We start from the raw sequence: 57,671 nt of genomic DNA on the forward strand, positions 1-57,671 counted from the left end.
ATCATCAATAAACTTGAAAAATATAATGGCTGTATTTTAGCTGACAGTGTTGGGCTGGGTAAAACATTTACTGCTTTATCAGTAATTAAATATTATGAAAACCGAAATAAGTCTGTGCTCGTTTTATGCCCTAAAAAACTGAACAATAACTGGAACACTTACAAAGCAAATTACATTAATAACCCCATCGCTGAAGATCGATTACGATATGATGTGCTTTTCCATACTGATCTTAATCGCTCTTGTGGTAAATCAAATGGTATAGATTTAGATCGAATTCATTGGAATAATTACGACCTTGTAGTGATTGATGAATCACATAATTTCCGTAATGGTGGCCGATTATCTGGCAAAGACAACGAAAAAGAAAATCGATACCTAAAACTACTTAATCAAGTGCTCCGAAAAGGGGTCAAAACTAAAGTATTGATGCTTTCCGCAACACCTGTTAATAATCGTTTCAATGATTTAAAAAATCAATTAGCCCTTGCTTACGAAGGAAAAACCAGTCATATTGATGAAAATCTCAATACTCATCGTTCATTGGATGAGATTTTTAAGAATGCACAAAAAGCATTTAACATTTGGAGTAAACAAGATACAACCGAAAGAACAACAGAAAACCTATTACGGATGTTGGATTTTGACTTTTTCGAAGTATTGGATTCTGTTACGATTGCTCGTTCACGCAAACACATTCAAAAATATTACGATACCGCCGATATAGGTACTTTTCCAACCAGACTCAAGCCTATTTCAGTAAGACCTAAACTAACGGATTTAGCTAATGCAATAAGTTATAACGAAATTTTCGAACAACTAATGCTACTGAATCTATCAATTTATACCCCTACCCACTTTATCTTACCAAGCAAAATGGAAAAGTATGCAGAAATATATGAGGACAACACAATCAATGTAGGATTTACCCAAGCCAATCGAGAACAAGGGATTCGTCGTTTAATGGCAATCAACTTGATGAAACGACTGGAAAGCTCGGTATTCTCATTTAATCATACATTAGAACGTATAAAAAACTTTATTCAGCAAACAATAGCTACTATTGAATCTTATAATCAAAGTGTAAAAAAAGAAATTGAGCTTACCGATATTACTAATTTCAATGATCTTGATGAAGATGAACAAAATAATGATCAGTTATTTACATTTGGCAAAAAAGTAAAAATTGCCTTAGCCGATATGGATTATCTTTCATGGAAACACTATCTCACTAAAGATTATGAAATCTTATCATTATTAACTCATATGATAAGTGATATCACCGCAAAACATGATATTAAATTACAAAATTTACTTACTATTATTAAAAATAAACAACTAAACCCCATTAATAACAATAATAAAAAAGTGATTATATTTACCGCTTTTGCCGATACAGCAAGTTATTTGTTTGATCACGTTAGCCAGTATGTAAAAAATCACTTTTCCCTACATACCGCAATGATAACAGGTTCAGTTGACGGAAGATCTACTGTACCTAAATTGCATTGTGATTTAAACACTGTTTTAACCTGCTTTTCACCCAAATCAAAAGATAAACACTTATTAATGCCAAATGACACTCATGAGATTGATATATTAATTGCAACCGATTGCATCTCTGAAGGGCAAAACTTACAAGATTGTGATTATTTAATTAATTACGATATACATTGGAATCCGGTACGAATCATTCAGCGGTTTGGACGTATTGATCGCATAGGCAGCAAAAATCAGTCGATTCAGCTAGTTAACTTTTGGCCTGATGTTACTTTAGATGAATATATTGATCTAAAAGCTAAAGTAGAAACTCGCATGAAAATTGTCGACATGACCGCAACGGGTGATGACAATATATTAAGTGAAGAGGAAAAATCCGATTTAGCCTATCGTAAAGCACAGCTCAAACGCTTACAAGATGAAGTGGTTGATATTGAAGATATCACTAATAGTATATCAATTATGGATTTAGGTTTAAATGAATTTAGACTTGATTTGCTGGAGTATATCAAAAACCATCCTGAGCTTGATAAAACACCGTATGGATTACATGCAGTTGTGCCAGCTTCACCAGATATACCCGCAGGAGTTATTTATATATTAAAAAATCGGGCAAACAGCATTAATATTAATAATCAAAATCGACTTCATCCATTTTACATGGTGTATGTAGCTAATAATGGCGAAGTTATTTGTGATCATTTATCACCAAAACAATTACTTGATAAAATACGCTTACTTTGCAAAGGCAAAACCGAACCCATTGCAAAATTGTATCAGCAATTTAACAAAATCACAGCCGATGGCAGTAATATGACTCATTTTTCACAACGACTTGGTGATGCCATAAATTCAATTATTGAAGTAAAAAAACACAGTGATATTGATAATTTTTTAAGCGGTAACTCAGTTAGTTTTGTTACCGATAGTATAAAAGGTCTAGATGACTTTGAATTAATCTGTTTTTTAGTTGTCAGTGAATCAGAAAATAAGGTAGCATAATGCTTGGTTTGCCCAAAACGACAGAAATAAATCACCAGTTAGCTAAAAAAACAATCTATGCAAAGTTTCAACTGAACAATGCTACGAAAGAAAAATTCGATGCGGATATAGCTAAAATTACCCTTGTTAACGAGGTTTCCGCAACAAAGATAAATCTCGCAGCAGGAAACAACATTAATGCTTTTTTTGTGGCATTGGTACAACTAAAAAAAATCAATTTTAATGAAACAAGCCTTATTTTATTATCTAAACTAATACCGCAAAATATACTATTTATTTTGCAATATGCTAAGCAGGCTAAATTGGCCGTTTTTCAACATAAATTGATACAAAGTGATTGGCAACCTAAAAAAGATCTAAAAATTGAATTAAAAGGGTTAAACCTTGATAATGTCTGGCGCAACATCATTCAACAAATCGGCAAATTCAATATTGAGCAAGGCAATAGCCTTGAGCAGCAAATTATTATTGCCGATAAAAGACAAAAACTGATTTTAAACATTGCTCGCCTTGAAAAGCAAGCAAGAAAAGAACTACAGCCTAAAAAAGCATTTGAATTGGTGCAAAAAATTAACCAATTGAAACAAGAATTAAAGGATTCTTAAATGGATAAATTAAAGATGCATTCACTCAATAAAGTGGATGAAAATATCAAAAAAATCGGTGCACAATTCCCGAACTGTATTACTGAACGCAAAAACCAACAGGGTGAAGTGGAATACGCCATCGATTTTGATTTGCTCAAGCAGGAACTCTCATCAGTGATTGTTGAAGGCCGAGAAGAACGTTACCAATTTACTTGGCCAGATAAAAAGAAATCGATTCTACTTGCTAATGCGCCCATTGCCAAAACCTTACGACCTTGCCGTGAAGAAAGTGTTGATTTTGATGATACCGAAAATTTATATATTGAGGGTGATAATCTTGAAGTACTAAAACTATTGCAGGAAACTTATCTTGGCAAAGTCAAAATGATCTATATCGACCCGCCTTATAATACTGGTAATGATTTTGTTTATGAAGATGATTTTGCGCAAAATACCTCTGAATACCTTGAAAACAGTGGGCAATTTGATGATGAAGGCAATCGGCTAATAAAAAATATGGAAACCAATGGTCGCTTTCATACCGATTGGCTGAATATGATTTATCCACGTTTAAAACTCGCCAGAGATCTATTAACTGATGATGGTGTGATTTTTATTAGTATTGATGATAATGAACAAGAAAATTTAAAGAAAATTTGTGATGAAGTTTTTGGTGCTAAAAATTTTGCGGCTTGCATTCCGTGGCAATCTCGTTTATCTATTCAAAATGATACTGATTTTAGTATAAATCATGAATATATTATAGTTTATGCTAAAAATCGTCGTTTTGAAAACAGGCGATTAAAAAGAAGTAATGAAACAACTTGGTATCAAAAAGATTCTTTTGTTTTCCGTCCACTTCCCTTAGATAAAAGTAAATTTGACAATCCTGACAATGATCCTCGTGGAATTTGGAAAGCAGATCCTTTTGATGCTCCTAATGTCCGTTCTAATCTTACTTACCCCGTAACTAACCCTAATACAGGAGAACAACATTTCCCCCCAAGTGGGAGATGTTGGAGAATTTCTCAAGAAAAATTTTCCAGCGCTTTAGCTGATGGTAGAATAATTTTTGGAATGAATGGAACTGGACGCCCACAAATGAAATCATTCTATGAAGAAAAAAAAGATTTTGGCTCAATTGATAACAGTTGGTTCTCTGGTGAAAAAATAGGTACAACAACTGTTGCGACAAAAGAGCTACAAAAATTATTTGGGAAAACACCTTTTGATACGCCTAAACCAACAAGTTTTTTGATGAAACTAATGATATTAGGCTTCATTGAAAATAACGATATCATCCTCGATTTCTTCTCAGGCTCAGCAACCACTGCCCATGCTGTTATGCAACTCAATGCAGAAGACGGCGGCAACCGCAAATTTATCATGGTGCAACTGCCAGAAACAACGGATGAGAAAAGCGAAGCTTACAAGGCTGGTTATAAAAATATCTGCGAAATAGGCAAAGAACGCATTCGCCGTGCAGGCAATAAGATTGCCCAAGAAAATCCACAGGCTAAATTTGATAAAGGCTTTCGCGTTTTAAAATGTGATAGCAGTAATATGAAAGAGGTTTATTACAACCCTGCTGAGTATAATACCGATCTTCTTGATGTGCTGATTGACAATATCAAAGCCGATAGAACGGCGGAAGATTTATTGTTCCAAGTTATGCTGGATTTGGGTGTATTACTTTCCAGTGATATTAAACAAACCACTATTGCCGGTAAAACCGTGTTTAACGTAGCAGATAACTTTTTAATGGCTTGCTTTGATACAGACATTAATGAAGAAGTCATCACGGCTATTGCCAAACAAAAACCTTACTATTTTGTTATGCGTGATAGCTCAATGGAAAATGATAGTGTTGCCACCAATTTTGAACAAATTTTTACTACCTACAGCCCTGAAACCAAGAGGAAGGTGTTGTAATGAAATTTAATTTTAAAATTCAGCAATATCAAACCGATGCTGTAAATGCTGTGGTTCAAGTGTTTAATGGGCAAGGTTATCAAAATAGCCTACATTATGTGCGTGATTTAGGCAATACACCTACTCAGGCAGAAATGAGTTATGACACTGATTCAAGTTATACATCAGATGATAACGCAATCGATATTGGTTTTAAAAATGAAATTATTTCGTTAACCGATAACCAATTACTCGCTAATATCAAAAAAATACAAAATATAAACAATATTAAACAGTCGGCTGATTTAATTAAAAACTTAGGTCGGTGTAGTCTTGATATTGAAATGGAAACGGGTACTGGTAAAACCTATGTTTACCTCAAAACCATGTTTGAACTGAACAAGCATTATGGCTGGAGCAAGTTTATTGTTGTGGTACCCTCTATTGCCATTCGAGAGGGAGTAAAAAAAACCTTTGAAATAACAACAGACCATTTTATGGAGCATTATGGTCAAAAGGCTCGCTTTTTTGTCTATGACAGTAAAAATTTAACTTTATTAGATAGTTTTGCTGCCAATTCGGGCATTAATGTTATGATCATTAACACCCAAGCTTTTGCGTCCTCGCTAAAAGAAGACGGCAAAAATAAAGAAGCACGAATTATTTACTCAAAACGCGATGAGTTTTCGTCGCGCCGGCCGATTGATGTTATAGCCGCCAATAATCCCATTATTATTTTGGATGAGCCCCAAAAAATGGGCGGCGAAGTCACGCAAAAAGCTTTAAAAAATTTTAATCCTTTATTTTCGTTAAATTATTCTGCCACCCATAAAAAACAAAATAATCTAATTTATGTTCTTGATGCACTTGATGCATACAATAAAAGACTGGTTAAAAAAATCGAAGTAAAGGGCTTTGAAGTTAAAAATCTAAGAGGTACTGATAGCTACTTGTATTTAGAACAAATCGTCTTATCCAGTAAAAAACCACCACTGGCAAATATTGAGCTAGAAATAAATCATAAGAATGGTATCAAACGTGAAATTCGCCATTTTACTGAGGGCGATAATCTTTATTCTGTTTCAAAACAGATGCAGCAATACAAGGGATATACGGTTTCTGAAATCAATCCACTGACTGGAATGGTCACTTTTACCAATGGTGTTTCCATTCATACTGGTGAAGTGATAGGTGATATTTCTGAAGAAAATATGCGCCGCATTCAAATTAGAGAAACCATATTATCCCACTTTGACAAAGAAGAAAAATTGTTCAATATGGGCGTTAAATCACTATCATTATTTTTTATTGATGAAGTAGCTAAATACCGCCAATATGATGAAAACAATAACGAAATATTGGGTGAATATGGCCAAATCTTTGAACAAGAATATCTAACGATTTTGCAACAATACTTAGACCAAGCCAGCAACACACCTTATCAACAATATTTAAAAACTAAGTGTAATGATGCAAGCCAAGTACATAAAGGCTACTTTAGCATTGATAAAAAAACTGGCAAAAGTATTGATAGCCAATTAAAACGCGGTAGCGAATCTTCAGATGATATTTCAGCCTACGACCTGATTCTTAAAAATAAAGAACAACTGTTAAGTTTTGATGAGCCCACGCGATTTATCTTTTCGCATTCAGCTCTGCGTGAAGGTTGGGATAATCCCAATGTTTTCCAGATTTGTACATTAAAACATTCCGATAACCAAACAGCCAAACGGCAAGAAGTCGGCCGCGGACTGCGTTTATGTGTTAATCAAGATGGTAATCGCATGGATATTGAAAGTTGCGGCGAACAAGTCCACGATATCAACATATTAACCGTTATCGCCAGTGAAAGTTATAGAAATTTTGTTAGTGCTCTTCAAGCCGATATCAAAACCGTTATTTATGATCGGCCAACTGTTGCCACTAGTGAGTACTTTTTCGGTAAATATGTAGAAGTTAATGGTGTATCGACCATTATCGATAAAGCAGCAGCTGATAAAATTGAATTTTATTTAATTAGTCATGGTTATGTTGATATCGAGCGTAAAATAACCGATAAATACCGCAACGATGTTTTAATGGACTCAGTGGCACCATTACCGGATGAATTACAACTAATGGGTGACGCAATTCATCGCTTAATTCAGGCTATTTACAATGATAGCCTTTTAGATTCCATGTTTAGCGATGGTCATGAAACAAAAATTAAAGATAATCCGCTTAATGATAATTTCGACAAAGCCGAATTCCAAGCATTATGGGAGCAAATTAATCAGCAATATGCCTATACTGTTGCCTTTGATAGCGATGAATTAATCAATAAAGCCATTGCTCATATCAACGATAAGTTATTTGTCTCACAGCTACAATACATTACGGCTATCGGTCAACTTAAAGAGCAGATAACGACACAAAGTATCTATCAAAATGATGCGTTTAAAACTCAAGAAACAAAGACTGCCACTTTGGAACATGCTTATTTTAAACCAATAAAATACGACCTGATTGGTCAGATTGCGCAAGAAACCACATTAACCCGCAAAACAGTAGTGGCCATATTAAAGGGGTTAGATACAAAAAAACTAGATATGTTCAAGGATAATCCAGAAGAATTTATTGCCAAAATTATTAAATTAATTAAAGAACAAAAAGCAACTACGATTGTAGAACATATTACATACAATAAAACTTCGGGCAAATATGACAGTACAATTTTCACTCAGGAAAAAAGTTCACAAAATTACGATAAAGCGTTTTTAGCGAAAAAAGCCATCCAAGATTATGTATTTACCGATGGCTTAGCCGAAAAAAGTATTGAACGCAAATTTGTTGAAGATCTTGATACGGCAGAAGAAGTGTGCGTATATGCAAAATTACCGAAAGGCTTTCATATTCCAACACCCGTTGGTAATTATTCACCCGATTGGGCAATTGCTTTTCATGTTGGGAAAGTAAAGCATATCTTTTTTATTGCCGAAACCAAAGGTACTATGGATAGTTTAAACTTAAGACCAATTGAACAAGCAAAAATTTCGTGCGCAAAAAAGCTTTTTAACGAATTTTCGACTAGTAAAGTAAAATACCATGATGTAGATAGCTATCAAAGCCTTATGAATATAATGAATTCATTATAAAATTACTTTCATTTAAAAATATAGTTATAGATAATTTATTTTTTACTGAAACGTATAGTTACCTGAAACTTTTTGACAAAAATTATCTTATAAAAAAATAAAAATGCCGTTAGTTTGAGCTAACGGCATTTTATTAAGTAAATAGATGACTTATTAACTATTTCTTCTTCGCTTTAGCATTTGGTAAGTCAGTGACAGAGCCTTCATAAATTTCAGAAGCTAAACCGATTGATTCATGCAATGTTGGGTGAGCATGGATAGTTAATGCAATATCTTCGGCATCACAGCCCATTTCGACAGCTAAGGTGATTTCACCTAGTCATTCACCGCCCATTCACACCAACAACCACACCACCTAGCAAGCGATTATCTGCTTTATTAAAGATGAGTTTTGTCATCCTTTCTGAACAATCCGAAGCAATAGCCCGTCCTGAGGCTACCCATAGGAAGATTGGTATTTTATAATCAACACCTTTTTCTAATGATGTGCATCTAGATTTAAAAGTACGAAGAAGGATGCAACAGGTAAGGTATGTTCAAATATTAAATTTTGATCAGCAAAAACATTCAGTTTTAACATATCAAATTCTGTTACCAACATCCAAATATTGTTTAATACTTTGTGAATCAAAATTCCAAACTATTTAATCAAAGGCAGAAAGATAGAACCGTGTTTTATGAATTTTATTTATAATAATTTCTATTACCAATGATTACTGAGTATTATTAGGCTGTCAACAACCAACAATAGATAGGTTTATGTTGGTATTTCTTCTATCAATTAATCATATTCAATTTTATATCTGCCAATAACATCAAAAATATGATCATAAGTACTAAGAATTATACGTTGCTTGCCTTTTTTATGAACTTCATCAACTAAATCAAAGCTAGATTTTGAATATTTTTCATATGGGTATTCATCTATTAGATAAATAGATAGGCTATCAATATCACTAAAAATAAATGTAACTTTAACTTCTGGAACATTTAAGATTTCTGGCTTACAGCCTGCTAATGATAATGATGTATTGACCATCAAAGTGAATGGTATACATTCTAATTTAACGTCAGATAATATCAATGCATTGCGTGCATAAATAATGCCGTATTTTGTTTGTATTTCCTGTGTATTCATATCAACCTCATTTTTTCAATTTATTATTAATTGGTATTGTTTTTCTGAAAAATCTTTTTATATACTTGCAGACAAATTCATCTGCGATAAATCATCTGAATAAAATCCTAAGTATTCTAATCTTTTTAGTAATATAAAAATACCTATCAGCAATAACTAATATTAGCGTATTGACGATTACGGAAGTTATCATGATAAATAACTTATTTATCTCTCGTTTTCATTAGGATTTGCATTTAGTCGTTTAATTCAATTTTTTACTGAAACGTAGTGTTTCCTGAAAGTTTTTGACAAAAATAAATTAGCTTATTTTAAGATAAATAAAAATGCCGTTAGTTTGAGCTAACGGCATTTTATTAAGTAAATAAATGACTTGTTGTCACTATTTTTTCTTTGCTTTGGCATTAGGTAAATCGGTGACTGAGCCTTCATAAATTTCAGAAGCTAAGCCGATTGATTCATGCAATGTTGGGTGAGCATGGATAGTTAATGCAATATCTTCTGCATCACAGCCCATTTCAACAGCTAAAGTGATTTCACCTAGTAATTCACCGCCATTCACGCCAACAACCGCACCACCTAGCAAGCGATTATCTGCTTTATTAAAGATGAGTTTTGTCATCCCTTCTGAACAATCCGAAGCAATAGCGCGCCCTGATGCAGCCCATGGGAAGATTGACACTTCATAATCAATACCTTTTTCTTTCGCTTCTTTTTCAGTTAAGCCCACCCAAGCTACTTCAGGTTCAGTATAGGCAATAGAAGGAATAGTTTTTGGATCGAAGAAGTGTTTCTTACCAGCAATCACTTCTGCTGCCACATGCCCTTCGTGTACACCTTTGTGCGCAAGCATTGGTTGTCCCACAATATCGCCAATGGCATAAATGTGTGGTACGTTGGTGCGCATCTGTTTATCCACTTCGATAAATCCACGATCCGTGACATTAACGCCAGCTTTTTCTGCACTAATTAACTTACCATTTGGCGTACGACCAATTGCCACTAATACCGCATCATAAGTATGGGTTTCGGTGGTGCCGTCTTTCTTTTCCATGGTGACGTAAATTGCATCATGTTTGGCTTCAACGGTGGTCACTTTGGTTTCCAATCGTAAAGTGAATTTCTTTTGGATCTGCTTAGTAAAGACTTTAATCACATCTTTATCAGCAGCTGGGATCACTTGGTCAAACATTTCAACCACATCCACTTCTGAACCTAATGCATGGTATACAGTACCCATTTCAAGCCCAATGATTCCGCCACCCATTAATAATAATTTTTTAGGAATGGTGGTTAGCGCTAAGGCATCTGTTGAATCCCAAATACGCGGATCATCATGTGGAATAAAAGGTAACTTAATTGGACGAGAACCCGCTGCAATAATGGCATTATCAAAGGTAATTTTAGTGATCCCTTTTGATGAAGTTACATCCATGGTATGACTACCAGTAAACTGAGCTTCACCTTGAATCACATTGACTTTACGCATTTTTGCCATGCCAGCAAGCCCGTTAGTCAGCTGACTAATGACTTTTTCTTTCCAGCCACGCACTTTGTCTAATTCAAGTCTCGGGGTACCAAAATGGATACCATGTTCAGTTAATGATTTTGCTTCATCCATTACTTTAGCAACATGAAGTAATGCTTTTGATGGAATACAGCCTACATTTAAACAGACACCACCAAGTGTTGAATAACGTTCAACAAGGGTCACATCTAGTCCAAGGTCAGCTGCGCGGAACGCAGCGGAATAACCCGCTGGTCCTGCCCCTAAAACCACAACTTGCGTTTTAACATCTTGACTCATAATTTGATCTCCTTAATTACATCACTAAACGACGTAAGTCGGATAAGACGTTAACAATATGGCTTAAGAAGCGTGCACCATCCGCACCATCAATCACTCGGTGATCAAAGGATAATGATAAAGGTAACATTAAGCGTGGTGTAAACTCTTTACCATTCCAAACTGGTTTCATGCTAGAACGAGATACACCTAAAATACCCACTTCTGGTGCATTGACAATTGGTGTAAACGAGGTTGTACCAATACCACCAAGGCTAGAAATAGTGAAACATCCACCTTGCATATCGCTACCAGTCAATTTACCTTCACGCGCTTTTTTAGAAATTGCCGCAAGTTCTCGTGAAAGTTCAACAATGCCTTTTTTATCAACATCTTTAAATACTGGCACAACAAGACCATTTGGTGTATCAACAGCAACACCTATATTAATGTATTTTTTGATGATTAGCGTTTGAGCATCTTCAGATAATGAGCTATTAAAGCGTGGATACGCTGTTAATGCGCTAGCTACCGCTTTCATGATAAACACTAAAGGTGTGATCTTAAGGTCAAGTTTCTTCTTATCAGCTTCTGCATTTTGTTGCTTACGGAATGCTTCTAAATCAGTAATATCGGTTTCATCAAACTCTGTCACATGCGGAATCATGACCCAGTTACGGTGTAAATTTGCACCTGATACTTTTTGAATTTTAGTTAATGGTAGGCTTTCAACTTCACCAAATTTGCTGAAATCAACTTTCGGCCATGGTAATAAACCTGGTAATGCACCGCCCGCAGCGCCACTTTCAATTTGCTTAACTGCATTTTTAACGTACGCTTGAATGTCTTCACGTAAAATACGGTTTTTAGGACCTGTCGCGGTGACTTTAGCGAGATTTACGCCAAATTCACGCGCTAAACGGCGCACTGATGGAGTTGCATGCGCATAAGCATCATTTTCAACAAATTCATTGCCTGATGCTACAGGCGCTGATTGTGCGGTAACAGGCGCTGGTGTTGGCGCTGGTGCGGCTTTTTCAGCAACAGGTGCTGGCGCTACCGGTGCTGTTTGAGTAGCTGGTGCTGCACTGGTTGTTACTTCAAATTCCATAATTTTGGAACCTGTTTTCACCTTATCGCCTACTTTCACTGTGATACTTTTAACTGTGCCAGCAATGGTCGCGGGTACTTCCATTGACGCTTTATCACCTTCAACGGTAATTAACGAGTCATCAACAGATATAGTATCGCCAACTTTTACTAAAAGTTCGGTCACTTCAACTTCATCGCCACCAATATCAGGTATATTGACATCAACAGTTTGACTCGCAGCAGCAGTTGGCGCGACTTCAACTTTTGGAGCTTCTTGTGCTGGAGCTGCAGGCTCTGCACCACCCTGTTCATCAAAGACCATAATGTCCACACCTGTTTGGACTTTATCGCCAATTTTTACCGAAATAGATTTAACAATACCGGCTTGTGGTGCTGGGATTTCCATTGATGCTTTATCACCTTCAACAGTCATAATTGACTGATCAGCTTCAACTTTGTCACCTACATTAACCAGAATTTCGGTCACCTCGACCTCATCACCGCCAATATCTGGTAATTTAATTTGAATACTCATTATAACAACCTCTTATGCAATTCGTGGATTAAGTTTATCAGCATTGATTTCGAATTTTTTGATCGCTTCTTCAACAACGCTAACTTCGATATCACCACGTTTAGCAAGTTCACCCAATGCTGCAACTACAACATAAGATGCATCAACTTCAAAGTGATGGCGTAAATTTTCACGGCTATCACTGCGACCAAAGCCGTCAGTACCAAGCACTCGATAACTTTCAGCAGGTACAAATCCACGAATTTGCTCAGCAAAAATTTTCATATAATCAGTTGAAACTACTGCTGGATTGTTATTCATAACTTGTGCAACATAAGGCACTTTTGGTGTTTCACTTGGATGTAGCATATTGTATCGTTCACAATCTTGTCCATCACGAGCAAGTTCAGTAAATGATGTTACGCTATAAACTTCAGAACTAATGCCATAGTTTTTAGCTAAGATGTCAGCCGCATCACGTACATGACGTAAAATTGAACCAGAACCTAATAATTGAACAGTCGGTTTACCTTTTTGACCTTCAACAGTATCAAGTTTATAAATACCACGACGAATGCCTTCTTCTGCACCTTCAGGCATTGCAGGCTGTGCATAGTTTTCATTGAGTGTAGTAATATAGTAGTAAACGTTTTCTTGTTCGCCATACATACGACGTAAACCGTCTTGCATAATAACCGCAACTTCATAAGCATAAGCAGGATCATATGAGATACAGTTAGGTATGGTTAATGATTGAATGTGGCTATGACCATCTTGGTGTTGTAAGCCTTCACCATTTAATGTTGTACGACCTGATGTACCACCGATCATAAATCCGCGTGCTTGCTGATCGCCAGCTGCCCACATTAAATCGCCAATACGTTGGAAACCGAACATAGAATAATAAATGTAGAATGGAATCATTGGGAAATCATTGGTGCTATATGATGTCGCAGCAGCTAACCATGAAGCGGTTGCACCACATTCATTAATCCCTTCTTGTAAAATTTGACCTTTTTCGTCTTCACGATAATAAGCAACTTGCTCTTTATCTTGTGGCGTATATTGTTGCCCATGTGGGTTATAAATCCCAATTTGACGGAATAAGCCTTCCATACCAAAAGTACGCGCTTCATCAGCCAAAATTGGTACTAAGCGTGGTGCTAATTCTTTATCCTTAAGCATGATGTTAAGTGCACGGACAAACGCAATTGTGGTTGAAATTTCTTTTGACTGTGCTTCAAGTAATGACGAAAATTCGCTTAATGATGGAATAGAAACCGTACCAGAGAATTTGGTTAATCTTGACGGAACATAACCATGTAATGCATTACGACGTTCATGAATATATTTGTATTCTGGTGTGTGTTCCTCAAATTTGATATAAGGTAATTTTTCAAGAGCTTCATCTGTTACAGGAATATTGAAGAAATCACGAACATGACGCACACCATCCATATTCATTTTTTTCACTTGGTGAGCAATATTTTTCGCTTCGGCTGCAGCCCCCATACCATAACCTTTAATGGTGTGAGCAAGAATAACAGTTGGGCGATCTTTAGTTTCTTTTGCTCGTTGGAATGCAGCAAACATTTTAGCTGGATCTTGACCACCACGGTTTAATCTAAAGATTTCTTCATCAGACATATCTTTAACTAATTCAGCAGTTTCTGGATATTTGCCAAAGAAATGCTCACGCACATAAGCGCCATCTTTTGATTTTAATGTTTGATAATCACCATCAAGCGTTTCATTCATTAGACGAATTAATTTACCTGATTTATCTTTTTGTAGTAATTTATCCCAACGATCGCCCCAAAGAACTTTAATCACATTCCAGCCTGCGCCAGCAAATACACCTTCAAGTTCATTAATAATTTTACCATTACCGGTTACTGGACCATCTAATCGTTGTAAATTACAGTTGATAACAAATACCAAATTATCTAATTTTTCACGCGTTGCAACGGTGATTGCGCCTTTTGATTCAGGCTCATCCATCTCACCATCACCTAAGAAAGCATAGACAGTTTGTTCAGAAGTATCTTTCAGTCCACGATTTTCTAAATATTTTAAAAAACGTGCTTGATAAATAGCACTAATAGGACCAAGCCCCATTGAGACTGTTGGGAATTGCCAAAATTCAGGAAGTAATTTAGGATGAGGGTAAGAAGGGAGTCCTTTACCATGTACTTCTTGGCGGAAATTATCAAGTTGTTCTTCGGTTAAACGACCTTCAATAAATGCGCGTGAATAAACACCTGGTGAAATATGCCCTTGGAAATAAACCAGATCACCACCATCTTTTTCATTGCGTGCACGGAAGAAATGGTTAAAACAAACTTCATAAAACGTAGCAGCAGACTGAAACGATGCCATATGACCACCTAGTTCCAGATCTTTTTTTGATGCCCTTAGCACCATCATAATTGCATTCCAGCGAACAATTGAACGAATGCGGCGTTCTATTTCCCAATCGCCAGGATAAGCAGGTTGTTCTTCTACAGGGATAGTATTGACATAATTACTTGTTGAAGAACCAAAAAGTAGTGGTACACCGCCATCTCTTGCTTTATTGACTATTTGTTCAATAATATATTGTGCACGTTCTATACCTTCTTCGCGAATAATTGAATCAAGACTCTTGAGCCAATCTTGTGTTTCAATGGGATCGATATCATTCACTTGCATATCCGACATATAAAAACCTCTTTTTTGTTTAAAAAAATGCAGTATTTGCTATCCTTAGCTATAAATAACTATATAAATTACAACCCTGCATTATGGAGTTTCACCGCATAAGTCTGCCATTTTCAAAAAAAAAGTAAAGCAAACCAAAGCTTAGAAAAGAATGTTAATTCCTATCAAATTAATCAACTATTTCAATGGTGACATTTACAACAGTGCTAGTTATTTGATAAAAACCAAATTTTAGTAATGAATAAATACAAAAAAATAGCTAGAATGTCTATACCGAAATCATCTACAAGTTGTCAAATTGTAGTAAAATCTGATATATATTCACAAATTTTTTGTTAATACCAATGACAATAAGCAATACCATGAGCATTAATAATGTTATCGTCCAAGACCTACATATTGTTCCTTATATGCAAACTTATCAAGCTATGCATTACTTTACCCAAAATCGTCATGAACAAACACTTGATGAAATTTGGTTAGTAGAACATCAACCTGTATTTACCCAAGGAAAAGTGGGTAAAGCTGAACATTTATTAAATTGTACAGATATTCCTGTTATTCAAACTGATCGCGGCGGTCAAATTACCTATCATGCACCCGGTCAACAAATCATGTATACCCTAATTGACTTAAGAAGACGCCATATTGGTATTCGTGATATGGTCAGTTTTTTAGAAAATAGTGTCATTCAAACTTTAGCGCACTATGGTATCATAGCTTACACAAAAGCAGAGGCTCCAGGAGTGTATATTGATCATAAAAAAATTTGTTCGCTCGGTTTGCATATAAACCGAGGTTGTACACTACATGGGCTGGCATTAAATATTGATATGGATCTTGCCCCGTTCAATAACATTAACCCTTGTGGTTATGCTGGATTACAAATGACACAATTAAAAGACTATGTTTTAAATATCGACCGTAACGAAATTAAACAACGATTAACCGATAATTTTATCAATCATCTACCTAAGTATTAAGATACCTAATATGCAAAATAATGAAACAACGATCAGAAGCTCAAAATATCGTGATGCTGACAAAACACGCTTAATCCCAACAATCACATTAGAAGATGCAACGCCACTTAAAAAACCTGAATGGATGCGAATTAAGTTATCTGCTCACTCTGATAATATTGCACATATCAAAAACACCATGCGCAAACATGGGCTGCATTCAGTTTGTGAAGAAGCCTCTTGTCCTAACTTAGCAGAATGCTTTAACCATGGTACAGCCACTTTTATGATTTTGGGCGATATTTGTACTCGCCGTTGCCCATTTTGTGATGTTGCCCATGGCAGACCATTACCCCCAGATCGCGAAGAACCCATAAAACTGGCTAAAACAATTCAAGAGATGAAGTTGCGCTATGTCGTTATAACCTCTGTGGATAGGGACGATTTAAAAGATGGCGGTGCAAGTCATTTTGCCTCTTGTACTCAAGAAATCCGAACCTTAAATCCAAATATAAAAGTTGAAACACTCACCCCCGATTTTCGTGGCTGTATTGATGAAGCAATTGAAGTGTTAAGCGATAATCCACCTGATGTGTTTAATCATAACTTAGAGAATATCCCTCGTTTATATAAAAAGATCCGTCCTGGTGCTAGCTATGAAGGATCACTCAATTTACTGGCTAGGTTTAAAGAGCGACATCCAGAAATTCCAACAAAATCGGGCTTGATGGTTGGATTAGGTGAAACAAACGAAGAGTTAATTCAAGTATTAAAGGATTTACGGAGTCATGGTGTGACTATGTTAACGCTGGGTCAATATTTACAACCAAGTAAATATCATTTACCAGTTGAACGCTATGTGTCACCACAAGAATTTGAAGAGTTGAAGCAAACAGCATTAAATATGGGATTTACCCATGCTGCTTGTGGACCATTTGTGCGTTCATCCTATCATGCTGATTTACAGGCAATGGGTAAAGAGGTGAAGTAATCTTCACCCTCTTTTTATTGCTCTATATTCGACAGTTAAATCAATTATCCACTACCATAAAACGGCGATTTTCAGTGACTATTTGTAAAAAGATCGGCAAGCTGATTTTTTCGCCTTTTTGTAATTTACCATTAGGATCATAAATTTTAGAACGACCAAAAGCATCTAAAACCACTGTTTTATCATCATAAATTGCAGCAATGGTATTTTCATCACCCGCAACGAGCCACTGTCTAGATTTTCCCTTAAGTAGATTTCTACCTTGATTATATTGCTGTGGTGGCGTAGTCACATGAAATACGTCTTGCATTAATGTACACATAATATCGGTTTGCGACGATGCTTCTGCTATTTGAGCACTTTCTTTATTAGGCCATGACATAATCAATGGTACTTTTAATGATGCACGGTTAAAATCACTACCTGTATTGCGTAGTGCTATTTTTTTCGTCTCATCAATTTTAATATCATTCGTACCAGTAATAATAATCACCGTATCATCGTAAGCATTCGATAATCTTAAATAAGCAATTAAGGATTCAATAGACTGATCTAACTTTTTAGCTTCAGTTTGAAGATCTGATATCGCAATTTTTTTGTTTTTATCACCTAACGAATATTGGATGATAGAAAATAAAGGCGCATGATTGTCAAGATGATTCTGTTCCTCATGCCATGCTCTCCAATTTTCGGTTATTTGTTTATTGGATTGTTTTTTAGGCTCTGGTATTGAAAAATTAGATAATAATGCAGCACGATATAAAGGTTCAGCAAAACCGTCTGCTGAAAACAGACCTAAATTATAGTGCTGTTTAGTCACAACCTCGAGCAATACAGAAGGCTTATGTCCAACTAAAATACTATTATAGTAGTTAGGATCTAATCCGTAAAATAATGAAAAGTCATTCAAATACGACTGATTACTTGCACCATAATGATTTGTAAAGGCAATATTATCTTGAGCAAACGCATTCAATCTAGGCATATGTTTAGTTAATAAATTTGTATTCCACCCATCAATAACAATCATAAGCACATTATTTTTTATCGGTTGTTTATCATAAACAATACGTCCTAATGGGTATTCAATTGCCATCGCAAAAGGATTGCCTTCTTGAGCAACACGATCGCGATAACCGTTTTCTTTCATAAAGCCATACCGTTCAAGAAAATGGCGAGCAGTTAAAGGATAAGAAAGCGGAAGGCTTGAACGTTGCATGGTAATGGGGCGATAAAAATTAGCATCAGCCCAACTATGGATCAAATGTGAGGCAACGAAGCAAACAATAAAAAAAATCACAACTGGTCTTGCATAGCGTTTGCGTTTACTTAAGCTACGTAGTTTTTTCCAGCTCCATAATGCAAATAAAATCTCAATCAATAAAATAAAGGGAATAGCAATAAATACCGTACTTAAATAAGAAACTTTTTGCGATGAGAATAATCGCCAAATCGACAAATTAAGATGCATTCTAAAATGCGAAAAAACTTCAATATCAATAATCAGTAATGAAATACCGACTGTTGCAAAAACCGTTGCAATAATCCTTTGCCATCGCGACGAATGAACAAAAAAACTTAGCGGAAAAAGTAGAACTAAATAAGCAACAAAGGCCAAATAACTAAAATGACCAATGGCGCTAATGATTGCATAAAACCGCCCCATAAAAGTACGAGGCCAGTCCGCAATAAGTAAATATTGACTACCAAGCAAAATTACAACAAAAACATTAAACAACGTAAACCAATGCCCCCAGCTAACAATTTGTGAGGCACGATCGTCTTTGAAGTAAGTATTTTTGATTTTGAGCATGTTTAGTCGTTGATAATGGTGATTGTGAAGCTAAATAAACAATAAATTTTGACTTAGTTTACCTGATTTTGAAAAATCTTTCTGTAAATTTTTTATTTGTTAGCATAAAGAATTTGGTAAGCTGTTGGCGATACTTCGGATACTTGTTATAATTTGAAAATGAAATAAGCTAACAAAAAGACAATAATTTTGGCCATTACACAACTCAACGCACAACAAATCCAACCTGATTTATCTTATTTTTCTAAACGCAAAAACACGACGAATACTTCAACAGTATTAGCATCAGAAAAATCAGAACATTTACTCATGTGGCAACCTCGCGCTGCATCTGCTTTATCCCTGTTATGCACCCCAAAAAGAGAATGTTATAGCCCACGTTTTATATTGCTTAAAGCACCTGAAAGTGAGCTTCTTTTTGATTTACTAAGGCAAGCCATTAAATGTGATTTATCACCAGCCCCGCTCGGTTATAGTTATTTTTTTAGCGAAAGCAAAATTACACTAACCAAAGCGAAAAGCAAGCAAGATAATTTTGCAGCTCAAGATAATTGTTTATTTGCTTCTTCTGTTGATGCTGAAAAACTTTTTGGTTGTGTTAGGCAACCTGAAAATGGCCCAATTAAATTACAAGCAGGACTAGTTCATCGTGCTAACGGTGGCGTTTTAATTTTAGGTCTTCGCTCGCTACTTAGCCAACCATCGTTATGGACAAAGCTAAAGCACATGATAATGAAACAAGAATTTGAGTGGAGTTCATCTGACGAATCTCATCCTTTACCCTTATCTATTCCGCCTATGCCACTTGATTTACGTGTCATTTTAGTCGGGGATAGATTAAGTTTAGCCGAATTACAAGATTTCGAACCTGAATTTTATTCAACATCTATTTACACTGAATTTGAAAATGAATTACAGATTAAATCACCCGAACAACTTGAACACTGGATTAACTATTTAAAATTTATTGCCCATAAACAGCAATTACCCGATATTGATACCTCGGCTATTGCAAAAATTTACAAAGTAGCAACTCGCTATACTGGTGACCAATATTATCTACCCCTTTCGGTTGATTGGGTTAATTCATTATTAGTCAATGCAACTTACTTTATGCAAAATAATGTAATAGACGAATCAGCGATTACAACTGCGATAAAGAGAAAATCATGGCACGAAGATTATTTGCAAGATAGAGTGCATGATGAAATATTTAGTAATCAAATAATGATTAATACGAAAGATCAAGTGGTTGGACAAATAAATGGTTTATCGGTAATTGAATATCCTGGACATCCAAAAGCTATCGGCGAACCGACACGTTTAAGTTGCCTTATTCATTTTGGCGATGGTGAGCTCATTGATATTGAGCGCAAAACAGAATTAGCCGGTAATATTCATTCAAAAGGAATGATGATAATGCAGGCTTTTATCATGTCTGAGTTTGCATTTAATCACCAATTACCTTTTTCGACTTCTTTGGTTTTTGAGCAATCTTATAGTGAAATTGATGGTGATAGTGCTTCGCTTGCCGGACTTTGTGCAATCATTAGCGCTTTATCTCAGCATCCAATCGATCAGCAGTTGGCTGTAACCGGTTCAGTGGATCAATTTGGTCATGTTCAAGCAATTGGTGGTGTGAACGAAAAAATTGAAGGATTTTTTGCCGTTTGTCAGCATCAAGGCTTAACAGGTCAACAAGGAGTGATCATACCAGCTATCAATCAACGCCATCTAAGTTTAAGTGATGAAGTTATTGAAGCTATTGAACAAGATAAGTTTTCAATATGGACAGTTGAACATATTGCCGATGCTCTTTATTTGCTGACAGGTATTCCGTATAAAGATAAAAGTAGTATCAATCTTTACCAATTAATTCATGCGCGTATGCAGGCAGCATTATTACAAGACAAAAAACAAGATAGTTGGCTAACTAAATGGCAAAAATATTGCAAAAAGTAACAATACCCAATAAACTTTAGCCCAAAATTTTATTCATTATGGAATAAATAAGAGCTAGGTAACTTTCAATTTTTTAAAGCATGTTTTAATTTACATTAAATAAAAGGTTTTTTTATGACATTTGAACGTAAATCATCGTACGATAAAGCTGATTTAATTAAATCAGGAAATAATGAACTATTTGGCCATGATGGCCCTCCATTACCATCTGATTTAATGTTAATGATGGATCGTGTTATCGAGATGAATGAAAACGGTGGTAATTTTGGCAAAGGTTTTGTCGAGGCAGAACTTGATATTAATCCTGATTTATGGTTTTTTAAATGTCATTTTAAAAACGATCCAGTTATGCCTGGCTGCCTTGGACTTGATGCTATGTGGCAATTAGTAGGGTTTTATTTAGGCTGGATTGGCGGTAAAGGTAAAGGACGAGCTTTAGGTGTTGGTGAAGTAAAATTCACCGGACAAGTATTACCAACCAATAAAAAAGTGACTTATAAAATCCATTTTAAACGCGTAATTAACCGCAAATTAATTATGGGTATTGGTGATGGTGAAGTTTTTGTTGATGGCAAATTAATTTACCAAGCATCTGATTTAAAAGTAGGTTTATTCCAAGATACCAATACTTTTTAATTTAAAAATCTTCCCCACCCCAATCAGCCATACACAATATAAGTATGGCTGAATATAATGCTTTTTCTCATTAAAAATAATTTATCATCGCTAAGTTAGATTTTGTTTATCATGGTGTAAACACAAAAGCAGACATGAAACAAACGGCTAATTATCAAGTAAAAATATCATCACAACGTCGTAAGTTTCAATAATCAATGTATAATGCTACAAATTATTATACCTTTTTTATTTATCATGAATTACTTAAAACACTTATTGATTTTTATTATTCTATCTTTTTTATCAAATACGCTAGCTTATGCTGATTTCAGTGGTAAAGTTGTCAAAGTGATTGATGGAGACACAGTAGATATTTTGACGGTAAAAAAGCAAAAAATTCGTGTTCGATTACTTGATATTGATGCGCCAGAAAGAGGGCAAGCCTTTGGTAATGCATCACGAAGATATTTAGCCTCACTCATTGCGGGTAAAAATGTTTTTGTCAAAGAAAATAAAAAGGATATCTATAAAAGAACTTTAGGTACTATCTTTTTTAATAAGGTGAATATCAATGCCAAAATGGTAGAAAGTGGTTACGCTTGGGCTTATCGTTATAAAGGGGTTGCTGACAACAAGATAATGGTAAAATTAGAGGTAAGTGCAAAACAAACCCAAAAAGGGCTATGGAAAGATAAACATCCTATAGCTCCTTGGGATTTTCGTCATAATAAACGATAAATTATATTATTTTTTAAATAAATTTGCTTCAGCTTGTTGAAGAAAATCCATACCTCGTTTACAAGCTGGAGCTTGATTATCTGCAGACAGTGACGAAATTTGTTGTTTAGCCAGTTCAACGCTTTGTTTAATCATATCAGATTGTTGTTTAGGAATTGCTTTCATAAAACTGTCAAGTTTATCAAAATAGGTTTTACATGATTCAGTTAAATCCGCCATAGAAATTGAAGAAAAACCTAATAACACAATAAATAGTAATCTTTTCATTTTCTTTCCTTATATCATAAGTTTATTGCTAATATCATGAAAAATGATAATTAATACTAGAAATAGCCAGAATATGGTAAAGAATTTAAGGCGGGAAGTCTATATAAGAAAATACCCTATCAGTAACAATTTACCGATAGGGTAGCAAAACTAAAAAATAAAATATAAATCTTAGATGATGGTAACATCTGCTGCCGCAGGACCACGAGGGCTGTCTTGAATTGAGAATTCTACTTGTTGACCTTCGCCTAATGTTTTGAATCCATCACCAGAAATTGCTGAAAAATGTACAAATACATCTTTACTACCATCAGCAGGAGAAATAAAACCAAAACCTTTACTTTCGTTGAACCATTTAACTTGACCAGTTTTCTTAGACATAATAATCTTCCTATAAATAAATTAATCTTAGCCATTAAGGCTATATTCAAAAACATAAAACCTAGATTACTCACTAACACTAAGAAGAAGATACTGAAGAAAACTAATCTCTAAGACATCGTAAACTACAAACTACATATATCTAAATGTTACAAAATAAATCCGCATGTCGTATGCTTAGTTCTATTTACGCATAAAAAAATAACTAATGCAAGAAATCTTTTGAAAGATTTGTTAATAGTACTGAAATAGAACAATTCATAATTGTTAATTCAATTGCATAACATTATAAATTTATAACTTATTTTTTGGAATAACTGAATTTAACAGTGTTATCAGCTAACTTCGCAATAAATATCAACAAAAAAGAGAAAGTTGTCTAGCTACACGAATAACAGCATCAATTAAATATTCTGGTATAATCTCGGCTTCGTCAATATTAGTACGTACAATACTTTGTTATTTTATTATTAATTTAATTCAGCCAATGGCAAAAGAAAGATGTTTTATTTACGCTTTATCCTGCACATTTTCTATATTACACAAGTTCAATCATGATTTAGATTTAATCATATCTCTTGATTGACAATATCATCATAGTTATTTGATAAATTTTAATATTTTAAATATAACTAAATTTTATATTTATTTTTCTGCAAGCTCTTTAGATTTATTAATTGTTGCCTCTACAGCATCAATTACCGCTGATCTAAATCCTTTAGCTTCAAGCATTTGTACCCCTTCAATCGTAGTGCCCGCAGGTGAACAAACCATATCTTTTAATTCACCTGGATGTTTACCTGTTTCTAATAATAGTTTTGCCGAACCCAAAACTGCTTGTGCAGCAAATTTATAGGCTTGTTTTCTTGATAATCCGCCTTTAACTGCACCATCAGCTAAAGCTTCAATAAACATAAACACAAACGCTGGCGAAGATCCACTTGCGCCAATAACTGCATCGATTAAAGATTCAGGAACAATCTCAGTTTTGCCAATGCAATTTAATAATGTTTGTACTATTGACAACTCTTTATGGGTAATTTCAGAATTCGGTGTAATTGAGCACATAGCGGCATTGACAAGCGCTGGGGTATTTGGCATAACGCGAACAATTTTTTGCTCATAGCCCACACATTTTGCAATTGTCTTAATAGTGACACCAGCAGCAATTGAAATAACGATAGTATCCCTTTTTAATTCTTTTTGAATATCATTAAGCACATCAACAATCACATTAGGTTTAACCGCAACCAATACAATATCTGACTCACGAACAACATCTCTTGCTGAATCCAGATTATTAACTGAATAAGTTTGATTAAGCGCTTGACCTTTTTCTAAATGAGGATCATAAACATAAAGCTGTGTTCCTGATACAATATTACTGCCCAAAATGCCTTGCAAAATTGCCGTGCCCATGTTTCCTAAACCAATAAAACCAATTTTTTGTTCCATTTATTAATCACTTTTAGTATCTATACTTGTTGACAATTATAGAATATTTTTTGATCCAAAACCCAACTTTTACCAAAATAGTTTATTGTTAACTATATTCACAAGTATTTTTAAATCTAAATTCAATTTCTATTAAAGCGTGTGGCTAATATTTGTTAGATATTTTACTTTTTATTAAATAAGAAAATTAGCATTTGCAGGAATGTTTATTAAAGTAAATACGCCAATTTTTTTGTTAAAATTTGTAAAGATTCTTTGAACTATATAGGTAAATAGATAAAATTGGTTTACAATCAAACAGAATTTCAATTTAATAAATTACTGATCCACCATAATTTGCATACCATACTGCTGCCCAGTCTGCATAAGTGAGAAGATCTGCTTCGTTTTGCCTTCATTGATCAAATTACTAACGGCTGGAGTATTAATCAGTATTTCAAATAAAGCTTTACGTCCATTATTATCTGGAACTAATTTTTGACTTATAACTGCCTTTAAACTAGTTGATAATTGCGTGCGAATAAAACCTCGTGAACTATCTTCAAATACGTCAATAATACGATTAATGGTCTGAATAGCCGAACGAGTATGCAAAGTGGCAAAAACTAAATGACCTGTTTCAGCAGCTGTTAATGCTGCTTGGATTGAGTGTTTATTGCGTAGTTCACCTAGTAATATGATATCAGGATCTTGTCGTAAAAGGCTATCGATAGCACTTTCAAAATTTGCCACCTCGCATTGCTGAATTAATGATTTATCATTTTGGTAAATATATTCAATTGGATCTTCTAAAGTAATAATATGCTTAGCGACTGTCGAATTTATATATTGAATTAATGATGCTAAAGTCGTGGATTTACCGCTTCCTGTTGTACCTGTTATAAGAATAATTCCTGACTCAATTGTAGCAAGCTTTCTAAAAATAGCAGGCGCATTAATTTGTGATAAAGTTGGAATACGATTATTAATAACACGAAACACTGCTGAAATACCGCGATGTTGATAGAAAATATTTACCCTAAATCGCCCTAATTCAGCCAAATGATAAGCAAAATCGATTTGTCCATTTTGCTTTAAGGTATCAATTTGTGATTGTTCCAGCAACTTAAATAATTCCATTTCAAGTTGTAATGGCGATAATTTTTCTTCAGACAAAAATTGTAATTGCCCATTAACTCGAATGCATGGCGCTGTGCCACTTGAAAGGTGCAAATCTGACGCATTTTGCGTTACACTAAGAGCCAAAATTGAGTTTAACATTAAACTTTACCTACTAATTACCAATTGGGAATTAACATGAATATAATACAAGACAATTTAATTGTTATTAAAAAAGAAATTGAGAAAATTGCATTAAAGTGCGAACGCGATCCCAATACAATAGAACTTATTGCAGTCAGTAAAACCAAATCTGTACAACAAATCACCGAAGCCATAAATGCGGGTCAATCCGTTTTTGGCGAAAACTATGTGCAAGAAGGCGTAGAAAAGATTCAATATTTCAAACAAATCATGCCAAATAATGCACTTACATGGCATTTTATTGGTCCGTTACAATCCAATAAAAGCAAATTAGTCGCTGAACACTTTGACTGGATGCACACCATTGATCGATTTAAAATCGCACAACGTTTAAACGATCAGCGCCCTACTAATATGAACAAACTCAATGTTTTAATTCAAGTTAATATTAGTCAAGAAGCCAGTAAATCGGGGGTGGCTCCTGAAGAAGTTGCTGATTTAGTGCAACAGATTATCACACTACCAAATTTAAATTTACGTGGTTTAATGGCTATTCCTGAAATAGAAAATGATTTTGATAAACAATTAGATACTTTCAAGCAAATGCAACAACTTCTGCAATCATTACAGGCGGATTACCCATTTATGGATACATTATCTATGGGGATGAGTGGCGATATGCAAGCTGCGATTGTTGCTGGTAGTACTATGGTTCGCATTGGGACGGCAATCTTTGGAGCAAGGCAATATTTGTGATATATTGCCAAAAGAGTTTATATTAAGGAGTCTTAAATGACATCACTTTATTTTTTGGGAAAAACTATTTTAACGTTATGCCTATATATCTTAATTTTGCGTTTATGGATGCAAACTGCACGTGTAAATTTTTATAATCCATTTACTCAATTTATTGTCAAAATAACCCAACCTATTATTAGCCCATTACGTAAAGTTATTCCTTCGATTAAGCGTATGGATACCGCTACATGGGTTCTTTTGTACTTTGTTGCTGTTATGAAGATCGTTTTTATTTACTATTATGGCATGATGAATAAACCAATTTGGTCTTATGAATACCTTTTATATGCTATTGCCGCCATAGTGCATGCATTTGGATATTTATTATTTTGGTTATTACTATTTCGAGCAATTTCGAGTTGGGTAAGTCGAGGACAATCGGGTGCAGATGAATTGCTTGCTCAGTTAACAGAACCTCTTATATCGCCAATCCGTCGCATAGTCCCCCCTATAGGTATGATTGATATCTCATTTATGATTTTCGTATTTATTTTGATGTTTTTAAATATGTTTGCTATCGATATTGTTGGATATCTATGGCTTATACTTTAAGTTCAAATAACAGAGAGAAAACTTTTTTAGGTTGTTGAGAAAGAGCTCGCTTTTTAGCGAGTTTTTTATCTAATAGATGAGTGCAAAATAATCAAAGGTATTGCCAATACTGAAAAATACATTCAATAAACATAAAAAAGAGAACAAACCTTTCCACAAAATCATTTTGTTCTTAACATTGTAAATACCACTGATTTTGAGTTTATTTGCGAACTAGCAAGCCAATCGCTTTAAATCCAACTGTTACGCCCCAATTGCCTACCTAATAAAAAGCAGTCTTATTTTAATAAAACAGTCAGTTAAATCATTTATTTTATTAATTTTTTCACTTAAATGCTTTTATAAAATATCCTTGGTAGCACTATGTTAGATTTGAATAATAGCGAAACTTATCAACAATCTGAGAAAACAATAGCTCTCTTTTTAAATAATATGATCTTCCCAACAAATCACATCTTTTTCATAAACAATGCGATTTTTAACGGATATCTTTAACTTATGCATAAGTTTCTTATTCCCTGTAATCAGTGGGTGCCAATGAGGCAGTTGACCTGTTTCAGAAAAATAACGATAAGTACAAGTTGGTGGTAACCATTCAATGGTAAGCAGATTTTCACGTGTTAGCTTAATACAATCCGGTTCATATTTAAAACGATCATGATAATGTTTGCATTGACAAGTCTTAGAATCAAGTAAATTACAAGCCACATTGGTATACAATATTTCGTCGGTATCTTCGTCCATTAACTTATTAAGACAACATTGGCCACAGCCATCACAAAGCTGTTCCCATTCATCATCGCTCATTTGATCTAATGTTTTAGATTCCCAAAATGGTTCAATCATACTTTAAAATCATCTTCTTTTAACATCTGCAAGAAAAAACCATCTGTCTTTATTTTTTCTTCAATTTCATCCGAAGTACCGACCACAAAACGCCGTTTACCATCAAGTAATACTTTCATCACAAATACCGGCGAACCAAAAATAGAAAGTATTTTTTCTGGAATACTTGAAAAGTCATTTTCATGTTCCATATACAAATAGCAATTTTCTTTTTTAGTACTTCGATAAATATAACACCACATCATAAAATAAAACCTTATCAATAAACCTTACTTAAGACTGTTTTGCAAATAAACACCTGCACCCAATAGCCCTGGATCTTCATGAGTTATCACATAAACAGGAATTTTTTTAACTAAATAAGACATGCGACCTTTATGTTCAAATGCCTCTCTAAATGGTGATGATTTAAAAAATTCGATAAAACGTGGCACAATCCCCCCAGCAATATAAACACCACCTTGGGTATTGAGTGTTAAAGCCAAATTACCGCCAAATCGTCCCATAAAAGTACAAAAATACGTTAGAGTTTGCAAACAGAGCGGGCAACTTTTTGACAAGGCATTTTTAACAATAATGTCTGGCGTAAGTGCTTCTATAGGTTGTTCATTAATTTGCAATAGCGCTTGATAAATATTAACAATACCATTTCCTGATAGAAAACGTTCGGTCGAAACTCGTCCAAACTTTTTTCTTAGCTGATCTAAAATACGATCTTCATCTTCACTGGTCATCGGCAATTCGGTATGACCGCCCTCTCCAGATAAACTAATCCAATGCTGCTTAATTTTTATTAAATGAGACACGCCTAACCCTGTACCTGCACCATAAATTGCAATAGGGTAATTTAGGTTAGGTTCGTCACCACCAATTTTGATTAAATCTTCTTTTGATAAAAGAGGTATCGACATTGACACTGCTGTAAAATCGTTAATCACCTCAAGTTTTATAAGATTCAATGCTTGAATTAATTCAGAACGCGAAAATGACAAATCATTATTAGTCATATTGATCACATCCTCATCATCAATCGGGCAAGCAATTGCAATACAAGCCATCTCAACGGTTACTGATTGGGATGCTAAATAGTCTTTAATTAATGTTAATAATATATCATTTTTTGAGATAAGAATTTTAGTGATTGCAGATAACTCGTTAGTTGCTAAATCATACAACGCAAAACGAGCATTGGTACCACCAATATCTGTGACTAGTGCATATTGACTCATGTTGTTCCCTTTTATGATAAATTAATTATTTTAATAGTAAGCTTTTTATTCATCATACTGAAAGCGTAATAGGTAATATTATCAACTATTTATAATAATTTAACTAATTTACCTTAATTGATATTGCTTATATGAGGCTCCGCTAAACCGAGTTAGCGGATAAAATTTTAAATAACCAAAATCTACAACCACTTTTTAAGTTTAAAATAAATATAAGGCGCAACACCCGCTAGTAACATTAATAGTAATGAAAACGGATAACCGTACTCCCATTTTAATTCAGGCATAAATTCAAAGTTCATACCATAAGCAGAAGCAACCACTGTTGGTGGTAAAAACACAACCGACACAACCGAGAAAATCTTAATAATTCGACTTTGTTCAATATTAATGAAGCTGGTTGCAGCTTGCATTAAGAAATTTACTTTTTGAAATAATGATTCATTATGCGGAACAAGTGACTCAATATCGCGAATCACCTCACGAGCTTGTTCGAGTTGTTCTACTGGCATTTTTGCTCGACGAACTAAATAGTTAACTGCTCGTTGACTATCCATTAAACAAAGCCGTACTTTCCAAGCAGTATCTTCAAGCTCAGCTAATGAGGTGATCGCTTCATCATAATGTTCTTGCGCAGAGCGATCCATAATAATTAAACTTAACTCTTCTAATTCACTATAAATATTTTCGATTTGATCGGCTAATTGTTCTACTTTAACTTCAAACAAATCAAGTAATACTTCATAGGGATTTCCATCGCTCATGCTTTGATAACGAGAACGCATGCGATACAAACGAAAGGCTGGAAGATCACGCTCACGCAAAGTAAATAGACGTCCATTGTGCACAGTAAATGCAACTGTTGAGTTACCTGCTCGGTCTTCCGCATCTGCATAAAAAAAGAAAGAGTGAACATGTAATCCTTCGTTGTCCTCAAAAAAACGCGCTGACGCCTCAATATCATCTAACTCGATACTCGTTGCTAAGTTTTGTCCTAAATGTGTTAAAACAAAATCACGATCTGCTTCTTCTGGTTCAATCAAATCAACCCAAGTCGCATTATTTATATCGCTTTCATTAATTTTTACTAATTGTTTGTTTTTTAATCCAAACGCATTAATCATAAGGTCTCCAGTAGAGGGAATGTTTAGAACAATACATCAACAAATATCTGGCATTATACTCGTTAAAGTAACAAATTCCTATGGTTAGACCAATCTTTCTCTATCTTTACATAATGGGATCAATATTCCATTAATTGAATTAAATTCGCTGATATTACTATAGTCTCATGTTACAATATCCAGCTTAAATACTTATGCAATTTTTAGGAGTTAACAATGGCCAATCGAGGTATAAATAAAGTCATTTTAGTTGGTAACTTAGGACAAGATCCAGAAGTTCGTTACATGTCTAATGGTAATGCAGTTGCTAATTTGAGTGTCGCAACATCAGAATCATGGAAAGATAAGCAAACTGGTGAAACCCGCGATCGTACTGAATGGCATCGCGTTGTTGTTTTCGGTAAATTAGCTGAAATTGCTGGCGAATACTTAAAAAAAGGTTCACAAATTTATCTTGAAGGGCAATTACAAACTCGAAAATGGCAAGATCAGTCAGGACAAGATCGTTATACTACAGAAGTGGTGATCAATCCAATTGGTGGTACCTTACAGATTTTAAGCTCAAGAAATAGTGGCGAAAGTTTCAATGATGGCTCACAAAATTGGGGACAAAGCGCAAATAATTTTTCATCTGCACCAGCTGCTCAATCTCGCCCGACAACACAAAGTGCACCAGCAACACCAACACAACCAGCCACGACTCCCGAACCTCCAATGGATTTTGACGATGATATCCCATTCTAGCATCTACCTTAAATTAAAAGTGTAAAAAATATTAAAAAAGTCCTTACTTAAGGGCTTTTTTATTTTTATTGTCAGTTTATTTATGTAAAGAACTAATTGGCAAAAATTCGCTTGTTGTGTACCTTATTAAAAGGTAAATAATTAGGATATGTAATTAATACCAATTAAGAAACAACAACATTAACATATTCTATATTCCTATTAACCATTAGAATAATATAATTATTTTAGGGTTAACCCCATATCTCAGCTTGTTTCAATCACCAGATTATTTATAAAATCTGTTAATTTACCTAAATCTCCTAGTATTTTTACACCTATGCCTACTTCGCTGCCATTTTGTAACTACCCCCTAAAATAGTACAGCACAAAAGTAGAAAATTCTCTATGATACAAGTAAAGGGGATTTAATTATGAAAAAAATGACTGAACATCAAATCGTCGCTATTTTAAAAGAAGCTGAAGCAGGTATTCCTGTCAAGGAACTCTGCCGTAAATATGGCATGGCAAATTCAACTTTCTATAAATGGCGAGAAAAATACGGCGGAATGGAAACGTCGGATATAAAACGCTTAAAAGAGCTTGAGGCTGAAAACCGTAAGCTTAAGCAGATGTTTACCGAACTGAGCTTAAAATCCCAGCTTCAGGAAGAAATTATAAAAAAGCTTTAGTGCCAACTGGGGCACGTAAAACGTGGGCACAGCAACTACAACAAAATCATTCAGTTACTATTGCTATGAGTTGTGCCATTGTTGGTTTAAGTCGTTGTGCTTACTATTAAGAAGAATAACCGAAGAATGGTTAACGATTTATAACACCGAAAGACCACATGAGGCATTAAATAACATGACACCGCTTGAGTATAAAACACTAAAACAGGCTGCTTAATTTTCTACGTGAGTTGTGTACTAAGTTTGGGGTATTTACAATTTTGTATCTACCTATTTTTTACTCATTCGCTTAGTTCAGAAATAGGAAAATACATAAATTTATTTACAGCGCCATCAATGAACTGTAAAAGTTTGATCCTCGCCAAAAAAGTGGACAAAAGTTGCCTCTATGATATAAACAAAAATCATAGGAGACAAATATCATGGTCAAAAAATTTAGTATCGAATTCAAACAACAATCGGTGGATTATGCGTTATCTAATGCACACCTTTCTATCAGCGAACTAGCCAACCATCTAGGTGTGGGTAAATCAACCCTAGATAAATGGATTAGGCAACTTTCCCCGAATAAAACCAGCCGTCGAGAGTTAACGGCTGAGCAACAGCGGATTATGGCGTTAGAAAAAGAGATTAAAGAACTGAAAATGGCCAATGATATACTAAAAAAGGCGCATGTGTACTTCATCAACAATCCAAGTCGGTGAAGTACGCTTATATGAAAAATCATTTAATCTGCTATCCCGTTACTAAGATATGCTCATTACTTGGTATCAGTTCATCGGGTTATTATGCTTGGTTAAAAAGAGCAAACAAATCAGCCAAACTCAGCGAGTATATTAAAAAGCAGTATTGGCAACATAATGCCCGTTTGGGTGCGCCAAGCCTGCTTCATGATGTTAGGGAAGCGGGCTATCAAGTTTCAGAAAGGACAATTAGCCGTGTTTTGCAACAATTGGGATTACGGAGTAAAGCAGCACGTAAATTCAAGTATAAAACAGACACGGCTCATCGCAATATTGCGCCCAACACGTTAAATAGGCAATTTAACCCTGATAAGCCAAATACGACATGGGTAACCGATATTACTTATATTAAAACGGGTGAAGGTAGGTTATATTTGTCGGTGATTATCGATTTATATGGACGAAAAGTAATTGCTAGGCAAACGAGTCGCTACATAGACCGTCATTTAGTGTGTAATACATTAAAACAAGCCTTATTTCGGCGTCACTTTCCTAAAAATGTACTCATTCATAGTGACCAAGGAAGCCAATATTGCAGTGCTGATTTCAAGCAGTTATTGTTACAATATGGACTCAGGCAAAGCATGAGTCGAAGAGGAAATTGCTTTGATAATGCGGTTGTTGAAAGTTTTTTTCATACACTCAAAACACACATTATTCATGACTGTTACTACAAAACGAGGAAACTGGCTAATAAAGCACTATTTGAATATATTGAAATCTATTATAATCGGATACGCCGTCATTCAGCTAATGGCTGGGTATCACCTGAACAATATGAACAACAATATTACCAAAACGAAAAAATGATAGAGGTGGGCACTGTCTAATATTTTGGCGAGGATCAGTTATTCATTAAATCTACTCAGGTAAATCAACAAAGCCATCCACCCAACCATCACGATTAACAACATCTTCAATAATCTGAAAACCATCGGGAAAATCAATAAATCCTGGTTTATTTTTGTGTCTTTCTATAGCCAATTCAGCTTGCTTATAACTACTATAAATGCCGACTATTTTTACGTCCTCATCATCTGTATCTTCATAAAGAATATGATATAAAAAATAAACTTTTTGCATCTCCTTACTCCTATATTTTATTTGCTTCACAAATTTATTTATAAGTTCAATACAACCTAGTCATTAAACCCATCTGCCCAATAATCTTTATCAATAACATATTCATCAATATAAAAGCCATTCGGGTAATCAATAAAACCTGGTTGGTCTTTAACTCTATTTTTTGCTTCTTCAGCTAATTTATAGCTGGTATAAGTGCCAATTTCTTTATTATCTTCATCAGCATTACCTTCATCTCTAATATGATGTAAAAGATAGACTTTTTGCATATATTCTCCTGTAATTTATAAAAGCATTTTTAATGCTTGGTATATTTTATTTAATAAAACCTTCACACCAACCATCACGATTAAGAACATCTTTAATAATCTGAAAACCATCGGGAAAATTGATAAATCCTGGTTTATTTTTGAGTCTTTCTATAGCTAATTTAGCTTGCTTAGCACTACTATAAATGCCGACTATTTTTACGTCCTCATCATCTGTATCTTCATAACGAATATGATATAAAAAATAAACTTTTTGCATCTCCTTAAACCCATCAGCCCAATAATCTTTATCAATAACATATTCACTAATATAAAAGTCATTCGGGTAATCAATAAAACCAGGCCGGTCTTTAACTCTATTTTTTGCTTCTTGAGCTAATTTATAACTACTGTAAGTACCAATTTTCTTTTTATTTTCATCAGCAGTACCCATATCTCGAATATGATATAAAACATAGACTTTTTGCATATATTCTCCTGTAATTTATAAAAGCATTTTTAGTGCTTAGTATATTTTATTTAACAAAACCTTCACACCAACCATCACGATTTAAAACAATAGCAAAAATCTAAAAATCATCAGGATAATCAATAAATCCTGGTTTATTTTTGACTCTTTCTAGAGCCAATTTAACTTGTTTATAACTACTATAAATGCCGACCAGATAGGCTATACTAATTAGTACCCGTTTTATCAGATTATTGTTATGATAAACTAAAAATAAAAGAAGGTAACAACAATGGCAATCGATTCAGCGCGAAGAGAAAACGCCGTTTTACTTACCAATAAAAAAAACAAATGGTGCTTCTATATCAACATGCTAAAAAATAAACGAATATTGTTGCTGAGTATGACCTCACTAAATCCGCATTAGATAAGTGGATAAAGCAATATCAAACCACTGCCTATTGTTTAAACTCTGCGCTAAATTTTTTGACACATAATGTGTTCTCCTATGATTTGTACTATTTTAGGGGGATATTTACAGATTTGATGTTCAGTCATTTTTTCATATTTAAATCCTCAGTGGATTAATAAAGAGAATTTTCTACGTTTAGGCTGTACTATTTTAGGGGATAGTTACATTCCCGTTAAAGAACTGTGCCGTAAATATGGCATGGGTAATTCAACTTTCTATAAATGGCGGGAAAAATATGGCGGAATGGAAACTTCGGATATCAAACGCTTAAAGGAGCTGGAGGCCGAAAACCGCAAGCTTAAGCAGATGTTTGCCGAACTGAGCTTAAAATCCCAGCTTCAGGAAGAAATTATAAAAAAGCTTTAGTGCCCACAAAGGCACGTAAAACGTGGGCACAGCAACTACAACAAAATTATCCAGTTACTATTGCTATGAGTTGTGCCATTGTTGGCTTAAGTCGCTGTGCTTACTATTATCAACCTAAATTACCGGATGATTAGGTGATTATTTCGATGTTGAATGCTATCACTGACCGGCATTTACGCTGGGGCTTTCCCAAATGTTTTAATCGCATCAGAAAGCTCGGCTATAAATGGAATCATAAACGGGTGTATCGGGTGTATTGCCAATTAAAGCTTAATCTCAGGGTAAAGCGTAAAAAACGTATCTCCCCACGAACACCAGAAAAGCTATTGGTTCCTAATAAACAAGGTGAATGCTGGTCAATGGATTTTATGAGTGACAGCAGTCGTAATCAACGCCGGTTTAGAACTTTCAATGTCATCGATGACTTTAACCGTGAGGCGCTAGGCATTGATATTGCAGTAAGCTTACCGGCAGGGAGAGTTACCCGTTACTTAGATAAATTGGCTGAATATCATGGGTATCCATTAAAAATACGAGTCGATAATGGACCAGAATTTACAGGAAAAACCTTTATAAACTGGGCAAAGTTACATGGTATAAACATTGATTATATCCAGCCCGGTAGCCCATATCAAAATGGTTATATTGAACGATTTAATCGTACCTATCATACTGAAGTACTCGATTTATATCTTTTTAACAACTTAGCACAAGCAAGGAGAATAACCGAAGAATGGTTAACGATTTATAACACCGAAAGACCGCATGAGGCATTAAATAACATGACACCGATTGAGTATAAAACACTAAAACAAGCAGCATGATTTTCTACTTGAATCTTGTACTAAGTTTGGGATATTTACAGCGAAACCTGACTTGAAGTTGTTTGACCTTTTTCAATATAACTTTGTTTTATCAGATTTCCTGCCGCATCGTATTGGTATTGAATATGATTGTTATTCGTTTTGTAATGGCATTGTATTATCTAATTAAAAAACAGGTATAGGCTATAATAGCCTATACCTGTTTTTTAATTACTTACTTCTTTTTTGGAACAACTTTAAATGCTAATTATGAATGTGATTTAGAAATTAATAACTTAAAATAATTCCTCTATCACACAATTTAATTATTATAATATATTAATAGGGTGGCTTTTTTGTCTCATTTTCACTTGTCTTACTCTGTTTACTCCAAGGAAACCTTCGAGCTTCTAGCCAATAGAAAGCTGAAAAAAAACAACCAAAACACATAACATAAAATACAAGTTTGATTATAGTTAATATATTTTCTTCCTCCCTAACATAAATTGCATATACCCACCCCATTATAAAAGAAAAAATGATATCAGTGTAAAGTAAAACCTTTGGCCAATTCTTTTTCATTGCTATAGTTTGAATTATAAATGAGATAAACAATCCAGCTGGAAAGATACCTATAAAGCTTTCTTTAATCATTATATAGTTTCCTACAACCATAGATGTACTCATTGCTGCATTATAATTTTTTATCTGCGCTAACCTAAGTGGCTAACTTTATTCCTAAATAGCCATTTTTTATTATAGTTAAAAATGGTTTATACTATAAGAAATAAAAATTGAATAATTGCAACTTTTTAATTCAGTTCAGTAAAAAATCAATGAACTGTAAAAGTTATTCATTAAATTTACTCAGGTAAATCAATAAAGCCATCCACCCAACCATCTTGATTCAGAACATTTTCGGTAATTTGAAAATCATCAGGATAATCAATAAAACCAGGTTTATTTTTAAGCTGTTCTATAGCTAATTCAGCTTGTTCATGACTACTATAAATACCAATTAATTTAACATCTTCATCATCAGCATCTTCATAACGGACATGGTATAAAAAATACACTAACCTTTGCATGCTCACCTCCTACATTACTTGGGTTCAATAAACAATCTACAATTCTTTTTTATAAAAAAGAATAATTATAAATTATTAACTAAGCTCAGTGAGATAAATCACTGATCTGTAAAATTTATTCAACAAATCCATCAGGCCAATAATTTTTATTAATAATATATTCATCAATATAAAACCCATCAGGATAATCAATAAACCCAGATTTATCTTTAACTCTATTTTTCGCTTCTTCAGCTAATTTATAACTACTGTAAGTGCCAATTTTCTTTTTATCTTCATCAGCAGTACCTTCATCTCTAATATGATGTAAAACATATACTTTCTGCATAATTTCTCCTTTATAGTTTATTTAGGATCCATAAATGATCTATCGCCCCATTTTTTAATTCGATTAAATTCTGAAGTGGCACCAGTATCATGATTACGTTTACCATATTTTTTATCCATTATACGTTTAGCAAACTGTTTTCCATTTTCACCTACATAAGGACGGTATTCTTTAGCCCAACTGGGTACGTCTTTTGCTCCCTCTTTACCACTAATTTTTCGCTTCTGATTCTACTCACATGCGGTCAATATGATTGAGCATGGTTAACGTTTCACCACCAATTTCACCCACTAGCCGTGTTTGATCGATGATCTCTTGCTCTTTTTCTTGGTTAAAGATATGTTTGAGCCCGTTATTGACATGCTCAGTATTACGACTTAATTAGTTGATATCTTGTTTTTGCTCCTCTTTATTGCGGATAATTATCGCCCCTTTCGATTCCGCTGAATGCGTGGTCAAACCGTCACTTTCGCTTTTGTTGCAACTGGTTGGATAGTGGGAATGCCATTGATGTTGATGCCCATACTGCTGCTACTGACTTTGTAGTCCGCTTTGTAAAGTCTAGCCCATATCTCACCTTACTCTTAAACAGATAAACAGTTCACAAATTTATTAGGTCGATGCGATCTAGTCATGAAAACCATCTGCCCAATAATCTTTATCAATAATATATTCATCAATATAAAATCCATTTGGATGATCAATAAAGCCAGGCTTGTCTTTAACCCTATTTTTAGCTGCTTCAGCTAATTCATAGCTACTATAAGTACCAATTTCTTTAGTATCTTCATCTTCAGCACCTTTATCTCGAATATGATATAAAAGATAGACTTTTTGCATATTTATCTCCGTATTTTATAAAAAACAGTATAATTAATAGTATATTTTAGAATTCAAAAACCAAAACTGTAAATATCCCAAACTTAGTACAAGATTCAAGTAGAAAATCATGCTGCTTGTTTTAGTGTTTTATACTCAATCGGTGTCATGTTATTTAATGCCTCATGCGGTCTTTCGGTATTATAAATCGTTAACCATTCTTCGGTTATTCTCCTTGCTTGCGCTAAGTTGTTAAAAAGATATAAATCGAGTACTTCAGTACGATAGGTACGATTAAATCGTTCAATATAACCATTTTGATATGGGCTACCGGGCTGGATATAATCAATGTTTATACCATGTAACTTTGCCCAGTTTATAAAGGTTTTTCCTGTAAATTCTGGCCCATTATCGACTCGTATTTTTAATGGATACCCATGATATTCGGCCAGTTTATCTAAGTAACGGGTAACTCTCCCTGCCGGTAAGCTTACCGCAATATCAATGCCTAGCGCCTCACGATTAAAGTCATCGATGACATTGAATGTCCTAAAGCGACGTTGATTACCACTACTATCACTCATAAAATCCATTGACCAACATTCACCTTGTTTATTGGGTACTAATAACCTTTCCGGGCATCGTGGAGGAATGCGTTTTTTACGCTTTACCTGAGATTAAGCTTTAATTCACAATACACCCGATACACCCGTTTATGATTCCATTTATAGCCGAGCTTTCTGATGCGATTAAAGCATTTAGGAAAGCCCCAGCGTAAATGCCGGTCTGTGATAGCATTCAACACCGAAACAATCACTGAATCATTCGGTAACTTAGGTTGATAATAGTAAGCACAACGGCTTAAGCCAACAATGGCACAACTCATAGCAATAGTAACTAAATGATTTTGTTGTAGTTGCTGTGCCCACGTTTTACGTGCCTTTGTGGGCACTAAAGCTTTTTTATGATTTCTTCCTGAAGCTGGGATTTTAAGCTCAGTTCGGCAAACATCTGCTTAAGCTTGCGGTTTTCGGCCTCCAGCTCCTTTAAGCGTTTGATGTCCGAAGTTTCCATTCCGCCGTATTTTTCCCGCCATTTATAGAAAGTTGAATTACCCATCCCATATTTACGACAGAGTTCCTTGACAGGAATACCCGCTTCAGCTTCTTTTAAAATAGCGACGATTTGATGTTCAGTCATTTTTTTCATAATTAAATCCCCTTTACTTTTATCATAGAGAATTTTCTACTTTTTTGCTGTACTATTTTAGGGGATAGTTACAAAACCTTCACTCCAACCATCACGATTTAAAACACTATCAAAAATCTGGAAATCATCAGGATAATCAATAAATCCTGGTTTATTTTTGAGTCTTTCTATAGCCAATTCAGCTTGTTTATAACTACTGTAAATACCAATTAATTTAACATCTTCATCATCCGTATCTTCATAACGAATATGATATAAAAAATACACTTTTTGCATACCCTTACTCCTATATTTTATTAAGGATTGATAAATGATCTATCGCCCCATTTTTTAATTTTACTAAATTCTGTATTAGTTGTTGTATCATAATTCCCTTTACCATATTTTTTATTCATTATACGTTTAGCAAACTTTTTTCCATTTTCACCTACATAAGGACGGTATTCTTTAGCCCAATCGGGTACGTCTTTTGCTCCCTCTTTACCACTAACCTTTGGTTTTGGAACCTTGTATTTTTTGTTTTTATCATCATCTGGATCTTCATTATTAGAAGAACCTACTCCAGATGTACTATTTTTAGTGCGACTTTTCTTACCAGCTATATTAACTGAGTTACGATAACATTCTTCATTCCAATGATTATCATAGTCATGCAGATCTACCAAGCTATTTAATACATTACGAGCTATAATGCCACCCACAACTCTTCTCATTAGAGTGGCACATACTGGGTTTGCCGTACATCCCCTTATACCACCAAAGAGAAGGGCTGCTGGATTTTCCCCTAAGGGATCTCGATATAAAAGCGGATTGCCACTGGCATAACTAAAGGTATTTATTCCGCCATTTAAGCCTATCGGATCGCTTTGGATATAACGCCCTATTTTAGGATTATAATCCCTAAAATAATTATAAGAAAGCCCCGTTTCTTTATCATAATATTGCCCCGGAAAACGTAAATTTAAGGTAATTTGGTTATTAGGATCTAATACCGCATTACCAAAAGCGTCACTGTGCATTTTCCATGTTTGCTGGCCTTGATTGTTAATGGCCAGTTGTGGTGTGCCTAAATGATCCGTAATGAGATAATGGTAAGACGCAGTTTGTAGCGTCTGGTTAGCTACAGTTAAACTTGCCTGCCACAATGGGCTTGTTCCCCATTCGGTATCAGGTACCCAACCATAGGCAACCGTCATCTGACCACGATGGTCTAATTCAGCAATCAGACCTTCATTGGTATAAATAAAATAGGTGATATCACCATTAATGGTTTTACTAATACGACGACCAAAAGGATCATATTGATAAGTCACCAGTTCAGTAGTTTCATCGTTAACGCTGATAAGGCGCTCTGCTGCATTATAGTGATAGCTTAATTTTTTATCTGCACTAACTTCAGTGGCTAACTGACTATTAGGGGTATAGGACAAGGTAGTTTGACTAGTGCTTTCGCCCCATTTGATTAGCTGATTAAATTTGTTGTATTTCCACTCGCCTAATTGTTGCGTGCTACCGATGCGATTACCAATAGCATCGTAACTATAAGACTCTACAGTGACTCCATGCTTTTGTAGTTCAATATTAGGTTTAGCAAGGATAAGCCGGTCTAATAAGTCATATTGGTAATTATTTTCCCCGTTTTCTGTCGCGATTCGGGTTATATTACCTACCTTATCATAGCTATATTGGCGATTTAATAATGTTTTGCGATTCGCCGTTAACCCTATCAGTAAGGGGCGCTGTAATGAATCATACTGCTTAGTTTGCGTTGCATTAGGATAAGTCACTTTAGATGGCATAAACCAGCGGTAATCACTCCAGTTAATCACCTCGCCATTAGCCAGTGTTGCCTGTTTTAGCTGATTTTTATCATATCCATAGGTTACTTTTGTATTATCTGGATAGCTGATGGAAGCTAAATTATCCTCTTTATCATAAGCGTACTGCAAAGTCTTAGTAATACTATTTGCACCTGTGCCATAAGTAATCGTTTCTTGAGTTACTCGACCTAGTTTATCGCGCTGATAAACAAAGTGGGAATGGGTGTCACCAGTTTGTAGTATATCAATTAATTGATTAGCCCGATTATAGCTATAAGCGACAACCTGACTTGGGGTTGATTGGTCTTTTTCAATATAGCTTCGTTTTACCAGATTGCCTGCCGCATCGTATTGGTATTGAATATGGTTGCCATTCGTTTGTCTTTGCTCGATTAATTGATTTGCTTGGTTATAGCTATACTCAACCTCATTCCCTAATGACTTGGTTTCTTTAATAAGATTATTATTTTTATCATATTCAAACGTATATTGGTTATCATTTGCATCGGTGACTTGTGCTGTATTGCCTCATAAATATAACATATACTGTATTTCATAACCTAAAGCATCTATAGATACTTGTCCAAACGTATTATGGTTATATGTCTCAGCAAAGGTAGGCAGGTACTGAATAAGCTAAATTAGTCTAATTAACCTTAAAAACGCTGGTAATTATAATAAATTGAGTGGTCCAAATATTTCCTCTAACGCAATATAAAAATTAGTAATGATATCTTCTTCCAATTCATCATAATTAATTAAACAACGATTAAAATTATTATCTAGAGTAAATAGATTTTTATCGATATTTATAAAATTTTCATCATAACGAGCTAACATTCTATAGCAATCTTTTCTATAAATAATTCCTTTAAATCCGTTATTTCCTTTATAGACTTCTAATTTATATTCTGCGTAATCATCTTTGGTATCAACTTTGTAAATTATTGTTTTTATTAATTCATATTGTTTTAGTTCTGCCATTGAGTTTTCCCATTATTTATTAGTACTCTTAATTCTATTTTATATCAATTTATATAGATACTTGTCCAAAGATATTATGGTTATCTATCTTAGCAAAGCTAGGCTGGTACTGAATAAGCTACATTAGTTTAATTAATTTTAAGAATAATGATAATTATAACAAATTGAGTGACCCAAATATTTTCTCTAACCTAATATAAAAATTATTAATGATATCTTCTTCCGACTTGTTGTAACAAAAATAAAAATCTTCAATAAATAAAGATACATCGCTATTTACAAATCTTTTAACATCATAACGACGTTTCAATCTATATGAGTCTAACCGATAACCAATACCTCTAAAATCTTTGTCTCCTTTATAGATTTCTAATTTAAATTCTTCGTAATGCTCATCTTTACTTAATTCATAAATGATCGTTTTTATTAATTCATATTTTTTTATCTTTGCCATTTTAATTTTTTCCAGTGTTTATTTGAATATTACAAGATACTAAGCAACACGACTCAACTTTTCTTTAACCTATATCAATTTATATAGTAATTATAATTAATTGAGAGAGTTAAAATTTTTCTCTAATTCATTATAAAAAATATTAATGATATCTTCTTCTGATTCATTATAATTAATTAAATTAAGATTGAAATTATTATCTGGACTAAACATAAATTCATCGCACTTTACAATACCTCCTTTATAATTAGCTCGCATTCGATAGAGCTCCTTTCTATAGACGATGCCTTTAAATACGTTTTCTCTTCTATATATTTCTAATCGATATTCTATGGAACCTTCATCAGTATCTACCTCATATATCATCGTTTTTATTAATTTATCTTGTTTTATTTTAGCCAATTCAAATTTTTCTACTTTTGTCATTTAATTTCTCCATTATTTACAATCACGCGTAAGATTTTCTTAATTCTTATCAACTGATACAGTAATCTCCCTTTATTTCTGTGCGAAATATAGAGAGATCGATTTAACTAAAAATAACAATTCTTTGATTGATTATAATTAACATACTCATACTGAAAAAATAAGCATACCTTAATTTTTCGCTCATGATAAATTTATAATCTATAGAATTATCACCCTTCTAATCTTCTAATTTATATTCGTTTTAATTATTATCTTACTTATTGTGTAAGTTAATTATTTTTTCCAACATTTAGTACAATAACAATGCCTTGGATAAGCATCTCTAGGAGTCAATGCTTTTGCTTTATTTTTTGCTGCATTACAAGCCTCATACTGAGAACTTCCTCTATGAGCCCCTCGTACTCTTCCAGGAATTTTACCATCTAATTTATGATCAATCGCTTGAAGATCACACTTTGCTTCACAAAACCACTTGCCCTTACCTTCAATCTTATCTTTGCTTTTCTTGGTAGTGGTAGATATAGAAGCTGATGGACAGAAAGCATGACCATTATTTGATGAATCATAGTTATATTCCTCTAACAATTTAATGTTATTTAATACTCCATAAGCTATAGCGCCTCCCACAACTGCAACACATTGTGGGTTTGCCATACATGCCCTTATGCCAACAAAGAGAAGGGCTACTGGATTTTTCCCTAAGGGATCTCGATATAAAAGCGGATTGCCACTGGCATAACTAAAGGTATTTATTCCGCCATTTAAGCCTATCGGATCGCTTTGGATATAACGCCCTATTTTAGGATTATAATCCCTAAAATAATTATAAGAAAGCCCCGTTTCTTTATCATAATATTGCCCCGGAAAACGTAAATTTAAGGTAATTTGGTTATTAGGATCTAATACCGCATTACCAAAAGCGTCACTGTGCATTTTCCATGTTTGCTGGCCTTGATTGTTAATGGCCAGTTGTGGTGTGCCTAAATGATCCGTAATGAGATAATGGTAAGACGCAGTTTGTAGCGTCTGGTTAGCTACAGTTAAACTTGCCTGCCACAATGGGCTTGTTCCCCATTCGGTATCAGGTACCCAACCATAGGCAACCGTCATCTGACCACGATGGTCTAATTCAGCAATCAGACCTTCATTGGTATAAATAAAATAGGTGATATCACCATTAATGGTTTTACTAATACGACGACCAAAAGGATCATATTGATAAGTCACCAGTTCAGTAGTTTCATCGTTAACGCTGATAAGACGCTCTGCTGCATTATAGTGATAGCTTAATTTTTTATCTGCACTAACTTCAGTGGCTAACTGACTATTAGGGGTATAGGACAAGGTAGTTTGACTAGTGCCTTCGCCCCATTTGATTAGCTGATTAAATTTGTTGTATTTCCACTCGCCTAATTGTTGCGCGCTACCGATGCGATTACCAATAGCATCGTAGCTATAAGACTCTACAGTGAGTCCATTTTTTTGTAGTTCAATATTAGGTTTAGCAAGAATAAGCCGGTCTAATAAGTCATATTGGTAATTATTTTCCCCGTTTTCTGTCGCGATTCGGGTTATATTACCCACCTTATCATAGCTATATTGGCGATTTAATAATGTTTTGCGATTCGCCGTTAGCCCTATCAGTAAGGGGCGCTGTAATGAATCATACTGCTTAGTTTGCGTTGCATTAGGATAAGTCACTTTAGATGGCATAAACCAGCGGTAATCACTCCAGTTAATCACCTCGCCATTAGCCAGTGTTGCCTGTTTTAGCTGATTTTTATCATATCCATAGGTTACTTTTGTATTATCTGGATAGCTAATGGAAGCTAAATTATCCTCTTTATCATAAGCGTACTGCAAAGTCTTAGTAATACTATTTGCACCTGTGCCATAAGTAATCGTTTCTTGAGTTACTCGACCAAGTTTATCGCGCTGATAAACAAAGTGGGAATAGGTATCACCAGTTTGTAGTACATCAATTAATTGATTAGCCTGATTATAGCTATAAGCGACAACCTGACTTGGGGTTGATTGGTCTTTTTCAATATAGCTTTGTTTTACCAGATTTCCTGCCGCATCGTATTGGTATTGAATATGGTTGCCATTCGTTTGTCTTTGCTCGATTAATTGATTTGCTTGGTTATAGCTATACTCAACCTCATTCCCTAATGACTTGGTTTCTTTAATAAGATTATTATTTTTGTCATATTCAAACGTATATTGGTTATCATTTGCATCGGTGACTTGCGTTATATTGCCTAATAAATCTGACAGATAACGGGTTTCATGACCCAAAGCATCTATAGATTTTACTATTTCCCCTAGGGCATTATATTCTGTTTGTGAGACCCGATTCGCTGCATCAATGACACTGGTCATTAAGCCTAATTGATCATAAATACGATGAGTGGTTAATGTAGTATTCGTATCTAGTTGCTGATTAATCTCAGTGACTTTATCTAAAGCATTATAGTTATATGTCTCAGTAAAGGTTGGATAAACAACTTTCGCTAATAAACCTGCTAAATTAGAACCTTTTTCACCATATTCATAAGTTAAGATATTCCCTGCAACATCAACTTTCTGTATGAGTTTATCATCGGTGTTATACGCTTGTTGAGTGACTAATCCCGTTGGACTAATGGTTTTGATTAGGCGATATAAGTTATCATACTGGTAAGTGGTGGTTTGATTGAGTGCATCAACAACTTTTGTTTCATAGCCGTTCTGATTAAAACTGTAACTATATTGAGTTTTATTACCCAACGCATCGACAACTTTGATTAATCGCCCCATTTCATCATTTGATAAAGATACACTATGATTAAGTGGATCAATAGATTCCGTAAGATAACCCGCTAAATTATAGTTAAACTGCCATAGTTGTTGTAGTGGGTTTTTTACTGTTTTTACTTGTCCCTGAATATTATGAGTGTATTGTGATTGATAGCCATTACCATCAGTATATGTTGCTATATTGCCATAGCGGTCATAAGTTTGTTGCAAATTAATCGCTTTATCACCACCACTAATAGTCGCGACAATTTGTTGACCATAATTGTCATAATTAAAGCTTATAATACGTTGTTCGGGTTTACCTGCCGCATATACAACTTTAATAGGGCGATTAAAAGCATCGTACTGAAAGCTAATTACATCGCCTTTAGTATTTGTGATTTTTATTGGATTATTGGCTTTATTGTATTCATAAAGCTCTGTGGCGCCATTAGGATAAGTGATTTTTATTGGATAGTCGGATTGATTATATTGCGTGGTTGTTGTTAGCCCTCGCTGATTAGTATACTTAACAGAATGATTAGCTTTGTCGCGTTGATAGGATTCAGTAATACTATCATTTACTGTTTTAGTAATAACACGACCTTTGGCATCAAATACGGTAACTGTTTTTTTGCCTATTGGATCATTAACAGTAATAGTATATTGCTTATTAACGCGATTATATTGGCTATTAAAAATTGTTACCGCACCGGTTTTGTTAGTGATTTTACCTACTTGGGCTAATTTTGTATCGCGATTATCAGAACCTGTTGTAACAACTGTTTTTTTTGAAATAACCCCACCTTCTTTACCACTTATCATAGCGGTTTTCGGTGCAGGAGTTGATACGGTATAATCAATTTTAGTTACACCACCATCTGGCTCAGTTTTTTGGTTTAGTTGTCCATTTGCATCGTACCCATAATGCCATACATAACCAAGAACATCTGTGACCTTTACCAGTTTATTTCCTGACCATTCATAACTTACAACTCGCCCCTCACGATCACTGACTTTGATAAGACGTTCCTGATTATCATAAGCAAAACTATATACCTGTTCATCAAAATGATCTTTAATAGCAATGCAACGACCTTCTTTATCTAATGTAAAACTAACTTTTACATTATTAGCATCACCATATTCTAAAATGCGTCCTTTATCATCAAAATTAATCCAATTTCCTTGTTGATCGAACCAATGCCACCCACTATCTGTTTTCTTAATAGATACGTGTTCGTAGGTGTATAATTGTTCCTCACCAGTACGTTGATACATGGTACCAGCACGATCAATGGTTTTCACACTATTATCTAACGGATCAAGAATAAAGCGTAAATTAGCCCAAGCTGGATTTATATACCAACGACCATTAACCCAAGTTCGATTAAGTTTAACTTCACCACCAAGTACTTTGACCCGTAGGTCAATCGTACTTTCAGTATATTCGGTATTTGGTAATTTAACACTGGCGTCACTTATACCAGATATTTTTTGTATATCACCATTATAAAGTTGTGCACACGCTATTTTAGGTAATGAGACAATCATTATTGTAATCACCATAAAGATTGCTATATACCTGTTTATATTTTTAATTATCATGTTGCGATCCTTTGTGTTATTTGACACTTTAATTTTCATTTTTAAATTACCTAGCACCGCTTGCCGTACCGGCACTCGCACAATTAGCTTCTGGAGCACAACCAGGGGCTATTGGCATGGCAAAAGGAGAGCCTAAAGTACCACCAAAATGAATACCTTTACTCCAGTCCCAATTAAAATCTGCTAATGAACATTGCCCTACATATTGATAAAAATAACCACCGCTATTACCTTTAGATATATCACCATTAGCGCATATACTTTCATGTAGCTCTAAATAAGGAGCTAAATAACAGCTACTAACCGCATTTTTACTTTTAAATAACATTGTTTCAATCGTTGCTTCTGGTTTAACGCTTTGAGCTTGGTTCGAATCAAGAGCTGTGACTCGATAAGCAATAACTCTTTTTTCCTTAGGCAAGAGACTATTAGGTATTTCTCCAAAAAATTCATACTTAAATTTATTATCAGTTTTAGGTAAATTTAATACCACATTTTTAGCCTCTATCAGACCATAGTTAGTAATAGTGAGCTCACCCACTTTTTCCTCACCAATTTGTAAACCCGCTAAATTAATAGACATAGGTTCTATCAAAACAACAGGTGCTGGTACTAAAGTATTGAAAGTTGCATTTAACTCAATATCATAAATATCTTTAATTGCTGTTTCTGTTGTACCAAATTCAATATTGATGTTTTGGTACTCTAAAAAAATATGTTCATTAATAGTAGTATTAGGGCGAATAACAATGCGACCTGATACATCCGTATGGTTTGGTGCACTCACACGATAGCGATAAACTCCTGTAGGGATATTTTCTAATAAGGCGATCCCCTGTTCATTAGAGATAATGCTATATTGTTGAGTAAGCACAGCTTCATTTTGCAATTTAATCGTCGCACCTTTTACGCCTGCAATAGGATTACCTTGTTTATCCAATGTTGCAGTATAGATATCAGCGATATCAAATTGTGCAATGCCCAGACCGCTTTGCGTCACTGAAATACTGACGGGAATTGATCCTAATATATTGTTATTCTGTGCTATTTTAAGATTAAAACGATAAACACCATCATTTACCTTGTTATCTGGTTGAGCAATAATTTGTAAAGGCAGTTGTTCATCAACAGCAATTGATTCAATTGTTTTATCAGTAGCAATAAATATCCAGTTTGGCGCTGGATTACCACTTTCATCAAGAAGTTCAATTTGAACATTTTCTGCTTTAGCCAATCCTTTATTGCCTAAATGAATATTGGCACTTACCATTGTTCCCTGCTGTAGACCCGTTTGAATATAATTTGGAATAGCATAAAGGGTTGGCATTGCTTGTCCTAACTGATAATCAATTTTTAATTTACCTCGTATTAAATCATTTGATTCATCAGCTAAAGCGACAAGATAAATACTTCCCGTTTCGGTTGCTGTATCATCAGCAATGAAATTAATCATGGTTAATTCAGTTTCACCACTATTTATATCAATTGGTTCAGATTTTATTTGTATCCCTTTTGGCAAAATACCATCCGGCTGATTATCTGCAGTTAATACCCAACGTAAATTTTTAGCAGTAATATTCGCTTTAGCTACCATATTTATAGGCATTACAATGTTACGTACCGCTTTTAGATGATAATTTTGGTAATTAAAGGCGATACGATTAATTTCAAAACTAGCTTGTGAAGTTATAGTTAGTTCATCTGGATGAACAATGGCTACTTGGTATATACCTGCATCATTTTCTTGAGGCATAAAAGTATAAGAGAAATTTCCTTTATCATCAGTTGCAATGGCAATCTTCCGCTCAAAGCCATTAATTTTTAATACCAACTTAACTGGTGCATTAGCAACAACAGTATTATCCTTCCGATAAATCGCCTGCCCTGTAATTGTAATAGGTTGTAGTCCATAGCTAACTTTTGGATTGATATTGGTAACTTTCCCTGTATAAGCTGTCGGTGGTGGGGCAGGAGGTTCCATTTTAACCATTACCTCACGTTCAATTGTAGCAACTTTACCACTCGAATTAATCGCTTTAACGGTTAATTTATGTTTACCATTATTTTGTTGTGTTAATGGCCAATGAACTTGATAAGGAGATTTGGTCAAAGTTGAAAATAATTGGTCATCAAGGTAAACTTCGACTTTATCAATTCCTAATTCATCTGTTGCAGATATCTGGATATCCATAGGAGCAAAAATCGCTTGATTATCTGCTGGTGTTATAATTGTTGCCTTTGGTGTCGGTAGTTTAAAACTAACTGAAACAGGTTTACTGTGTTCACTTATACCAAAATCACTATTAAGTACCGCCGTTAATTGATAATTCCCCTCTTCCTTAAGATCAACAACTTTATAAAAATAACCATTTTGATCAACTTTAACAGGATCATTAACCATTATCCCATTCAAATATAGCTGTACTTTTCCAATTTCATCAGCTTTACCTTGAACCTCTAAATTTGATATTTTAACCGTTGAATTAGAGACTGGTTGAATTAATATTGGCGCTGTAATACCAATAGCTAAAGGCTCTGTATAACCTGATTCATTACCAGCTTTATCAGTTACATTTAAACGTGCATATAATATTTCATTATCTTTAACTGGTAAATTCGGAATTTGGTAGCTATTTGCATCAATTTGGATATCTTGATCAATGAGCGGTGTATCAAAACTTGGGTTAGTTGCTATTTGTAAATGTCCCGATTTAACACCACTTAAATTATCATAAGTTGTAAAAATTACTTTCACTGTATCACTATTAATACGATTAAATTGTTTGAGCTTAACCACTGGTTTAATCGTGTCGATAGTCACTAAAGTTGAAAGAGGAGACCACATTTCCCATGTTCTACCATTATTAATACTTCCTCTGATACGAGCTCGATAAGATTGACCATTTTGCAAACCATTAACAAATGTAAATTGCCCTATATCACCGACTACTTCGCTATAAACTGTATTACCAGATGGATCTTGAATATCAATTTCATAACTATTGAGTGTACTAATTTTTTGCCATGACCAGCTTGGCGCTTGATGGCTATAACGGTTAACTGGTATTGGTGCATCTAACGTTAATCCTGATATGTCAAAAAAATTATAAGGTGCATTTTGATCAACAATATACTTACTAAAATCACTATTTGGTGTAAATAAAATGGCTTGTTCTGATTTAACAACATCTGCAGTATTACAACCTATTTGTGCATAATTTGATGCGCCTTGGATACCGATTGTAGCACTGCTACCTTTGCTACGTTCGCCTATCAAATAACGATATTGATACTTAATTTGATTAGAGTTTTCATAAAGAATAGCCTGAAATGTTCCCATTGGAAGATTAGTACCAAAGTAATACTGGTTAGTCCATTGAACAATTAACCTCCTATTAGGTGCCTCTCCCTGAGTTTCATACTGAATAGTCCCTGTTGGCTGACCTGAAACATCGGTTCTTAAATCATCCCAAAACACATACAGTGTATTATTATAAGAACGAAGACAAGTATTAATGTAGGAGGTAGTTGGGTTAGTAAATTGAATCAAACCATTAGTTGTGACATAAAATTGATCAAAATTGCTACCATAATAGTTAAAGCTAAATCCTATTGGGAAAGGACCTGCATATCTATCGTCACCATATAATCCAGTATTTGTAGCAGCATAACTAGAATGATAAACGAATACAGACAAAGCAAAGAAAAGGATTACATATTTATTTTTTTGTTTTATCGATCGTCTTTTTGAGGGCCTTATATTTAATTTTAAAGATAGACTTTTCCATCGTTTATAAAATTTCATTTTTTGCTCCATTAGAGTTAAAAATTCTTATTAAATTATATCGTTATCCTGCAAGGCTTAGACAAACTCTTGCCTGCGTTATTAACCAAGTTTGCCTGTTGCTTCACATAGTGTTGATAACTAGCTAAACCGCCTTCTAACCAAACAACTTCGCTTGACTCAGGAATCGTTAATGTGCGTTTTAATAATTGGGTGATATGCTCATTAGGGGTTATTAACACATATTGTATAAAGGTATCATTGTTAATAGTTTTATTTTTAAAAAAATGTTTTATAGCTAGATTAGATTCTTCTGATAAATTAAAATTTTTAATAGGTTTTTCAGGTAATGTATCAATATCTTGTGGCATTAAGCCAATCGTAATGATCTGCCAGTTAATTGTTTTACCGCCTAATAGAAATTCTTTAGGGGTTATTATATTTGATAACTGCAAATTTTGTTTTTTTAGCTTGGCCCACGTTCTAATCCCCCCTAATAAAGCAAAAAGGTGTTTATAACCTTTTTGCCTTAGAGTATTGATTGTTCGATTAATCATTTGTTGTTCAAAACCTGTTCCAATTAATACTACTGTTTTATCATAAAGAAAATCCTTTTTTTCTAAATGATTAAACGGGATAGTTAAAATATCTAATTGATTATGTAAGTTAGATAAATTCGATCTAACATCTATCCATACTACATCATCTGATAAATTACGCGCCTGTTCAATGGTTAACCAAAACGTCTTATCTAATGATTCTTTATGTTGGTTAATAGGCCAATGAGTAAAAAGATCTCTATAATTTTGGACATCTTCTTGACAATCATTAATTTCATTTGCAGAAATCTGACAACAAAAAGACAGCACAATACAAGAAAATAATAATCTACATAGCAAATTAGAATAAAAAACAGACATTTTTAAACTTCTTTTCAAGTTATTTAAATAAGTTTTAATACAATTAATTTTTATTTATTATTAAGATAAAACATAAATCTTGGTATTTGTTATAAAACAAGCGGCATAAGTACAACCTATAAAGTTACTAATTATTTAAGAAAAATATTAAAAACTTGAAGACCATTTTTATAATTAATCTATCAATAGTCAGAGTTAACCTATATAAGTAATGTTTTACTTATATAGGTTAAGATTGATAGGGATGGTCAAACAATTTTTATAATGGTGTTACATATACTTTGATATCTCCATCCTTAGTAGCAGACATATAGAAATTACCTGTAAATTCATTATTCTTCCCAAGAATACCTGATTTAAACGGAATAAATATATCGGATTTAAAACTATAATCTCTACTTACCCCTGCTTTACAAACCTTACTTTCCAAATCAAAATTTGCTTTTCCTGGACAATAACGACTAGTCATTGCAACGCCAGAAAACTTAACCAAATAAGGCTTATCCGCTTGGAAATTGTAATTTTTAGGTAATAATTCATTCAACGAATATCGAAAACCTTTTATAACTGATGTAGTATTGGTTAATGAATTTTCCATATCAAGAGGCACAACGATCACTTTTATCGTTTCTGTTTGTTTGGCAAGTAGATAGATACTTCCTGTGACGTGACTATCTCCATGAAGGATGCCTGACTTAGAAGGGATAAAAATATCTGTTTTAAAAGCATCTTTATTAAAAGTATAATTCCTATTTAAACCCGTTTTACATTTTTTAGTATTTTGATCAAAATTATTTTTCCCTGCGCAAATACGAGAAGCTATGTTACCAATAAATTCGATCATATAAGACTTATTGGCTTCAAAATAATAGTTTTCTGGTAATAATTCATTAAGTGAATATTTGGCACCTTTTGTTACTAAAAACGTGCCTACTATTGCTTTTGTTTCGTTTGTATCACTCTCATATAGGGTATAACTTCCTGTACTATTAGTATCAAATAAATTAATATAATAAGACCAAGATAAATCATCGTTACGAATTTTGGATTGCCAAATATTTTCTGCAGGTAATACCTTGCCATCAGAACGAATTACCCTATTCATCTTTTGATTGCCTAAGCTTGGATCAGCTATTTTTACATAAACTTGCCCTTCCGTTTTTGGAAAAACGAGTTTTGTTTCTTTACCAACTGTAGTGAGTGTGGCATTAAGTGATTGATCTGATAGATCTGTGTTGAACCCTTCGGATTCATATACACGAATTACATCACCATCTAATGCTAAAAAGTCTGTAATATTATCTCTATCGGGTAAATCTACTCTTACATTATGAATCAAGGTATGCGTATTTACTGTTTTTAATAAAGATGTTACTGAGCCACCTAGCGTATCAGCATGGGTAAAAGTTGCATCAAATTCCACAAATTTACCATGCAAGCTAGTCATCATATCCCAACGTCCGACTTTAGATGTGTGCCCAGCAATATCACCGAAATCTAATAATAAACTTTTGTTGACCGCATGATCTCCCAAATAGCTACCTAAAATACTGAAGTCAATCAATAAATTTTGTTTATTTTCAACAATTTTAGGTTGGGCAGAATCAATGACTGTTTTATAAGAAGTACCGTGACCTTCATTCTTAACACGTACACCTAATGTAAAAGGAATAGATGGTTCAATTTCAGGAGTAAAGGGATCATCCCCATAAACTTCGCTTGGTATAAAATAATCTAATGTTAATAACGGCTGAGGTTTAATTACAACATAATCAGGTGGCACTTCTACGCTTATTTCTTGTCCATTCAATGTATAAGTAACTTTAGCACCAATATAATATAATGTATTATCAGATTCAGCCGCACCATATGCAGGAATAATTAACCAATGAGCTTCAGCTTTAGTTTTTGCCTTTATCTCACCATCACCATTAATACTATTGACGCCAGATAATGAGTTAATGCGATAAAAAAACTTTGCATCGTTATCATTAGCATTTTGAGTTGTCACTACTTGTTGATTATTTCTATCAGTAAAAAGCAATTCTATACGTATATTTTTTAGTATCGAATCCTCTAGACCATTATTAATTATCATTCGTGCATCAAATGCTTGTCGTTCAAATGATAATTTTTGTTCTATAACTATTTTTACTTCTGCACATATCGCATCTTGAGCAAATACTAACTTGCTAGAAGTAACGCTACAGATGAAAAAAAGTATCAACATAAAGTACCGATAGTATTTTTGTCTGAATTTTAAAAGTATGTTCATTTATAATTGACCTTTTATAATATTTTTATTCTGAATGAATCCATTTATAAGCGAATTAAATAACTTTTCCTATTCTTTATAGATTGAGCTCTGAAAATCGTTTAATAAAGCTCAAGGCTTTATTTTTTATATCTATAAGCAATTAGTGAGGATAATTAAGTAAATTAATAAACTATTACTACTAATTAACTTTTGCCTAATTCTGAACCGAAATACATTGCTAGTTCACAATTTGTTATCCCTATTATCAAATGCCAATGTTATTTTCATTAATATAAAATTAATCATTAAGCATATAGATAATCAACAAAGATAATCTTATTTTAGTATGAAAAATAAGAATTATAATAATTAAAGGAAATGAAATTTGTAATAAGTTCAATTGTTAGCATTTAGATGAAATATACTTTATTTGCTCTTAGACAAAAGAATCTATAATTTTTAATGTATTATCTTTTGACGCTAAAAGTAATTTAGATCTAAAAAACTAAATTCAACTTACTTCATATCGATTTAGAGGGATTTGCCTATACTAATAAATAATGCAACAACGCTAGGCTAGCAACGCATCGCTCTCAATGGCCAATATTAAGCTAATACTACCCAATCATTGAACTAACTGATCAAGAAAGTGATTTAATTTACTTGCCATATTGTTCGACTATTCCATTTAAAATCAATACATACTCTTTTTAATTTATGTCATTTGTTTATTTTCATATAATTATTACTTTTAGTATAAACAACGATCATAAGGCTAAAGTATAAACCATTTTGAATTAAAATTTAACCTTTTTTTGGTTAAAATATTTGTTTGAAGAATAAATTATGTTAGCTAAACATGCTTTATCTTGCCGCTAAAAACTTGTTAAAAAAGGGATTTAGGTAAACTTACATTTTATCAATTAAAATTTTTTAATTTGTAAACGCCACCGAGGTTTTATACTGAAACGAGCAAATTTCACGAAGCTTCTTGACAAATATTTGCTGGTTTCTTAATTATTTACAATTGTATTATCAGCTTTATTAAACCCTGAAACTTCTACTTGCCAGCCTTCTTTTCGGAATTTAATAACGGTATATCAAAAAATGATCTTGAATAAGATCAATTGTTACCTTTTGTTGAACCTCTTTAAAATGAAATAACCTAATAAATCTTGCGAATGATCCTCGACCAAAAGCGGACAAAGACAACCACTATGATATAAATAAAAATTATAGGAGGGCCATATTATAGCCAAAAAATTTTGCGTCGAATACTGTACTTCACAGAGGTCGTAGTAGCAAATATTGGAATATCGATTTTAAGAGATTATTGTTACAGTACAGACTTAGGAAAATTATGAATATTATTGGAATAATATGGTAGATTAACGTTTTTTCACACACAAAAAAACATATTATTCATGACTGCTATTACTAAATACGGGAGCTAGCCGTATAGTTCTATCTGAATATATCGAAATCTATTATAATCAAGTTTGGTGATATTCTACCAATGGTCGAATATCACCAAACAAATATGAATAATGATATTACCAAAATGAACAATTTATAGAAGTGAGCACAATCCAATATTTTGCTGGGGATCAGTTCGGTATGAATTCCCCCCTATAAAAATGGTGTCATTATGTTCGCTTTTCATCGTTTTATAGAATCGTACACCAATCCCATTCGTTTAATGATCATAGGCTTTAGTGTACTTGATATCGTCTAAATCGAGATAATCTGTAAGAAAAGAATGTAAACTTTTACATAAAAAATCGACTTCTATCAACTTAATTTGATAAGATTGCTTATTGTTGTAAAGCTAACGAGACCCTGCAACAAAAATTCCTTTCTCCAACACTTTGACAAATCTGTATAGTAAGTAATATCCATTTTTAAACATCTCATGCCGTTTAATTTTTTATCAAAATCAAGTTTTATAATGCTTACAAATTTATTTGATACAAACAACAAAATTATTACATGTAATATTTACATGTAATAATTTTGTGTTAATATAAACCACATTAATGATTAAATTAAACAAAAAATCCATGAAAAAAACAAAAGAGACCAAAAGCTCTGCATTTTATCAACAACAATATAGGCAACGCTTGCGTGAACAAGGTCTAATAAAAAAAGAAGTTTGGATTTTACCTGAAAATGCAACGAAATTACTCGAAATTGAAAAACAGTTTCGTCTAGTCAGTAACACATGCTTTAACAATAAACAGGAAAACAATAAAATGAAAAAAAATGAAGTTTGGTCAATTACAGATCTTTATCAAGCTTTACATGATTCACAATTAGCTAAACAAGGTTTTGCTAGCATTGAAGTTATCGATGGTATTGATGCTTGTTTGCATATCGTTATGCATGAATATGGTGATCTACCATTATTTTTAAGTGTTTCTAATCAACAAATTATCGTTGAAGCCCTACTTTGGCCTGTTGATATTGTCAAACAACCGACTCAATTTAATGAAGAGATATTATATACTCGAAAACTATTTCCATTATCCACCATTGCGATTGAAAAAACAGGCGATGGCTCATTAAATTATATTATGTATGGGGCGTTGAGTGCATCTTCATTACTAAACGATATCATTTATGAATTAGAAACTTTATCGGATAATGTCATTAAAGCTACCGAAGCTTATGAACAACATATTAACATTAACAAATTGAATTAAAATAAATAACAAGGAGATTAACAATGGCTATCTTCAAAAAACTAGTTACAGCACTTCGTGGTGGTGTCAATGAAGCAGGCGAAACAATTATCGATGCACAAGCGCTGCGTATATTAGACCAAGAAATTCGCGATGCAGATGTTGAATTAAAACAAGCTAAAGAATCATTAGCAAACATACTTGCTCAACAAAAATTAGCAGAAAAAGAAGTTGAAAAAATTCAAGCTGAAATCACTGAGTATGAAAATTATGCCATCAAAGCATTAGAAAACAATAATGAAAAGTTAGCTTTAGAAGTGGCTGAAAAGCTTTCAGTTCTTGAAAACGAACACAAAGTTCATAAAACACAAGCAATATATTTTGCTGAAAATGTAAAAAATCTACGTCAAACAATATCACAAACAGAAATTAACATTCGTAATCTTAAACAACAAGTCGATATTGTAAAAGCCACAGAGAGTGTGCAAAAAGCCCAATCAGCTATTGCTCAACGTTATGGTAATTCAACAACAAAATTACAAACAGCTTTGGATTCTTTAGAGCGAATTAA

At 33.9% G+C, this 57,671-nt stretch carries 48 protein-coding genes and 3 pseudogenes (2 of these 51 cut by a window edge); 20 read left to right on the forward strand and 31 right to left on the reverse strand.

Annotated elements, in window-relative coordinates; genetic code table 11:
• The 4 genes in view from GYY69_RS08185 to GYY69_RS08200 are tightly spaced (each overlapping or abutting the next) and all read left to right on the forward strand, a layout consistent with a single transcriptional unit that may run on beyond the window.
• A protein-coding gene (locus GYY69_RS08185) for a helicase-related protein (protein ID WP_174797232.1) crosses the window boundary here: on the forward strand, window positions 1-2,502 show its 3' portion. Its footprint begins 756 nt before the window's first position; 2,502 of the gene's 3,258 nt are visible here — the last part of the coding sequence; its start codon lies beyond the left edge, outside the window; its stop codon occupies window positions 2,500-2,502.
• The gene (locus GYY69_RS08190) at window positions 2,502-3,107 is read left to right on the forward strand and encodes a DUF4391 domain-containing protein (RefSeq protein WP_174797233.1); all 606 of its coding nucleotides are present in this window, start codon (window positions 2,502-2,504) and stop codon (window positions 3,105-3,107) included. The genes GYY69_RS08185 and GYY69_RS08190 overlap by 1 nt, the downstream gene beginning before the upstream one ends.
• Window positions 3,108-5,021: a site-specific DNA-methyltransferase gene (locus GYY69_RS08195; protein ID WP_174797234.1), complete on the forward strand. Its 1,914-nt coding sequence runs from the start codon at window positions 3,108-3,110 to the stop codon at window positions 5,019-5,021.
• Window positions 5,021-8,134 (forward strand): type III restriction-modification system endonuclease, encoded by a 3,114-nt coding sequence (locus GYY69_RS08200; protein ID WP_174797235.1) that lies wholly within the window; start codon window positions 5,021-5,023, stop codon window positions 8,132-8,134. The genes GYY69_RS08195 and GYY69_RS08200 overlap by 1 nt, the downstream gene beginning before the upstream one ends.
• 157 nt (window positions 8,135-8,291) lie before the next feature.
• On the opposite strand, the pseudogene GYY69_RS08205 reads toward GYY69_RS08200, so the two are convergent.
• The 5 genes and pseudogenes from GYY69_RS08205 to aceE all read right to left on the reverse strand — a co-directional run.
• Window positions 8,292-8,583, reverse strand: a pseudogene (locus GYY69_RS08205) (dihydrolipoyl dehydrogenase); the annotation flags it as partial.
• A gap of 332 nt (window positions 8,584-8,915) precedes the next feature.
• On the reverse strand, window positions 8,916-9,272 hold the full coding sequence (locus tag GYY69_RS08210; RefSeq protein ID WP_174797236.1) for a hypothetical protein: 357 nt from the start codon (window positions 9,270-9,272) through the stop codon (window positions 8,916-8,918).
• Window positions 9,273-9,654: 382 nt separating this feature from the next.
• Window positions 9,655-11,079 carry a dihydrolipoyl dehydrogenase gene (lpdA, locus tag GYY69_RS08215; protein ID WP_174797237.1) on the reverse strand — a complete coding sequence of 475 codons (1,425 nt, stop codon included), beginning with the start codon at window positions 11,077-11,079 and terminating at the stop codon, window positions 9,655-9,657.
• A 16-nt stretch (window positions 11,080-11,095) separates the two neighbouring features.
• The gene (aceF, locus tag GYY69_RS08220; RefSeq protein WP_174797238.1) at window positions 11,096-12,685 is read right to left on the reverse strand and encodes a pyruvate dehydrogenase complex dihydrolipoyllysine-residue acetyltransferase; all 1,590 of its coding nucleotides are present in this window, start codon (window positions 12,683-12,685) and stop codon (window positions 11,096-11,098) included.
• A gap of 12 nt (window positions 12,686-12,697) precedes the next feature.
• Entirely contained in the window at window positions 12,698-15,364 is a 2,667-nt protein-coding gene (gene aceE / locus GYY69_RS08225) for a pyruvate dehydrogenase (acetyl-transferring), homodimeric type (RefSeq protein ID WP_174797239.1), read from the reverse strand.
• 362 nt (window positions 15,365-15,726) lie between these two features.
• On the opposite strand from aceE, the gene lipB reads away from it, so the two are divergent.
• Entirely contained in the window at window positions 15,727-16,347 is a 621-nt protein-coding gene (lipB, locus tag GYY69_RS08230) for a lipoyl(octanoyl) transferase LipB (RefSeq protein WP_174797240.1), read from the forward strand.
• Between the two features lie 10 nt (window positions 16,348-16,357).
• Window positions 16,358-17,317 carry a lipoyl synthase gene (lipA, locus tag GYY69_RS08235; protein WP_174797241.1) on the forward strand — a complete coding sequence of 320 codons (960 nt, stop codon included), beginning with the start codon at window positions 16,358-16,360 and terminating at the stop codon, window positions 17,315-17,317.
• Between the two features lie 40 nt (window positions 17,318-17,357).
• On the opposite strand, the gene GYY69_RS08240 is transcribed toward lipA, so the two are convergent.
• Window positions 17,358-19,130 (reverse strand): DUF3413 domain-containing protein, encoded by a 1,773-nt coding sequence (locus GYY69_RS08240; RefSeq protein ID WP_174797242.1) that lies wholly within the window; start codon window positions 19,128-19,130, stop codon window positions 17,358-17,360.
• Window positions 19,131-19,319: 189 nt separating this feature from the next.
• On the opposite strand from GYY69_RS08240, the gene GYY69_RS08245 reads away from it, so the two are divergent.
• The 3 genes from GYY69_RS08245 to GYY69_RS08255 all read left to right on the forward strand — a co-directional run bounded on the left by GYY69_RS08245 (window position 19,320) and on the right by GYY69_RS08255 (window position 22,448).
• Entirely contained in the window at window positions 19,320-21,092 is a 1,773-nt protein-coding gene (locus tag GYY69_RS08245; protein ID WP_174797243.1) for an AAA family ATPase, read from the forward strand.
• A gap of 114 nt (window positions 21,093-21,206) precedes the next feature.
• Window positions 21,207-21,728, forward strand: coding sequence for a bifunctional 3-hydroxydecanoyl-ACP dehydratase/trans-2-decenoyl-ACP isomerase (gene fabA, locus GYY69_RS08250; RefSeq protein WP_065581835.1), 522 nt, complete (start codon window positions 21,207-21,209; stop codon window positions 21,726-21,728).
• Window positions 21,729-21,932: 204 nt separating this feature from the next.
• Complete coding sequence (locus GYY69_RS08255) at window positions 21,933-22,448, forward strand: thermonuclease family protein (protein WP_174797244.1); 516 nt, start codon at window positions 21,933-21,935, stop codon at window positions 22,446-22,448.
• A 6-nt stretch (window positions 22,449-22,454) separates the two neighbouring features.
• Here GYY69_RS08255 and GYY69_RS08260 read toward each other — a convergent pair whose 3' ends face one another.
• The 4 genes from GYY69_RS08260 to GYY69_RS08275 all read right to left on the reverse strand — a co-directional run bounded on the left by GYY69_RS08260 (window position 22,455) and on the right by GYY69_RS08275 (window position 25,811).
• Complete coding sequence (locus tag GYY69_RS08260; RefSeq protein ID WP_174797245.1) at window positions 22,455-22,715, reverse strand: DUF5339 family protein; 261 nt, start codon at window positions 22,713-22,715, stop codon at window positions 22,455-22,457.
• Window positions 22,716-22,886: 171 nt separating this feature from the next.
• Window positions 22,887-23,096: a transcription antiterminator/RNA stability regulator CspE gene (cspE, locus tag GYY69_RS08265; protein WP_034909833.1), complete on the reverse strand. Its 210-nt coding sequence runs from the start codon at window positions 23,094-23,096 to the stop codon at window positions 22,887-22,889.
• 645 nt (window positions 23,097-23,741) lie between these two features.
• Window positions 23,742-24,551 carry a pyrroline-5-carboxylate reductase gene (gene proC / locus GYY69_RS08270; protein ID WP_174797246.1) on the reverse strand — a complete coding sequence of 270 codons (810 nt, stop codon included), beginning with the start codon at window positions 24,549-24,551 and terminating at the stop codon, window positions 23,742-23,744.
• Window positions 24,552-24,869: 318 nt separating this feature from the next.
• Window positions 24,870-25,811, reverse strand: coding sequence for a type IV pilus twitching motility protein PilT (locus GYY69_RS08275; RefSeq protein WP_174797247.1), 942 nt, complete (start codon window positions 25,809-25,811; stop codon window positions 24,870-24,872).
• A 36-nt stretch (window positions 25,812-25,847) separates the two neighbouring features.
• Here GYY69_RS08275 and GYY69_RS08280 point away from each other — a divergent pair, with 36 nt between their 5' ends.
• On the forward strand, window positions 25,848-26,549 hold the full coding sequence (locus GYY69_RS08280) for a YggS family pyridoxal phosphate-dependent enzyme (RefSeq protein ID WP_174797248.1): 702 nt from the start codon (window positions 25,848-25,850) through the stop codon (window positions 26,547-26,549).
• Window positions 26,550-26,585: 36 nt separating this feature from the next.
• Complete coding sequence (locus GYY69_RS08285; RefSeq protein ID WP_174797249.1) at window positions 26,586-27,143, forward strand: YggT family protein; 558 nt, start codon at window positions 26,586-26,588, stop codon at window positions 27,141-27,143.
• A gap of 423 nt (window positions 27,144-27,566) precedes the next feature.
• On the opposite strand, the gene GYY69_RS08290 is transcribed toward GYY69_RS08285, so the two are convergent.
• The 4 genes from GYY69_RS08290 to corA form a co-directional block, all read right to left on the reverse strand.
• A complete protein-coding gene (locus tag GYY69_RS08290) occupies window positions 27,567-27,989 on the reverse strand; it encodes a YcgN family cysteine cluster protein (RefSeq protein ID WP_174797250.1) in 423 nt (140 codons plus the stop codon).
• The gene (locus GYY69_RS08295) at window positions 27,986-28,234 is read right to left on the reverse strand and encodes a YcgL domain-containing protein (protein ID WP_081303153.1); all 249 of its coding nucleotides are present in this window, start codon (window positions 28,232-28,234) and stop codon (window positions 27,986-27,988) included. The genes GYY69_RS08290 and GYY69_RS08295 overlap by 4 nt, the downstream gene beginning before the upstream one ends.
• 24 nt (window positions 28,235-28,258) lie before the next feature.
• Complete coding sequence (locus tag GYY69_RS08300; RefSeq protein ID WP_174797251.1) at window positions 28,259-29,218, reverse strand: glucokinase; 960 nt, start codon at window positions 29,216-29,218, stop codon at window positions 28,259-28,261.
• A gap of 182 nt (window positions 29,219-29,400) precedes the next feature.
• Entirely contained in the window at window positions 29,401-30,342 is a 942-nt protein-coding gene (corA, locus tag GYY69_RS08305; RefSeq protein WP_174797252.1) for a magnesium/cobalt transporter CorA, read from the reverse strand.
• Between the two features lie 216 nt (window positions 30,343-30,558).
• Here corA and GYY69_RS08310 point away from each other — a divergent pair, with 216 nt between their 5' ends.
• From GYY69_RS08310 to GYY69_RS08325, 4 genes and pseudogenes are all read left to right on the forward strand, one after another.
• Window positions 30,559-31,086 (forward strand): single-stranded DNA-binding protein, encoded by a 528-nt coding sequence (locus tag GYY69_RS08310; protein ID WP_174797253.1) that lies wholly within the window; start codon window positions 30,559-30,561, stop codon window positions 31,084-31,086.
• Window positions 31,087-31,499: 413 nt separating this feature from the next.
• Window positions 31,500-31,725: pseudogene (locus GYY69_RS08315) on the forward strand (transposase); the annotation flags it as partial.
• 126 nt (window positions 31,726-31,851) lie between these two features.
• Window positions 31,852-31,974, forward strand: coding sequence for an integrase core domain-containing protein (locus tag GYY69_RS13130; protein WP_174797255.1), 123 nt, complete (start codon window positions 31,852-31,854; stop codon window positions 31,972-31,974).
• A gap of 205 nt (window positions 31,975-32,179) precedes the next feature.
• Window positions 32,180-33,330 (forward strand): IS3 family transposase gene (locus GYY69_RS08325; protein WP_174797256.1). Its coding sequence is split into 2 segments (ribosomal slippage): window positions 32,180-32,426 and window positions 32,426-33,330, totalling 1,152 coding nucleotides; the frame shifts between segments, so codons are not numbered across the junction.
• A gap of 31 nt (window positions 33,331-33,361) precedes the next feature.
• On the opposite strand, the gene GYY69_RS08330 is transcribed toward GYY69_RS08325, so the two are convergent.
• The 3 genes from GYY69_RS08330 to GYY69_RS08340 are packed head-to-tail and all read right to left on the reverse strand — an operon-like array spanning window position 33,362 to window position 34,321.
• Window positions 33,362-33,583 carry a DUF7336 domain-containing protein gene (locus GYY69_RS08330; protein WP_065642152.1) on the reverse strand — a complete coding sequence of 74 codons (222 nt, stop codon included), beginning with the start codon at window positions 33,581-33,583 and terminating at the stop codon, window positions 33,362-33,364.
• Window positions 33,584-33,639: 56 nt separating this feature from the next.
• Window positions 33,640-33,852: a hypothetical protein gene (locus GYY69_RS08335; RefSeq protein ID WP_174797257.1), complete on the reverse strand. Its 213-nt coding sequence runs from the start codon at window positions 33,850-33,852 to the stop codon at window positions 33,640-33,642.
• A gap of 46 nt (window positions 33,853-33,898) precedes the next feature.
• On the reverse strand, window positions 33,899-34,321 hold the full coding sequence (locus GYY69_RS08340; RefSeq protein WP_174797258.1) for a hypothetical protein: 423 nt from the start codon (window positions 34,319-34,321) through the stop codon (window positions 33,899-33,901).
• Between the two features lie 631 nt (window positions 34,322-34,952).
• Here GYY69_RS08340 and GYY69_RS12680 point away from each other — a divergent pair.
• From GYY69_RS12680 to GYY69_RS08345, 3 genes are read left to right on the forward strand one after another with little or no spacing between them, the layout of a single operon-like run.
• Window positions 34,953-35,138 (forward strand): transposase, encoded by a 186-nt coding sequence (locus GYY69_RS12680; protein WP_255458442.1) that lies wholly within the window; start codon window positions 34,953-34,955, stop codon window positions 35,136-35,138.
• Window positions 35,138-35,272 carry a hypothetical protein gene (locus GYY69_RS12865; RefSeq protein WP_255458441.1) on the forward strand — a complete coding sequence of 45 codons (135 nt, stop codon included), beginning with the start codon at window positions 35,138-35,140 and terminating at the stop codon, window positions 35,270-35,272. The genes GYY69_RS12680 and GYY69_RS12865 overlap by 1 nt, the downstream gene beginning before the upstream one ends.
• Window positions 35,273-35,284: 12 nt before the next feature.
• Window positions 35,285-35,962, forward strand: coding sequence for an IS3 family transposase (locus GYY69_RS08345; RefSeq protein WP_202984980.1), 678 nt, complete (start codon window positions 35,285-35,287; stop codon window positions 35,960-35,962).
• Between the two features lie 318 nt (window positions 35,963-36,280).
• Here the strand turns inward: GYY69_RS08345 and GYY69_RS08350 are convergent, their stop codons facing one another.
• The 14 genes and pseudogenes from GYY69_RS08350 to GYY69_RS08420 all read right to left on the reverse strand — a co-directional run bounded on the left by GYY69_RS08350 (window position 36,281) and on the right by GYY69_RS08420 (window position 54,437).
• Complete coding sequence (locus tag GYY69_RS08350) at window positions 36,281-36,595, reverse strand: hypothetical protein (protein WP_174797259.1); 315 nt, start codon at window positions 36,593-36,595, stop codon at window positions 36,281-36,283.
• Window positions 36,596-36,804: 209 nt separating this feature from the next.
• Window positions 36,805-37,029, reverse strand: coding sequence for a DUF7336 domain-containing protein (locus GYY69_RS08355; protein WP_174797260.1), 225 nt, complete (start codon window positions 37,027-37,029; stop codon window positions 36,805-36,807).
• A 115-nt stretch (window positions 37,030-37,144) separates the two neighbouring features.
• Complete coding sequence (locus GYY69_RS08360; RefSeq protein WP_160432161.1) at window positions 37,145-37,357, reverse strand: hypothetical protein; 213 nt, start codon at window positions 37,355-37,357, stop codon at window positions 37,145-37,147.
• 627 nt (window positions 37,358-37,984) lie between these two features.
• Window positions 37,985-38,197 carry a DUF7336 domain-containing protein gene (locus tag GYY69_RS08365; RefSeq protein WP_174797261.1) on the reverse strand — a complete coding sequence of 71 codons (213 nt, stop codon included), beginning with the start codon at window positions 38,195-38,197 and terminating at the stop codon, window positions 37,985-37,987.
• 107 nt (window positions 38,198-38,304) lie between these two features.
• A pseudogene (locus tag GYY69_RS08370) lies at window positions 38,305-39,385 on the reverse strand (IS3 family transposase).
• A gap of 57 nt (window positions 39,386-39,442) precedes the next feature.
• Window positions 39,443-39,661: a DUF7336 domain-containing protein gene (locus tag GYY69_RS08375; protein ID WP_174797262.1), complete on the reverse strand. Its 219-nt coding sequence runs from the start codon at window positions 39,659-39,661 to the stop codon at window positions 39,443-39,445.
• 20 nt (window positions 39,662-39,681) lie between these two features.
• Window positions 39,682-41,334 carry an RHS repeat domain-containing protein gene (locus tag GYY69_RS08380; protein WP_174797263.1) on the reverse strand — a complete coding sequence of 551 codons (1,653 nt, stop codon included), beginning with the start codon at window positions 41,332-41,334 and terminating at the stop codon, window positions 39,682-39,684.
• A gap of 543 nt (window positions 41,335-41,877) precedes the next feature.
• Window positions 41,878-42,189 carry a hypothetical protein gene (locus GYY69_RS08390; protein WP_174797264.1) on the reverse strand — a complete coding sequence of 104 codons (312 nt, stop codon included), beginning with the start codon at window positions 42,187-42,189 and terminating at the stop codon, window positions 41,878-41,880.
• 154 nt (window positions 42,190-42,343) lie between these two features.
• Entirely contained in the window at window positions 42,344-42,643 is a 300-nt protein-coding gene (locus GYY69_RS08395; protein ID WP_174797265.1) for a hypothetical protein, read from the reverse strand.
• 96 nt (window positions 42,644-42,739) lie between these two features.
• A complete protein-coding gene (locus GYY69_RS08400; RefSeq protein ID WP_174797266.1) occupies window positions 42,740-43,069 on the reverse strand; it encodes a hypothetical protein in 330 nt (109 codons plus the stop codon).
• 276 nt (window positions 43,070-43,345) lie between these two features.
• Window positions 43,346-47,419 carry an RHS repeat domain-containing protein gene (locus GYY69_RS08405; RefSeq protein ID WP_174797267.1) on the reverse strand — a complete coding sequence of 1,358 codons (4,074 nt, stop codon included), beginning with the start codon at window positions 47,417-47,419 and terminating at the stop codon, window positions 43,346-43,348.
• An 85-nt stretch (window positions 47,420-47,504) separates the two neighbouring features.
• On the reverse strand, window positions 47,505-51,263 hold the full coding sequence (locus GYY69_RS08410; RefSeq protein ID WP_174797268.1) for an Ig-like domain-containing protein: 3,759 nt from the start codon (window positions 51,261-51,263) through the stop codon (window positions 47,505-47,507).
• Between the two features lie 35 nt (window positions 51,264-51,298).
• Window positions 51,299-52,162, reverse strand: a complete 864-nt coding sequence (locus GYY69_RS08415) for a rhodanese-like domain-containing protein (protein ID WP_174797269.1) — start codon at window positions 52,160-52,162, stop codon at window positions 51,299-51,301.
• Between the two features lie 259 nt (window positions 52,163-52,421).
• On the reverse strand, window positions 52,422-54,437 hold the full coding sequence (locus tag GYY69_RS08420; RefSeq protein WP_174797270.1) for a hypothetical protein: 2,016 nt from the start codon (window positions 54,435-54,437) through the stop codon (window positions 52,422-52,424).
• Window positions 54,438-56,479: 2,042 nt separating this feature from the next.
• Between GYY69_RS08420 and GYY69_RS08425 the strand changes: the two genes are divergently transcribed.
• Both GYY69_RS08425 and GYY69_RS08430 read left to right on the forward strand, forming a co-directional pair.
• Window positions 56,480-57,121 carry a YjfI family protein gene (locus GYY69_RS08425; protein ID WP_174797271.1) on the forward strand — a complete coding sequence of 214 codons (642 nt, stop codon included), beginning with the start codon at window positions 56,480-56,482 and terminating at the stop codon, window positions 57,119-57,121.
• Between the two features lie 23 nt (window positions 57,122-57,144).
• Window positions 57,145-57,671, forward strand: the 5' portion of a protein-coding gene (locus GYY69_RS08430) for a PspA/IM30 family protein (RefSeq protein WP_174797272.1). Its footprint extends 166 nt past the window's final position; only the first 527 of its 693 coding nucleotides appear in the window; it begins with the start codon at window positions 57,145-57,147; the stop codon falls past the right edge of the window.

The organism is Gilliamella sp. ESL0250 (genome assembly GCF_013345045.1).
Classification (GTDB): domain Bacteria; phylum Pseudomonadota; class Gammaproteobacteria; order Enterobacterales; family Orbaceae; genus Gilliamella; species Gilliamella apicola_H.

What these genes read in the sequence shown, in the direction of transcription:
- proC (WP_174797246.1), bottom strand. Translation starts at nt 24,551, where the DNA reads ATGGAACAAAAAATTGGTTTTATTGGTTTAGGAAACATGGGCACGGCA.
- GYY69_RS08280 (WP_174797248.1), top strand. Translation starts at nt 25,848, where the DNA reads ATGAATATAATACAAGACAATTTAATTGTTATTAAAAAAGAAATTGAG.
- GYY69_RS08425 (WP_174797271.1), top strand. Translation starts at nt 56,480, where the DNA reads ATGAAAAAAACAAAAGAGACCAAAAGCTCTGCATTTTATCAACAACAA.
- GYY69_RS08350 (WP_174797259.1), bottom strand. Translation starts at nt 36,595, where the DNA reads ATGATTAAAGAAAGCTTTATAGGTATCTTTCCAGCTGGATTGTTTATC.
- GYY69_RS08390 (WP_174797264.1), bottom strand. Translation starts at nt 42,189, where the DNA reads ATGGCAGAACTAAAACAATATGAATTAATAAAAACAATAATTTACAAA.
- GYY69_RS08300 (WP_174797251.1), bottom strand. Translation starts at nt 29,218, where the DNA reads ATGAGTCAATATGCACTAGTCACAGATATTGGTGGTACCAATGCTCGT.
- aceF (WP_174797238.1), bottom strand. Translation starts at nt 12,685, where the DNA reads ATGAGTATTCAAATTAAATTACCAGATATTGGCGGTGATGAGGTCGAG.
- GYY69_RS08240 (WP_174797242.1), bottom strand. Translation starts at nt 19,130, where the DNA reads ATGCTCAAAATCAAAAATACTTACTTCAAAGACGATCGTGCCTCACAA.
- GYY69_RS08190 (WP_174797233.1), top strand. Translation starts at nt 2,502, where the DNA reads ATGCTTGGTTTGCCCAAAACGACAGAAATAAATCACCAGTTAGCTAAA.
- GYY69_RS08375 (WP_174797262.1), bottom strand. Translation starts at nt 39,661, where the DNA reads ATGCAAAAAGTGTATTTTTTATATCATATTCGTTATGAAGATACGGAT.
- GYY69_RS08360 (WP_160432161.1), bottom strand. Translation starts at nt 37,357, where the DNA reads ATGCAGAAAGTATATGTTTTACATCATATTAGAGATGAAGGTACTGCT.
- GYY69_RS08400 (WP_174797266.1), bottom strand. Translation starts at nt 43,069, where the DNA reads ATGACAAAAGTAGAAAAATTTGAATTGGCTAAAATAAAACAAGATAAA.
- GYY69_RS08410 (WP_174797268.1), bottom strand. Translation starts at nt 51,263, where the DNA reads ATGAAATTTTATAAACGATGGAAAAGTCTATCTTTAAAATTAAATATA.
- GYY69_RS08415 (WP_174797269.1), bottom strand. Translation starts at nt 52,162, where the DNA reads ATGTCTGTTTTTTATTCTAATTTGCTATGTAGATTATTATTTTCTTGT.
- GYY69_RS08210 (WP_174797236.1), bottom strand. Translation starts at nt 9,272, where the DNA reads ATGAATACACAGGAAATACAAACAAAATACGGCATTATTTATGCACGC.
- GYY69_RS08365 (WP_174797261.1), bottom strand. Translation starts at nt 38,197, where the DNA reads ATGCAAAAAGTCTATCTTTTATATCATATTCGAGATAAAGGTGCTGAA.
- GYY69_RS08285 (WP_174797249.1), top strand. Translation starts at nt 26,586, where the DNA reads ATGACATCACTTTATTTTTTGGGAAAAACTATTTTAACGTTATGCCTA.
- GYY69_RS08255 (WP_174797244.1), top strand. Translation starts at nt 21,933, where the DNA reads ATGCTACAAATTATTATACCTTTTTTATTTATCATGAATTACTTAAAA.
- GYY69_RS08290 (WP_174797250.1), bottom strand. Translation starts at nt 27,989, where the DNA reads ATGATTGAACCATTTTGGGAATCTAAAACATTAGATCAAATGAGCGAT.
- GYY69_RS08405 (WP_174797267.1), bottom strand. Translation starts at nt 47,419, where the DNA reads ATGGTGATTACAATAATGATTGTCTCATTACCTAAAATAGCGTGTGCA.
- GYY69_RS08200 (WP_174797235.1), top strand. Translation starts at nt 5,021, where the DNA reads ATGAAATTTAATTTTAAAATTCAGCAATATCAAACCGATGCTGTAAAT.
- GYY69_RS08295 (WP_081303153.1), bottom strand. Translation starts at nt 28,234, where the DNA reads ATGATGTGGTGTTATATTTATCGAAGTACTAAAAAAGAAAATTGCTAT.
- GYY69_RS08310 (WP_174797253.1), top strand. Translation starts at nt 30,559, where the DNA reads ATGGCCAATCGAGGTATAAATAAAGTCATTTTAGTTGGTAACTTAGGA.
- GYY69_RS08345 (WP_202984980.1), top strand. Translation starts at nt 35,285, where the DNA reads ATGTTGAATGCTATCACTGACCGGCATTTACGCTGGGGCTTTCCCAAA.
- GYY69_RS08260 (WP_174797245.1), bottom strand. Translation starts at nt 22,715, where the DNA reads ATGAAAAGATTACTATTTATTGTGTTATTAGGTTTTTCTTCAATTTCT.
- GYY69_RS08420 (WP_174797270.1), bottom strand. Translation starts at nt 54,437, where the DNA reads ATGAACATACTTTTAAAATTCAGACAAAAATACTATCGGTACTTTATG.
- lipB (WP_174797240.1), top strand. Translation starts at nt 15,727, where the DNA reads ATGAGCATTAATAATGTTATCGTCCAAGACCTACATATTGTTCCTTAT.
- GYY69_RS08195 (WP_174797234.1), top strand. Translation starts at nt 3,108, where the DNA reads ATGGATAAATTAAAGATGCATTCACTCAATAAAGTGGATGAAAATATC.
- GYY69_RS08355 (WP_174797260.1), bottom strand. Translation starts at nt 37,029, where the DNA reads ATGCAAAGGTTAGTGTATTTTTTATACCATGTCCGTTATGAAGATGCT.
- GYY69_RS08395 (WP_174797265.1), bottom strand. Translation starts at nt 42,643, where the DNA reads ATGGCAAAGATAAAAAAATATGAATTAATAAAAACGATCATTTATGAA.
- GYY69_RS08330 (WP_065642152.1), bottom strand. Translation starts at nt 33,583, where the DNA reads ATGCAAAAAGTTTATTTTTTATATCATATTCTTTATGAAGATACAGAT.
- cspE (WP_034909833.1), bottom strand. Translation starts at nt 23,096, where the DNA reads ATGTCTAAGAAAACTGGTCAAGTTAAATGGTTCAACGAAAGTAAAGGT.
- GYY69_RS08335 (WP_174797257.1), bottom strand. Translation starts at nt 33,852, where the DNA reads ATGCAAAAAGTCTATCTTTTACATCATATTAGAGATGAAGGTAATGCT.
- aceE (WP_174797239.1), bottom strand. Translation starts at nt 15,364, where the DNA reads ATGTCGGATATGCAAGTGAATGATATCGATCCCATTGAAACACAAGAT.
- GYY69_RS08340 (WP_174797258.1), bottom strand. Translation starts at nt 34,321, where the DNA reads ATGCAAAAAGTCTATGTTTTATATCATATTCGAGATATGGGTACTGCT.
- corA (WP_174797252.1), bottom strand. Translation starts at nt 30,342, where the DNA reads ATGATTAATGCGTTTGGATTAAAAAACAAACAATTAGTAAAAATTAAT.
- fabA (WP_065581835.1), top strand. Translation starts at nt 21,207, where the DNA reads ATGACATTTGAACGTAAATCATCGTACGATAAAGCTGATTTAATTAAA.
- lipA (WP_174797241.1), top strand. Translation starts at nt 16,358, where the DNA reads ATGCAAAATAATGAAACAACGATCAGAAGCTCAAAATATCGTGATGCT.
- lpdA (WP_174797237.1), bottom strand. Translation starts at nt 11,079, where the DNA reads ATGAGTCAAGATGTTAAAACGCAAGTTGTGGTTTTAGGGGCAGGACCA.
- GYY69_RS08275 (WP_174797247.1), bottom strand. Translation starts at nt 25,811, where the DNA reads ATGTTAAACTCAATTTTGGCTCTTAGTGTAACGCAAAATGCGTCAGAT.